The sequence below is a fragment of the Kitasatospora sp. NPDC017646 genome, from assembly GCF_044329365.1.
Classification (GTDB): domain Bacteria; phylum Actinomycetota; class Actinomycetes; order Streptomycetales; family Streptomycetaceae; genus Kitasatospora.
The window spans coordinates 76,284-130,597 of record NZ_JBIRJC010000009.1; the positions used below are offsets into that span (position 1 = coordinate 76,284).

The 54,314-nt window shown below is 73.9% G+C and carries 54 protein-coding genes and 4 pseudogenes; 18 read left to right on the plus strand and 40 right to left on the minus strand.

The features are described 5' to 3' along the window. Window positions 1-144 precede the first annotated feature (144 nt). Window positions 145-960, minus strand: a complete 816-nt coding sequence (locus ACH4J0_RS16500; RefSeq protein ID WP_396240598.1) for an MOSC domain-containing protein — start codon at window positions 958-960, stop codon at window positions 145-147. A gap of 119 nt (window positions 961-1,079) precedes the next feature. Between ACH4J0_RS16500 and ACH4J0_RS16505 the strand changes: the two genes are divergently transcribed. Next, window positions 1,080-1,751, plus strand: a complete 672-nt coding sequence (locus ACH4J0_RS16505) for a TetR/AcrR family transcriptional regulator (protein ID WP_396240600.1) — start codon at window positions 1,080-1,082, stop codon at window positions 1,749-1,751. 164 nt (window positions 1,752-1,915) lie between these two features. Beyond that, on the plus strand, window positions 1,916-2,452 hold the full coding sequence (locus tag ACH4J0_RS16510; protein WP_396240602.1) for a universal stress protein: 537 nt from the start codon (window positions 1,916-1,918) through the stop codon (window positions 2,450-2,452). Between the two features lie 100 nt (window positions 2,453-2,552). Here ACH4J0_RS16510 and ACH4J0_RS16515 read toward each other — a convergent pair whose 3' ends face one another. Together ACH4J0_RS16515 and ACH4J0_RS16520 are read right to left on the minus strand one after the other, a co-directional pair. Further along, entirely contained in the window at window positions 2,553-3,266 is a 714-nt protein-coding gene (locus ACH4J0_RS16515; RefSeq protein WP_396240604.1) for an alpha/beta hydrolase, read from the minus strand. Window positions 3,267-3,522: 256 nt separating this feature from the next. Further along, window positions 3,523-3,888: an IclR family transcriptional regulator gene (locus tag ACH4J0_RS16520; protein WP_396240944.1), complete on the minus strand. Its 366-nt coding sequence runs from the start codon at window positions 3,886-3,888 to the stop codon at window positions 3,523-3,525. Between ACH4J0_RS16520 and ACH4J0_RS16525 the strand changes: the two are divergent. After that, a pseudogene (locus ACH4J0_RS16525) lies at window positions 3,874-4,197 on the plus strand (carbohydrate ABC transporter permease); the annotation flags it as partial. The gene ACH4J0_RS16520 and the pseudogene ACH4J0_RS16525 overlap by 15 nt on opposite strands. A gap of 70 nt (window positions 4,198-4,267) precedes the next feature. Here ACH4J0_RS16525 and ACH4J0_RS16530 read toward each other — a convergent pair. After that, on the minus strand, window positions 4,268-5,059 hold the full coding sequence (locus tag ACH4J0_RS16530) for a VOC family protein (RefSeq protein WP_396240606.1): 792 nt from the start codon (window positions 5,057-5,059) through the stop codon (window positions 4,268-4,270). Between the two features lie 70 nt (window positions 5,060-5,129). Further along, the gene (locus tag ACH4J0_RS16535) at window positions 5,130-5,765 is read right to left on the minus strand and encodes an alpha-ketoglutarate-dependent dioxygenase AlkB (RefSeq protein ID WP_396240608.1); all 636 of its coding nucleotides are present in this window, start codon (window positions 5,763-5,765) and stop codon (window positions 5,130-5,132) included. A 64-nt stretch (window positions 5,766-5,829) separates the two neighbouring features. On the opposite strand from ACH4J0_RS16535, the gene ACH4J0_RS16540 reads away from it, so the two are divergent. Then, window positions 5,830-6,432, plus strand: coding sequence for a hypothetical protein (locus tag ACH4J0_RS16540; RefSeq protein ID WP_396240610.1), 603 nt, complete (start codon window positions 5,830-5,832; stop codon window positions 6,430-6,432). Window positions 6,433-6,541: 109 nt separating this feature from the next. Further along, window positions 6,542-7,063 (plus strand): universal stress protein, encoded by a 522-nt coding sequence (locus ACH4J0_RS16545; RefSeq protein ID WP_396240612.1) that lies wholly within the window; start codon window positions 6,542-6,544, stop codon window positions 7,061-7,063. A 60-nt stretch (window positions 7,064-7,123) separates the two neighbouring features. Here the strand turns inward: ACH4J0_RS16545 and ACH4J0_RS16550 are convergent, their stop codons facing one another. The 13 genes and pseudogenes from ACH4J0_RS16550 to ACH4J0_RS16610 form a co-directional block, all read right to left on the minus strand. Continuing rightward, entirely contained in the window at window positions 7,124-8,737 is a 1,614-nt protein-coding gene (locus tag ACH4J0_RS16550) for an amidohydrolase (protein WP_396240614.1), read from the minus strand. Further along, entirely contained in the window at window positions 8,734-9,576 is an 843-nt protein-coding gene (locus tag ACH4J0_RS16555) for a PaaX family transcriptional regulator C-terminal domain-containing protein (RefSeq protein WP_396240616.1), read from the minus strand. The genes ACH4J0_RS16550 and ACH4J0_RS16555 overlap by 4 nt, the downstream gene beginning before the upstream one ends. Before the next feature lie 113 nt (window positions 9,577-9,689). Further along, entirely contained in the window at window positions 9,690-10,442 is a 753-nt protein-coding gene (locus ACH4J0_RS16560; protein ID WP_396240618.1) for an Asp/Glu racemase, read from the minus strand. Window positions 10,443-10,458: 16 nt separating this feature from the next. Next, window positions 10,459-11,352: a fumarylacetoacetate hydrolase family protein gene (locus ACH4J0_RS16565; RefSeq protein ID WP_396240620.1), complete on the minus strand. Its 894-nt coding sequence runs from the start codon at window positions 11,350-11,352 to the stop codon at window positions 10,459-10,461. 13 nt (window positions 11,353-11,365) lie between these two features. Continuing rightward, a complete protein-coding gene (locus tag ACH4J0_RS16570) occupies window positions 11,366-12,487 on the minus strand; it encodes a cupin domain-containing protein (protein ID WP_396240622.1) in 1,122 nt (373 codons plus the stop codon). Between the two features lie 98 nt (window positions 12,488-12,585). Further along, a complete protein-coding gene (locus ACH4J0_RS16575) occupies window positions 12,586-13,557 on the minus strand; it encodes a carbon-nitrogen hydrolase family protein (protein WP_396240624.1) in 972 nt (323 codons plus the stop codon). 2 nt (window positions 13,558-13,559) lie between these two features. Beyond that, complete coding sequence (locus ACH4J0_RS16580) at window positions 13,560-15,959, minus strand: FAD-dependent monooxygenase (protein WP_396240626.1); 2,400 nt, start codon at window positions 15,957-15,959, stop codon at window positions 13,560-13,562. Then, window positions 15,956-16,486 carry an acyl-CoA thioesterase gene (locus ACH4J0_RS16585; RefSeq protein WP_396240946.1) on the minus strand — a complete coding sequence of 177 codons (531 nt, stop codon included), beginning with the start codon at window positions 16,484-16,486 and terminating at the stop codon, window positions 15,956-15,958. The genes ACH4J0_RS16580 and ACH4J0_RS16585 overlap by 4 nt, the downstream gene beginning before the upstream one ends. After that, window positions 16,487-18,097: pseudogene (locus ACH4J0_RS16590) on the minus strand (AMP-binding protein); the annotation flags it as partial. It lies immediately after the preceding gene. 174 nt (window positions 18,098-18,271) lie between these two features. Continuing rightward, window positions 18,272-19,372, minus strand: coding sequence for a hypothetical protein (locus ACH4J0_RS16595; protein WP_396240628.1), 1,101 nt, complete (start codon window positions 19,370-19,372; stop codon window positions 18,272-18,274). Window positions 19,373-19,624: 252 nt separating this feature from the next. Beyond that, window positions 19,625-20,044 (minus strand): hypothetical protein, encoded by a 420-nt coding sequence (locus tag ACH4J0_RS16600; RefSeq protein WP_396240630.1) that lies wholly within the window; start codon window positions 20,042-20,044, stop codon window positions 19,625-19,627. Continuing rightward, a pseudogene (locus tag ACH4J0_RS16605) lies at window positions 20,041-20,385 on the minus strand (DUF6271 family protein); the annotation flags it as partial. The pseudogene ACH4J0_RS16605 and the gene ACH4J0_RS16600, both read right to left, overlap by 4 nt. Before the next feature lie 25 nt (window positions 20,386-20,410). Then, window positions 20,411-20,605 (minus strand): annotated as a pseudogene (locus ACH4J0_RS16610) (DUF6271 family protein); the annotation flags it as partial. Between the two features lie 363 nt (window positions 20,606-20,968). Here ACH4J0_RS16610 and ACH4J0_RS16615 point away from each other — a divergent pair. The 7 genes from ACH4J0_RS16615 (at window position 20,969) to ACH4J0_RS16645 (ending at window position 27,098) form a co-directional block, all read left to right on the plus strand. Then, window positions 20,969-22,147 (plus strand): peptidoglycan-binding protein, encoded by a 1,179-nt coding sequence (locus ACH4J0_RS16615; RefSeq protein ID WP_396240632.1) that lies wholly within the window; start codon window positions 20,969-20,971, stop codon window positions 22,145-22,147. Window positions 22,148-22,317: 170 nt separating this feature from the next. Continuing rightward, window positions 22,318-22,950: a DUF2269 domain-containing protein gene (locus ACH4J0_RS16620; protein ID WP_396240634.1), complete on the plus strand. Its 633-nt coding sequence runs from the start codon at window positions 22,318-22,320 to the stop codon at window positions 22,948-22,950. Window positions 22,951-23,022: 72 nt separating this feature from the next. Beyond that, window positions 23,023-24,030 (plus strand): LLM class flavin-dependent oxidoreductase, encoded by a 1,008-nt coding sequence (locus ACH4J0_RS16625; RefSeq protein WP_396240636.1) that lies wholly within the window; start codon window positions 23,023-23,025, stop codon window positions 24,028-24,030. Between the two features lie 635 nt (window positions 24,031-24,665). Next, the gene (locus ACH4J0_RS16630; protein ID WP_396240638.1) at window positions 24,666-25,049 is read left to right on the plus strand and encodes a hypothetical protein; all 384 of its coding nucleotides are present in this window, start codon (window positions 24,666-24,668) and stop codon (window positions 25,047-25,049) included. A gap of 106 nt (window positions 25,050-25,155) precedes the next feature. Beyond that, the gene (locus ACH4J0_RS16635; protein WP_396240640.1) at window positions 25,156-26,136 is read left to right on the plus strand and encodes a transcriptional regulator; all 981 of its coding nucleotides are present in this window, start codon (window positions 25,156-25,158) and stop codon (window positions 26,134-26,136) included. Between the two features lie 82 nt (window positions 26,137-26,218). After that, window positions 26,219-26,614: a roadblock/LC7 domain-containing protein gene (locus tag ACH4J0_RS16640; RefSeq protein WP_396240642.1), complete on the plus strand. Its 396-nt coding sequence runs from the start codon at window positions 26,219-26,221 to the stop codon at window positions 26,612-26,614. A 109-nt stretch (window positions 26,615-26,723) separates the two neighbouring features. Beyond that, window positions 26,724-27,098 (plus strand): hypothetical protein, encoded by a 375-nt coding sequence (locus tag ACH4J0_RS16645; RefSeq protein WP_396240644.1) that lies wholly within the window; start codon window positions 26,724-26,726, stop codon window positions 27,096-27,098. Window positions 27,099-27,160: 62 nt separating this feature from the next. On the opposite strand, the gene ACH4J0_RS16650 is transcribed toward ACH4J0_RS16645, so the two are convergent. The 8 genes from ACH4J0_RS16650 to ACH4J0_RS16685 form a co-directional block, all read right to left on the minus strand. Continuing rightward, a complete protein-coding gene (locus ACH4J0_RS16650; protein ID WP_396240646.1) occupies window positions 27,161-27,562 on the minus strand; it encodes a DUF6188 family protein in 402 nt (133 codons plus the stop codon). Next, window positions 27,543-28,709 (minus strand): NUDIX hydrolase, encoded by a 1,167-nt coding sequence (locus ACH4J0_RS16655; RefSeq protein ID WP_396240647.1) that lies wholly within the window; start codon window positions 28,707-28,709, stop codon window positions 27,543-27,545. Before ACH4J0_RS16655 ends, ACH4J0_RS16650 begins: the two co-directional genes overlap by 20 nt. Window positions 28,710-28,819: 110 nt before the next feature. Further along, window positions 28,820-29,368 carry a GNAT family N-acetyltransferase gene (locus ACH4J0_RS16660; protein WP_396240648.1) on the minus strand — a complete coding sequence of 183 codons (549 nt, stop codon included), beginning with the start codon at window positions 29,366-29,368 and terminating at the stop codon, window positions 28,820-28,822. Window positions 29,369-29,502: 134 nt separating this feature from the next. Continuing rightward, on the minus strand, window positions 29,503-30,402 hold the full coding sequence (locus ACH4J0_RS16665; RefSeq protein WP_396240650.1) for an SGNH/GDSL hydrolase family protein: 900 nt from the start codon (window positions 30,400-30,402) through the stop codon (window positions 29,503-29,505). Then, window positions 30,377-31,600 (minus strand): glycosyltransferase, encoded by a 1,224-nt coding sequence (locus tag ACH4J0_RS16670; RefSeq protein WP_396240652.1) that lies wholly within the window; start codon window positions 31,598-31,600, stop codon window positions 30,377-30,379. Before ACH4J0_RS16670 ends, ACH4J0_RS16665 begins: the two co-directional genes overlap by 26 nt. Then, window positions 31,597-32,823, minus strand: a complete 1,227-nt coding sequence (locus ACH4J0_RS16675; RefSeq protein WP_396240654.1) for a glycosyltransferase family 4 protein — start codon at window positions 32,821-32,823, stop codon at window positions 31,597-31,599. The genes ACH4J0_RS16670 and ACH4J0_RS16675 overlap by 4 nt, the downstream gene beginning before the upstream one ends. Before the next feature lie 112 nt (window positions 32,824-32,935). Next, window positions 32,936-33,124, minus strand: a complete 189-nt coding sequence (locus tag ACH4J0_RS16680) for a YegP family protein (protein WP_396240656.1) — start codon at window positions 33,122-33,124, stop codon at window positions 32,936-32,938. An 88-nt stretch (window positions 33,125-33,212) separates the two neighbouring features. After that, a complete protein-coding gene (locus ACH4J0_RS16685) occupies window positions 33,213-34,745 on the minus strand; it encodes an amino acid permease (RefSeq protein ID WP_396240658.1) in 1,533 nt (510 codons plus the stop codon). Window positions 34,746-35,091: 346 nt separating this feature from the next. On the opposite strand from ACH4J0_RS16685, the gene ACH4J0_RS16690 reads away from it, so the two are divergent. Next, window positions 35,092-35,316 (plus strand): hypothetical protein, encoded by a 225-nt coding sequence (locus ACH4J0_RS16690; protein WP_396240660.1) that lies wholly within the window; start codon window positions 35,092-35,094, stop codon window positions 35,314-35,316. 135 nt (window positions 35,317-35,451) lie between these two features. Here ACH4J0_RS16690 and ACH4J0_RS16695 read toward each other — a convergent pair whose 3' ends face one another. Beyond that, on the minus strand, window positions 35,452-36,393 hold the full coding sequence (locus tag ACH4J0_RS16695; RefSeq protein ID WP_396240662.1) for a deoxyribonuclease IV: 942 nt from the start codon (window positions 36,391-36,393) through the stop codon (window positions 35,452-35,454). A 294-nt stretch (window positions 36,394-36,687) separates the two neighbouring features. Between ACH4J0_RS16695 and ACH4J0_RS16700 the strand changes: the two genes are divergently transcribed. Next, window positions 36,688-37,761: a nitrous oxide reductase family maturation protein NosD gene (locus ACH4J0_RS16700; RefSeq protein WP_396240948.1), complete on the plus strand. Its 1,074-nt coding sequence runs from the start codon at window positions 36,688-36,690 to the stop codon at window positions 37,759-37,761. A gap of 25 nt (window positions 37,762-37,786) precedes the next feature. After that, entirely contained in the window at window positions 37,787-38,821 is a 1,035-nt protein-coding gene (locus tag ACH4J0_RS16705; protein ID WP_396240664.1) for a methyltransferase, read from the plus strand. Between the two features lie 93 nt (window positions 38,822-38,914). Here ACH4J0_RS16705 and ACH4J0_RS16710 read toward each other — a convergent pair whose 3' ends face one another. The 9 genes from ACH4J0_RS16710 to ACH4J0_RS16750 form a co-directional block, all read right to left on the minus strand. Continuing rightward, complete coding sequence (locus tag ACH4J0_RS16710; RefSeq protein ID WP_396240666.1) at window positions 38,915-39,631, minus strand: class F sortase; 717 nt, start codon at window positions 39,629-39,631, stop codon at window positions 38,915-38,917. 108 nt (window positions 39,632-39,739) lie between these two features. Next, complete coding sequence (locus ACH4J0_RS16715) at window positions 39,740-40,285, minus strand: hypothetical protein (protein ID WP_396240668.1); 546 nt, start codon at window positions 40,283-40,285, stop codon at window positions 39,740-39,742. Window positions 40,286-40,652: 367 nt separating this feature from the next. Further along, window positions 40,653-40,982: a TcmI family type II polyketide cyclase gene (locus ACH4J0_RS16720; RefSeq protein WP_396240670.1), complete on the minus strand. Its 330-nt coding sequence runs from the start codon at window positions 40,980-40,982 to the stop codon at window positions 40,653-40,655. Continuing rightward, window positions 40,979-41,434 carry an SRPBCC family protein gene (locus ACH4J0_RS16725; RefSeq protein WP_396240672.1) on the minus strand — a complete coding sequence of 152 codons (456 nt, stop codon included), beginning with the start codon at window positions 41,432-41,434 and terminating at the stop codon, window positions 40,979-40,981. Before ACH4J0_RS16725 ends, ACH4J0_RS16720 begins: the two co-directional genes overlap by 4 nt. 1 nt (window position 41,435) lies before the next feature. Next, complete coding sequence (locus ACH4J0_RS16730) at window positions 41,436-41,696, minus strand: acyl carrier protein (protein WP_396240674.1); 261 nt, start codon at window positions 41,694-41,696, stop codon at window positions 41,436-41,438. Between the two features lie 41 nt (window positions 41,697-41,737). Further along, entirely contained in the window at window positions 41,738-42,979 is a 1,242-nt protein-coding gene (locus ACH4J0_RS16735; RefSeq protein WP_396240676.1) for a beta-ketoacyl synthase N-terminal-like domain-containing protein, read from the minus strand. A gap of 5 nt (window positions 42,980-42,984) precedes the next feature. Beyond that, window positions 42,985-44,241, minus strand: coding sequence for a beta-ketoacyl-[acyl-carrier-protein] synthase family protein (locus ACH4J0_RS16740; protein WP_396240678.1), 1,257 nt, complete (start codon window positions 44,239-44,241; stop codon window positions 42,985-42,987). Next, window positions 44,238-44,663 (minus strand): cupin domain-containing protein, encoded by a 426-nt coding sequence (locus ACH4J0_RS16745; protein WP_396240680.1) that lies wholly within the window; start codon window positions 44,661-44,663, stop codon window positions 44,238-44,240. Before ACH4J0_RS16745 ends, ACH4J0_RS16740 begins: the two co-directional genes overlap by 4 nt. Window positions 44,664-44,694: 31 nt before the next feature. Beyond that, on the minus strand, window positions 44,695-45,861 hold the full coding sequence (locus ACH4J0_RS16750) for a SchA/CurD-like domain-containing protein (RefSeq protein WP_396240682.1): 1,167 nt from the start codon (window positions 45,859-45,861) through the stop codon (window positions 44,695-44,697). A gap of 305 nt (window positions 45,862-46,166) precedes the next feature. Here ACH4J0_RS16750 and ACH4J0_RS16755 point away from each other — a divergent pair, with 305 nt between their 5' ends. Then, on the plus strand, window positions 46,167-47,792 hold the full coding sequence (locus ACH4J0_RS16755; protein WP_396240684.1) for an FAD-dependent oxidoreductase: 1,626 nt from the start codon (window positions 46,167-46,169) through the stop codon (window positions 47,790-47,792). An 85-nt stretch (window positions 47,793-47,877) separates the two neighbouring features. Here the strand turns inward: ACH4J0_RS16755 and ACH4J0_RS16760 are convergent, their stop codons facing one another. Both ACH4J0_RS16760 and ACH4J0_RS16765 read right to left on the minus strand, forming a co-directional pair. Further along, the gene (locus ACH4J0_RS16760) at window positions 47,878-49,536 is read right to left on the minus strand and encodes an APC family permease (protein ID WP_396240686.1); all 1,659 of its coding nucleotides are present in this window, start codon (window positions 49,534-49,536) and stop codon (window positions 47,878-47,880) included. 605 nt (window positions 49,537-50,141) lie between these two features. Continuing rightward, on the minus strand, window positions 50,142-50,702 hold the full coding sequence (locus ACH4J0_RS16765; RefSeq protein ID WP_396240688.1) for a hypothetical protein: 561 nt from the start codon (window positions 50,700-50,702) through the stop codon (window positions 50,142-50,144). A 1,081-nt stretch (window positions 50,703-51,783) separates the two neighbouring features. Between ACH4J0_RS16765 and ACH4J0_RS16770 the strand changes: the two genes are divergently transcribed. Together ACH4J0_RS16770 and ACH4J0_RS16775 are read left to right on the plus strand one after the other, a co-directional pair. Then, window positions 51,784-52,647: a DMT family transporter gene (locus ACH4J0_RS16770; RefSeq protein ID WP_396240690.1), complete on the plus strand. Its 864-nt coding sequence runs from the start codon at window positions 51,784-51,786 to the stop codon at window positions 52,645-52,647. A 277-nt stretch (window positions 52,648-52,924) separates the two neighbouring features. Beyond that, window positions 52,925-53,176 (plus strand): hypothetical protein, encoded by a 252-nt coding sequence (locus ACH4J0_RS16775; protein ID WP_396240692.1) that lies wholly within the window; start codon window positions 52,925-52,927, stop codon window positions 53,174-53,176. A 191-nt stretch (window positions 53,177-53,367) separates the two neighbouring features. On the opposite strand, the gene ACH4J0_RS16780 is transcribed toward ACH4J0_RS16775, so the two are convergent. Beyond that, on the minus strand, window positions 53,368-53,697 hold the full coding sequence (locus tag ACH4J0_RS16780) for a hypothetical protein (protein ID WP_396240694.1): 330 nt from the start codon (window positions 53,695-53,697) through the stop codon (window positions 53,368-53,370). Beyond that, entirely contained in the window at window positions 53,694-54,017 is a 324-nt protein-coding gene (locus ACH4J0_RS16785) for an SAV_915 family protein (RefSeq protein WP_396240696.1), read from the minus strand. Before ACH4J0_RS16785 ends, ACH4J0_RS16780 begins: the two co-directional genes overlap by 4 nt. Between the last annotated feature and the right edge of the window lie 297 nt (window positions 54,018-54,314).

Here is a 54,314-nt window from a genome sequence, read left to right on the forward strand (position 1 = left end):
CTGAACTCAACACCCCCCGCCCACCCCCCCCCACCGTACCCCCTAACGCCCCCGCCGGGCCCCCCCCCCCGGGCGCGCGGGGGGGGGGGGGGGGCCCCCCCCCCCCCCCCACGGCCGCAGCACGCGGTTCCTCGAAGAAGGGTCCTACAGCTCGGACGGTCCCCAGCCGCTCACCGTCAGCTCGTCCCCGACCCGCACCGTGCCCGGCCGCAGCACCGAGAACTTGCTGCCGAACGCCACCCCGCCCGCCGTCGCCCGCCGGTAGCGCGCCAGCGTGCGCAGCGGCTCCGGGCCGGCCTTGGCCCCGGTGGACTGGTCCACCAGCGTCACCGAGCAGCGGATCGCCGGCTTGGTGTAGCCCAACTCGGCGCCGCCGACGGTGAACCGGCGCAGCAGGTCCTCGGTGTGCGGCTCCGGCCAGCCGTCCACCACGATGTTCGGGCGGAACCGGTCCACCGGCAGCGGGGCCCCGCCGGTGCGGGCGTTGAAGTCGTCCAGGCTGGAACGGGACAGCAGGTGCACCGCGCTGCTGTCGGCGAAACCGGACGTCCCCGGGTGCAGCCCGTCGGTCACCCGGTCGTGCTCCGGCGGCACCCGGACCAGCCGACTCGGCGCACCCAGCACCCGGGAGAGCCAGTCGGCCGCCTCGTCGCCCTGGTCGACGGCACGGAAGGGCGCGCCGAACAACTGCACCTCGCGGCGCGGGCCCACGGTGTCCACGGGGAACGCCACCGGCTCCACCCCGGGAGCGGCGAGGGCCAGCCGCTCCTGCGGCTCCACCGCGGGGCGGATGGTGGCCAGCAGCGCGTCCCGCCGCTGGGAACGGAACACGCCCCGCTCGTCCACCACCATGAACGCCCGGTCGTGGGCCAGTCCGGCCGGGGTCAACTCCGCGTGCTCCACCCGTACTCCGGCGCAGCCCTTCACCGGGTAGTACCGCAACTCCGTCACCGTGGCCAATGCCGCCCCCGTACGCCGCGGCCGCTCCGACCGCTCTTGATCGTTTCCCGTAGGGTAGTTGTCGGCCCGCTCGTCGAGCCGACGGGCCCCCGCGGCGGTGCGGTTGCTAGGGTCTGCGCATGGCACAGAGCAGCGCGAACCCCCCGGGACGGCTCCGGCGCGACGCGCAGCGCAACCGGGACCTGCTGCTCGCCGCCGCCCGGGAGATGTTCTCCCGGCACGGCCTCGACGTCCCGCTGGACCAGATCGCCAAGGAGGCCGGCGTCGGCAACGCCACCCTCTACCGGAACTTCCCGACCCGCGAGGCGCTGATCGCCGAGGTGTTCGCGGACGCCGGGGCCGGCCTGGCCGCGGCCGGGCAGGAGGCGCTCGCCGCCGAGGACGCCTGGACCGGCCTGGAACGCTACTTCGAGCGGATCTTCGAACTCGTCGCCGCCGACCGGGGCATCAACGACCTGGTCACCCAGGCCATCCCGACCATTCCCGGCATGATCGAGATCAGCCGCGGGCACGCCGCCACCGTCGGCACCCTGATCGCCCGCGCCCAGGAACAGGGCAGCATGCGGCGCGACGTGGTCACCATGGACCTGCTCTTCCTGCTCGGCCCGCTCTGCCGCGCCCTGCCGGCCGCCACCGAGCTGCGCCCGGACCTCTGGCGCCGCTACCTCGCCCTGCTGCTGGACGGCTTCCGCACCCGGGCCACCCACCCGCTGCCGGTCCCGCCGATCGGCGAGGAGCACCTGGACCGTATGTTCGCCGACCTCTGGGAGGCGCAGGCGCCGGAAGCCTGAGCCGCCCCGGCCCGGGAGGCATCAGGGTCGCGTACGGAACGCCGGGTGCGGCGTCAGAGCCGCGTCAACGGACGGGGTGCTGCGGGCGCGGCGCCGCTTTGCTGGGGGAACACAGCGCGGTTGGGGTTCGGTTCGGTGACGCGCACGGAGAGGCGGGGCGGGCCATGACGGACACGGGTGCGGACAGCGGTGCGGACAGGGGTCGGGTCGTGGTCGGCGTCAGCGGCTCGCTCGGCAGCCTCGCCGCCCTGCACCACGCGGTGGCCGAGGGCCGGCGCGCGGACGTCGAGGTGCTCGCGGTGCTGTGCTGGACCCCGCCGGGGGAGGCGCTCAGGTACCGCCGCGCGGTCGGCCCGCCGGTGATCGACGCCAGCCGCGACGCCGCCGTGGCCCGGCTGCGGCAGGCGCTGGACGAGGCCTTCGCAGGGTGCCACGCGGGAGTCCGGCTGCGCTGCCAGGCCGTACGCGGGGAGGCCGGCCACGCCCTGGTGCGCTGCGCGGACCGGCCGGGTGACGTCCTGGTACTCGGCGCGGGCCGGGAGCGGGGCCGCCTCTCCCGGCTGATCCGCCCGTCGATCAGCGCCTACTGCGTGCGGTACGCCACCTGCCCCGTGCTCACCGTCCCGCGCCCGCCGCTCCAGCGGGACCTGGAGGCACTGGAACGCGGGTACGGACTGCGGGAACTCGCCGCGGGCGCCTGACCCGTGGACGGCGGCACGGCCGTGCCGGCGCGCTGTCGGACCCGTTCCGTCATGGCGTCCTCGTCCGTGACGGCGATGGTGCCGGTCGGGAGTGACACCCCTACGGCAGGATCCCGGCCGCGCGGGCGAGGAGGGCGGCGGTCCGGCGTCCGGCGGCCAGGGTGGCGGGGTCGGTGGCGGGCAGGCAGCGGTTGGCCTCGGGGCTGTAGGTCGTCATCACCACGCCGGCGTGGTCGGTGGGGAGTTCGAGCAGTTCGGCGGTGGGTACGACGGCGTGCAGTTCGTGGGTGAGCCAGCCGGGCACCACCTCGTCCGCCGTGCCGAGGACCAGCCGGACCGGGACAGGGGAAGGGCCCTCGGCCAGGTGGTCGAGCGGAATGTCGCCGGTGGTGGCGGCCGGGCGGCCGTAGGCGGAGGCGATGCCGACGGCGGCGGTGGGCCGCAGGTCGGCCGGCGTGTCCGGGTGGGTGGCCACCGCGACGGCCTCCCGGCCGCCCAGTGACCAGCCGGCCAGCACGAAGCGCTCCGGATCCCCGCCGTACGCGACGGCGTTGCGGCGGGCGAAGGCGAGCGAGGCGAGCAGGTCGGCGCGGCCGCCGTCCTCCCGGTCGGAGCGCCAGTCCGGGACGAACACCAACAGCCCCAGTCCGGCGGCCTCCTGGGCGAGCGTGTGCAGCACGTCGCGCTCGTCGGGGCCGGAGCCGTGCCAGAGCAGCACGACGGGGGCGGGCCCGGTGGCGGCGGTGCTGGGGCGGTGGACGTCCAGCAGCCGTCCGTCCGCGTAGGGAACGGCCTCCGGTCGGGTGCTCGTCATGCCGGGTTCGCCTCCGATTCGGTGGATGATCACGCAACTGGTACTGTACTTCCTGTCGCGAGGGAGATGATTCCTCGTCAGGCGTCAGCGGTGCTACCAGAGCACGCCCTACTTTCAGTAGGGAGAGTCCGTGCAACCCGGGCCTGGCGCTCCATGGTCGGACGGGGTCCGGTGCCTTACCCAGGTACCGGACCCCGTCCGCGTTTCCGGGCCTTCGGCTCTTCGGGCCTTCGGGCCTTCGGGCTGAACGGCGCCGTCAGGACGGCTGGCGGTCAGAGCCCAGTTCGCGGGAGATCCGCAGGCCGACCTGGGCGACCACCGGGCCGAGGGCGCGGACCCGGGCGGCGGTCATCCGGGAGGTGAGGCCGGAGACGGACAGGGCCGCGGTCACCTCGCCGGTGTGGTCGAAGATCGGCGCGGCCACGCACCGCACCTCGGGCTCGTTCTCCCGGTCGTCGATCGAGTAGCCGCGGGCCCGGATCCGGGCCAGGTCGGCGCGCAGCCGGGTCTCGTCCGAGATGGTCCAGGCGGTGACCGGGCGCAGTCCGGCGGCGACCACCTCGGTGACCGCCTCCTCGGGCAGCCAGGCGAGGATCGCCTTTCCGGCGAGGAGGCCGCGCAGATCGACGGGGCGAGCCGGACCCGGATCCTGTGGCGGATCGTGCTGCCGCTGGTGGCCCCGGGCCTCGCCGCGACCAGCGTGTTCTCCTTCATCGCGGCGTGGAACGACTTCGTCTTCGCCAAGACCTTCATCATCAGCGCCACCCAGAACCAGACGCTGCCCTCGGCCCTGCTGGTGTTCTTCGAGCCGGACGAGAACGACTGGGGCGGGATCATGGCGGCGTCCACGCTGATGACCGTGCCGGTGCTGGTCTTCTTCATCGCGGTGCAGCGGAAGCTGGTGTCCGGGCTGGCGGGCGCGGTCAAGGACTGGCGGCCGGCTCAGACGGCCTCGCACCCCGCGGAGTCCCGCGCCGTGCGCGGCCGTCCGACGACCTCGCTCAGGCGGCCTCGGCCGACTCCCCGGGCGGGACGGCGACCAGGACGAACTCGGCCCCGGCGTCGTCGCGGACCAGGGCCGCGCGGCCGAAGGGCGTCGGCCCGGGGCCGGTGCGGACGGTGCCGCCGAGGGTGCGCACGGCGGCGGTGGCACGGTCGGTGTCGGCCGTCCCGAAGTGGACGCGCCAGCCGGGGGCGGCGCCGGGCGGGTCGGCGGGGCCGATGCTGCAAGCGGGGAGGCCGGCGGCGCGGGCGAGGGTGTGGCCGGCCTTCGGGCGGTCGTAGCCGTAGCCGAAGGCCCGGCGGTAGAAGGTGCGGGCGGTGTCCGGGTCGGGGGAGAGGTGCTCGTTCCAGGCGAGGGTGCCGGGCTCGTTCACCAGCCCGGCGCCGTCGACGCCACCGCCCTGCCAGACGCCGAAGGGCGCACCGAGCGGGTCGACGGCGAGCGCGGCCCGGCCCTGGTCGGGCACCTCGTACGGCTCGCGGGCGATCCGGCCGCCGGCGGCCCGGACGGCGGCCGCGGTGCGCAGCAGGTCGCGGGCGGCGAGGAAGGTGGTCCAGGCGGCGGGCTGCGGGGTGAACGGCGGGCTGGGGTCGAGTGCGGCGGCCGGCGGCGCGGCCTTGAGCGCGGCGACCTGCGCGCCGTACCGGGTGGCCACCGCCTCGGCGGGGCCGGTCGGGACGAACTCCCAGCCGAACAGCGCGCCGTAGAAGCGCTCCGCCCGGGGGAGGTCCGGGGTGGTCAGGACGATCCAGCAGGGGACGCCCTCGTGGTACCTGCCCGCCTTCGGCATGCCGCCCTCCTGGTCGCACGGCTTCCCCCGTCAGCCTCGGCTTCCGGCAGGTGGGCGGCAAGCGGAAGGTTCAGGCGACCCCCCGCGGACGGAACTGGATGCTGATCCGCGGGCCGACCGGGCGGGCGGTCTTCGGGATCGCGTGTTCCCAGGTGCGCTGGCAGGAGCCGCCCATCACCACGAGGTCTCCGTGACCGAGCGGTCGGCGGACGACCGCGGTGCCACCGGAGCGCGGTCGCAGGGCGAGGACGCGCGGCTCGCCGACGGAGAGGATCGCCACCATGGTGTCCTCGCGGGCGCCGCGCCCGATCCGGTCGCCGTGCCAGGCCACGCTGTCCCGGCCGTCCCGGTAGTAGCAGAGCCCCAGGGTGCGGAAGGGCTCGCCCAGCTCGGACGCGTAGTGCCGGCTGAGCGCCGTACGGGCCTCGCCGAGGACGGGGTGCGGCGGTTCGGAATCGGCGGCGTAGGAGGCGAGCAGCCGGGGGACGTCGACCGTCCGCTCGTACATCTCGCGCCGCTCCGCCCGCCAGGGCACGGTGGCGACCAGCTGTTCGAACAGCTGGTCCGCCCCACGCAGCCAGCCGGGCAGCACGTCCAGCCAGGCACCGTCGCCGAGCACCAGGCGCCGCACGCCGTCGAGCGGGCCGAGCCGGAGGTCGGCGGCTTCTTCGAACAACGAGGGCTGGAGGTGGACGGTGCCGTGCATGGCTCCAGCCTATGCCCTTAATCGAACGTGTGCTCGAACATGATTCGGGGGCTAGCCTGCCGGTATGGCGATCAACGGGTTCGGGGTCACCGAGTTCCAGCTCTTCCTGCTGCGCCGGATGGCCGACTACCACCCCGGGCTGGTCGAGGACGCGGTGCGGCGGCTCGGTGCCACCCGCGCCTCGATGCGGGAGGCGAACAAGCGCTGGCAGGCGATGGTCCGGGCGCCCCGGTTCCCGCGTGGCGCCGCCCGGTACACCGCCGTGCTCGGGCCGGCGGAGGCGAGCCTGCCGCGCCGAATCGGGGATCTCGCGTGCACCGCGCGGCAGTGGGCGCTGCCGCTCTGGCCCGAGCTGCGCTTCGAGGTCCTGTTCGGGCCGGCGGAGACCGCCGCGCCGGTGCTGAACGAGTGGCTGGTCCGGGCGGCCGGCGCCCCGCCTCCGGTGCTGCGCACCGTCGCCGACCTGGCGCCGTGGAGCTGCGTGGTGGGTGACGTGGGGGCGGCCTTCCCGGGGGCCGAGGCGCGTGAGGGGAGCGCGCCGACCCGCTTCCGGCTGGACTTCGAGGCGGCGGACGCCGACGGGCGGGTGCGCTCCTGGACGGCCGACTTCACCTGGGGGCTGCTCCAGGAGGTCCGGGCGGCCGGGCGAGAGTCATCCGGGTTCTGAATGATTCAAGGCGGTATTCAGTGAATGCCTTTGATTTGCAGGCCCAAGTGCAGTCGTGGCAACATAATCGCAGACACTGAATCGGTACGGCATCGGAAAGCGAAGGATCATGTCGGGCGACGCGCGCGTCATCGTCGGAGTGAGCGGTTCACTGCACAGCCTCACCGCCCTGCACAGGGCGGCGGAGGAGGCTCGGGCCCGGCGGGCCGTGCTGGTCCCGGTGCTGGCCTGGACCCCGGTCGGCGGCGAGCGCAGCTACCGCGCCCGGCCCTGCCCGCCGCTGCTCCGCGCCTGGCGGGACGCCGCCGAGGCCCGGCTGGAGAGCGCGCTCGGACAGGCCTTCGGCGGCCTGCCGATCGGCCTGCCCGTGCAGCCGCTGGTCATGCGCGGCGAGCCCGGGCCCGTGCTGACCGGCATGGCCGACCGCCCCGGTGACCTGCTGGTGGTCAGCGCCGGCCGGCACGGCTCGCTGCGCGGACGGCTGCGCCGACTGCTGCGCGGCTCGGTCGCCCGCTACTGCCTGGACCACGCCCGCGGCGGCGTGCTCGTCGTCCCGCCGTCCGGTCTGCACGAGGACCTGCGCGCCCTGCACCGCGACGGCATCGACCTGCGCGAGCTCATCGCGGCCTGACGGGAAGTCGGCTGACGTTCGGCTCGCCGGGTTCGTCGACTCCGTCGCACGGTACGGCCGTCAACCCCCGTGCACGGTCCGGCCGCCGACCACCGTCCGGATCGGCCGCAGCTCCCGCAGGCCGTCCACCGGGCAGCTCAGCGGGTCGACCGGCCACAGGGTGAGGTCGGCGAGCGCGCCCGGGCGCAGGCTGCCGCGCTCGGCGCTCTCGTCGGTCAGCCGGGCGGCGGCGACGGTGTGCAGCGCGATCGCCTCGGCCCGCCCGATCGCGTGCTCGGCGCCGACCACCCCGGCCGTGGTGCCGCGGGTCGTCATGCCCCACACCGACACCATCGCGCCGTACGGGCCGACCGGGAAGTCCGAGCCGGCGGAGAGCTGCGCTCCCTCGTCCAGCCACTCGCGCAGCGGGAACAGTGCGGCGGTGCGCTCCTCGCCCCAGGCGCGCTGCTGGGTGAGCGCGCCGTCGTGCAGCAGCGGGTGCTGCACCGTCACCGGGATGCCGAGCGCGATCGCCCGGGCCCGCTGGGCGGCCCGGGCCAGCCCGCCGTGCTCGACCACGAGCGTGCCCGGCGGCAGGCCGGGGCGGCCCTTCAGCACCTGCTCGAAGACGTCCAGCAGCACGCGCAGCCCGCGGTCGCCCCAGGCGTGCACGCCCACCCGCCAGCCGCGCTCGACCACCCGGTCCACCGCGGCGAGCAGCTCCTCCGGTTCCCAGAGCAGCCGCCCGTGGTAGCAGGGCTGCCCCTGGTACGGCTCCTCCAGCGCGCCCGCCTCGAAACCGCCGTCGATGCCGAACTTGACGCCCCACAGCCGCAGTCGGGAGTCGTCCCGGCCGTCCGCGCGCCACTGGTCCATCCGGTCCAGCAGGGCGTCCACCTGCTCGGGCGTGCGCGCCGCGAAGCCGGAGACCAGGGCCCGGACCCGGACGGCGAGCGCGCCCTCGGTCCGGGCCGCGTCCAGCACGTCGAGGTCCTCGGCCGGGACGAGGCAGTCGCGCACGGTGCCGATCCCGGTGGCGGCGTAGTCGGCGGAGGCCGCGCGCAGGCCCTCGATCCGCTCGGCGAGCGTGGGGCGCGGCAGCACCCGCTCGACCAGCTCGGTCGCCCGGTTGATCAGCCGGCCGGTCAGCCGCCCGCGCTCGTCGCGTTCGATCACGCCGCCGGACGGCGCCTCGGTGGCCTCGTCGATCCCGGCCAGCCGCAGGGCGGCCGAGTTGAGCACCATGTTGTACGCGCCGCGGCGCACCAGCACCGGGTGGTCCGGGGCGGCGCCGTCCAGTTCCTCCGTGGTCGGCATCCGCTGCTCGGCGAGCAGCACCTCCTGCCAGTTGACCGTGGTGAGGATCCACTCCCCGGCCGGGGTGCGCGCGGCGCGCTCGCGGATCAGCTCCAGGAACCCGGTGAGGTCCCGGGCCCGGTGCACGGGGACGCCGTGGACGCTGTGCCCGGCCAGGATCAGATGGGTGTGGGTGTCGTCGAAGGCGGGCAGCACCGTGGCCGACGGGGCGTCCACCACCTCGGTGCCCGGCCCGACCAGGGCGTCCAGGCCGTCGGGCTCGGCGGCGAGGGCGGTGATCCGGCCACCGGTGACGGCGACCGCCCGCTGCGGCGGCTCGCCCGGGGCGAGGGTGTGCACGGCGGCGGCGCGGATCAGCAGGTCGGCTGGGGTGGTCATGGCAGCTCCAGGGGGTGCGACAGTCCGGTGACCTTCTCGACGTACCGCAGGCTCGGTTCGGCGAGCCGCCCGTGCACCTCGGTGAACACCGCGCGGGCCGGGACGGCGTTCCAGCCGGCGGGCAGCAGCGGTTCGGGCAGCCCGGGGTCGAGGTACGGCAGCCGGCGCCACTGGGTGAGCATCGGCACGTAGTCCCGGAAGGCCTCGGCCGGGTCGGTCCGGCCCCGCCCGCGCAGCTCCTCGGCGATCGGGCGCCAGGCGCCGGTGAAGGCCGCGTACTGCGCCTCGATCGCCGGGAGGTCCCACCAACTCGCCACCGCCGTACGGAGGTCGGCGAAACCGGCGTACTCGGCGGAGAGGAAGAGGTGGACGTAGGCGCTCAGGCCCAGGCGTTCCAGCAGCCGGCGGGCGTCCGGCAGCAGTCGGGCGGGGGCCAGCCAGACGCCGGGGGCGGCGTTGCCGAAGCCGAGCCAGCTCAGCCGGGAGCGCAGCTGGTGGCGGTGGGCGCGTTCGGACTCGGGCACCGAGAAGACCGCCACCACCCAGCCGTCGGCGAGTTCGGCGGGCTCCAGGCTGTGGAAGATCCGGCGGTCGCCCTCGTCGAACACCGGGGCCATCGCGGGGGACAGCCGGTAGCCGGTGCCCGTGCGGCGCTCCTGGAGCAGAGTGCCGGCCTTCTTCAGCCGGGAGATCGCCGAGCGGACGGCCGGGGCGTCGACGTCCAGCTCGGCCATCAGCGCGATCAGATCGGCGATCGATATCCAGCCGCCGAGGCGGCGGACGAACTCGCCGTAGACGGTGTGGATCAGGGAGCTGGGCCGGGCGGTGCTCTCCGGCATGCGTGGGCCCTCCTCCCCGACGGCTGGTGGTGATCATAGCGGTGGGTGAGGGCGTGTCCCGTGGCCTTGTCGGATCAGGCCGCGGACCCGGCCAGGTTCCGCGGGACACGCCCTCAGGCGAAGGCGCCGGAGAGCAGGTGCCCGGCGCCGGGGGCGACGGCGGGCAGGCCGAGCGCCCGCAGCAGCTGGTGGGTGGTGCAGATCGCGGCCGAGACCACCGGCTTGCCGAGCTGTTGCTCGGCCTCCTCGACGGCGGCCAGCGAGGGCATCTGCACGCAGGCGGAGAGCACCACGGCGTCCGCCCCGGAGTGCGAGAGGCCCTTGGCGATCGCGGGCAGCCGGGCCGGGTCGTGGGCGGCCACGTCCAGGTTGTCGGCGATCTCCAGGGCGGCGTGGTCGATCACCTCGATGCCCTCCTCGGCGAGGTAGTCGACCACCGTCCGGGCCAGCGGCCGCAGGTACGGGGTGACCATCGCGACCTTCTTCGCGCCGAGCGTCCGCAGGCCGGTGACCAGCGCCCCGGCGCTGGTCACCACGGGCGCGGGCGCTCCGTTCTCGACCGTGCGGCGGTGCAGCCGCTGTTCCGCCTCACGGTGGTAGCCCGGACCGGTGGCCATCACCGCGACCAGGCAGGCGTAGCCGATCACGTCGACCCGGGCGTCCGAGAGCTCGGCGGCGCAGCGGTCGGACTCGCCGTCCATGGCGCGCAGCTGCTCGGGGGTGACCCTGGTCATCCGCATCCGGCTGGAGTGGAAGGTGAACCGTTCGGGGGCGACCGCCTCGCGGGCCCGCAGCAGGGCGGGGACCTCGGTCTCCATGGTGACGTTGGAGCTCGGGACGATCTGGCCGATCCGGTAGGTGGTCATCTGCGCCGGACTCCTCTCAGCGGGCGTCGATCACGGGATTGGCGAGGGTGCCGATCCGCTCGATGGTGGCCTCGACCAGGTCGCCGGGCTGCAGGAACTGCGGCGGGACCATCCCGGCGCCCACCCCGGAGGGGGAGCCGGTGGCGATCACGTCCCCGGGCTCCAGGGTCATGCCGGCGGAGACGTCGGCGATCAGCCGGGCGATGCCGAACAGCATGTGGCGGGTGTTGGAGTTCTGCCGCAGCTCGCCGTTGACCCGCAGCGAGAGGTCGAGCCGCTGCGGTTCGGGGATCTCGTCGGCGGTGACCACGACCGGGCCGAAGGGCGCGTAGCTGTCCTGGCCCTTGGAGAAGAACCACTGGCCGGAGCGGCGCTGGTCGCGGGCGCTGACGTCGTTGACGATGCTGTAGCCGAACACGTGCCGCCAGGCGTCCTGTTCGCTCACCCGGGAGGCGGGTTCGCCGATCACCACCGCGAGTTCGCACTCCCAGTCGAGCTGCTTGGTGAGGTCGGCGTTGTGCAGGATCGGCTGGCCGGGGCCGGTGACGGCGGTGGCGGGTTTGCCGAACAGCACCGGGCGGTCCGGGAGTTCGCGTTCGGTGTCCAGGCTGCGGTGCGACTCGTCCACGTGCTCCACGTAGTTGAGGCCGACGCCGACGATCTTTCCCGGGCGCAGCGGGGCCCGCAGCGAAACCTCGGCGAGCGGCCGGGTGGCCGGCGCCCCGCCGAGCAGTTGCCGGGCGGTGGCCAGGGCGGGCTCCCCGGCCCGGATCAGCTCCAGCAGGCTGTCCGGGAGTCGGGCTCCGGCGGCGGTGGCGAGGGCGCTCAGGTCGGCGACCCGGTCGGCGCCGATCCGGGCGCCCAGACGGGGGGTGTCGTCGCCGTCGGCGCAGTAGGTGAGCAGGTGCATCTCTGGACTCCTGTTACGGGGTGGTGGGCTGGTGCCCGTCGTGGTCCGGGTAGGACTCCTCGCGGTAGAGGCCGAGCGAGTGCATCACCGGGAAGTCGTTGAAGGAGAACAGGCAGGCGTCCTCGCCCTGGTCGAGGTTCGCGTGCTCGTGCCAGGCCCAGGACGGCACGACGAAGATGTCGCCCTGCTGCCACTCGAAGCGCTGCCCGGCGATCACCGAGACGCCGCGTCCCTTGGCGGCCGTGTAGACCACCGAGCCGGTGTGCCGGTGGGCCCGGGTGGCCTGGCCGGGGCGCAGCAGTTGCAGGTGGGCGGCCATGGTGGGCATCACCGGGCCGCCGGTGACCGGGTTGGTGTACTCCATGATCACGCCGTCGTACGGGGAGCCCTCGGTGGCGCGGGCGAGCCGGCACAGCGCGTGGTAGCTGGGCTCCCAGGGCCAGCCGAGCAGCGGCGAGTACGGGCGGGTCCACTTCTCGACGCCGTAGGGGAGCAGGTTGCCGCCGTAGCTGAGCAGGGAGGAATTCGCCACCGGGCCGGGGCGCTGGTGGAGCTCGGGGTGGACCTCGTAGAAGTTGGCGTCGAGGGTGTTGACCAGCGGGATGTCCAGGCCGTCCTGCCAGATCACCGGGTTGTCCTCGGCCTCGTTGCCGTGCTCGTGCCAGGTGTTGTCGGGGGTGATCGCGAAGTCGCGCGGGCCGACCTTGAGCTTCTGCCCGTCCACGACCGTCCAGGCGCCGGTGCCCTCGTGGACGAAGCGCAGCGCGGAGGCCTGGTGGCGGTGGGCGGTCATCGCCTCGCCCGGGCCCATGATCTGCAGGCCGGTGTACAACAGGCCGACGGCGGCGCTGAGTTCGCGCCGACCGGGGTTGACCAGCATCACCACCCGGCGGCCCGCGTCGTCGGCCTTCACCAGCGGCAGGGCCTTGCGGACCAGCGGGCGCAGGTCGGCGTAGCGCCAGAGCACCGGGACGGACTTCGGCTGCGGGTACCAGGGTTCGATCTCGTTCGCCACCGTCCACAGGGCGCCGGCCTCGTGCTTGGCCAACTCCTCGTAGTAGGCGCGCAGTTCGGGGCTGTCGTTGACGCGGGCACGGCCGATCCGGTCGTCGTCGTAGCTGCCGCCGTCGGTCATGTCTCCTCCTCGGTCACGTTGTCTCCACGGTCACGTCTGCTCGTCGGTCACGTCTGCTCGTCGGTCACGTCCGCTCGTCGGTCACGTTGTCTCCTGGGTCACGTCCGCTCGTCGGGCAGTACCAGGGGCCGCAGCGGGCGGTCGTCCACGTGCAGACGGAAGACGTCGAAGCGGTTGTAGTGGCCGACGATGTCGTGCATCTGCTTGGGCTGGATGCACCGGCCGAGGTCGATCTCGGCGTAGACGACGCCCTCCTCGTCGACCAGCGGTTCGGTGACCGCCCGGCCGTCCGGGCCGAAGATCCCGGAGAGCGCGCTGCGCGGGCGGGCGAGCTGCTTGCGCACCTGCTGGTCCTCGCCGGCGATCAGGTCCACCATCTCCGGCGAGATGGTGGAGCAGGAGACCACGGTGAACAGCTTGCCCTCGAAGCAGTGGGCGGCGGCGCGCAGCGCGATCGCCTCCGCCATGTCGTAGTCCTCGGGGGCCACCGGAAGGGCGATGTAGCTCGCGGCGTGCACGAGTTCGCCCTGCGCCAGCAGGGTGAAGCGGGCCAGGGTGTTGGTGTTCTCCCCGCAGGCGAGTGCGCCGAGCGGGCCGACAGCCGTGCGGTGCACCCGCAGCGAGCTGCCGTCGCCCTGGGTCCAGGTCAGCTTCTCGGCCCAGGTCGGCACCAACTTCCGGTGCACACCGATGAGTTCGCCGTCCGAGCCGATGATCAGCAGGGTGTTGTACAGCACCCCGAGGCTGTGCCGGCCGCGCTCGTTGACTCCGATCACCAGCACCACCCCGGCCTGCCGGGCGGCGGCGCGCAGGGTGTCGACGTACGGCCCGGGGACGTCCACGGCGGCTCGGTACAGCCGCTCGTACCAGGGCGAGCCCTGCACCGGGGTCATCGTCCAGTTCCAGTACGGGTAGCCGGGCACGAAGACTTCGGGGAAGACCACCAGTTCGGCGCCGTGCCGGGCCGCCTCCTGGATCAGGGCGACGGCCTTGTCCACGGTCGCGGCCGGGTCCAGGTAGACCGGGGCGGCCTGCACGGCGGCGGCGGTGAAGCGGGGCAGGTCCGGCATCGTCACTCCTCGGGCGGGGCGGTCGGCAGCCAGCGGCGGTGGACGGGCGGGGCGGGCTCGCGCAGCAGGTGCAGCCGCGGGGCGACCCGGTCCGCGCCGGGGCCGGGCGGCTTGCGGCGGCCGGCCAGCCAGGGTCCGGGCCAGTGGGCGCCCGGACCCGTGTAGTCCTGGTCGGCCGCGGCGTGCAGGGTCCAGAACGGGTCGTGCAGCTGGGCCCGGCCGATCGCGACCAGGTCGGCGCGGCCGGCCAGCAGGACGGAGTTGGCGTCGTCGTGGCCGGAGATCGCACCGACCGCGACCGTCGGCAGACCGGTGGCGGTACGGATCAGCTCGGCGAAGGGTGTCTGGTAGCCGCGCCCGTACGGCGGCCGCTGGTGCGCCACCACCTCGCCGGTGGAGACGTCCACGGCGTCCGCCCCGGCCTGGGCGAGGGCCTGGCAGATCGCCACCGCCGCGGTCTCGGTGGTGCCGCCGGGCGCCCAGTCGGCGGCCGAGATCCGCACCAGCAGCGGCCGCCCGGCGGGCCAGACGGCGCGCACGGCGGCCAGCACCTCCAGCGGGAACAGCAACCGGTGGGCGAGCGGGCCGCCGTAGTGGTCGGTGCGGTGGTTGGTGAGCGGGGAGAGGAAGGAGGAGAGCAGGTGCCCGTGGCCGAACTGCAGCTCCAGGACGTCGAACCCGGCTCGGGCTGCGCGCTCGGCAGAGGCGGCGAAGTCGGCCGCCACGGACTCAAGTTGGACGTGATTGGCCTCGTGCGGGGTCGGGCTTCCGGGGCCCCACGGCAGCGGTGAGGGGGCGAGCAGCGGCCAGCCCGCGGCGAGCGGGCGGCCGATGCCGTCCGGCCCGGGTGCGGCGGTGGCGCCCCGGCGGCCGGCGTGGGTGAGCTGGATGCCGACCGGGGTGTCGCTCACCGCGGCGACCGCGTGCCGGAGTTCGGTCCAGGCGGCCTCCTGGTGGTCGCTCCACAGCCCGGGGCAGCGGTCGGTGGCCCGGCCCTCGGGGCTGACGGCCGTCATCCCGGCGATCACCAGCCCGGCGCCGCCGAGCGCGTGGGCGGTCAGCTGGGCCCGGTCGAAGGCGCTGGGCAGCGCGTCGGGGGAGGTGAAGGTGGCGAGCGGCGGGACGACGATCCGGTTGCGCAGCTCCAGCGCGCCCAGCTTCAGCGGCCGGAACATCGGCGGCACCCCGGGCGAGCCGCCGACGGCGGTCTCCACGGCGGCCGTGAACTCCGGATCGCGGGCGCGCAGGTTTCCGTGGGTGACGCGGCGGCTGCGGGTGAGCAGGTTGAAGGCGAACTGGTCGATGCCCTGCCCGGTGCGGCGGCCGACCGTCTCGAACCACTCCAGACTGGCCTGCGCGGCCCGCTGGGTGGACTCCACCACCGGCCGCCGCTCGGCCTCGTAGGATGCCAACGCGGAGTCCAGGGAGGGCTGTTCGCTCAGCGCGGCGGCCAGGGCGAGGGCGTCCTCCAGGGCCAGCTTGGTACCCGAACCGATCGAGAAGTGCGCGGAGTGCGCGGCGTCGCCGAGCAGGACGAGGTTGCGGTGGCGCCAACTGGCGTTGCGCACCGTGGTGAAGCGGATCCACCGGGAGGCGTTGGGGATCAGCCGGTGGCCGTCCAGGTGCCCGGCGAGCAGCTCCGCGCAGCGCCGAACGCTCGCCGTGTCGCTCTCGCCGCGCGCCAACTCCCGTGCCGCGAAGGCCTCGAAGCCGGCGCGGCGCCAGGCGTCCTCGGCGATCTCGACGATGAAGGTCGAGCGGGTGGCGCTGTACGGGTAGGCGTGCACCTGGAGGGGGCCGAAGTCGAACTGCTCGACGATGAAGGTGAACGCCTCGAAGGCACGGTCGGTGGCGAGCCAGATGTAGCGGCAGTGCCGCTCGTCCAGCTCGGTGCGGAAGGCGTCCGGGTGGGCGGCCCGGGTGGCCGAGTGGATGCCGTCGGCGGCCACCACCAGGTCGTACTCCGAGGTGAGTCGATCGACCGGCGGGGCGGGCGTGCGGTAGCGCACGTCCACGGCCAGTTCGGCGCAGCGCTGTTGCAGGACGGCGCGCAGCCGGTTGCGGTCGAGGGCGGCGAAGCCGTGGCCGCCGCTGGTGCGGACCTGGCCGGCGTAGCGGATGTCGATGTCGCTCCAGCGGGCGAACTCGGCGCTGATCGCGGCGAAGACCTGCGGGTCGGCCCGGGCGATGCCGTCCAGGGTCTCGTCGGAGAAGACCACGCCGAAGCCGAACTCGTGCTCCCGGGCGTCGCGTTCGTACACCGTGATCTCGCGCTCGGGGGCCAGCTGCTTCGCCAGGGCGGCGAAGTAGAGCCCGCCCGGCCCGGCGCCGATCACCGCGATGCGCTGTGCTCCGGCGGTCGTGTGCTTCGGGCCGGCGGTCGTGCGCTGCGGCGCCGTCATGCGACCACCTCCGGCTGCTGCGGCCCGGCCTCCGCGAGCGCCCGGCGGACCGGTGAGGGCCAGGGCTCGGCGCCCTCGGCCCGCGGTGCGGCGTGCACCACCGACATCCGGCCGCTGGCGGCCAGACCCGTCGGGCCGTGCACCTCGAAGGCGTAGTGCAGAGAGGAGCCGCCGACCCTGACCACCCGCAGCTCGGTGCGGACCACGTCCCCGAACCAGAGCCGCTCGCGGTAGTCGGCCTCGAAGTGCACGCGGGGGATCCGCCCGAACAGCTCGGCCAGCCCGAGCCTGCGCAGCAGCGCCGCCTCGGCGGCCTCGGCCCAGCGCTGCACGGCGGAGAAGTGGTAGTGCCCGGCGGCGTCGGTGTCCGACCACTCGACCCGGCGCTCGATGCTGATGGCGGCCGGGAGCGGGTGCCGCTGCCCGTTCCGGTTCACGTCCGGGTTCGGGGTCGCGTTCGCTCTCACGTCCGGGTTCACCTCCGGGTTCGCGTTCGGTCTCACGTCCGGGTTCACGTCCTGTTCCACCGCGGCCCTTCTGCGCAGCTCGGCGCGGAGCAGCTTGCCGGTCGAGGTGCGCGGCAGCTCGGGGACGAACTCGACGGCGCGCGGGTACTTGTACGGCGCGATGGTGCGTTTGACGTGCTCCTGGAGCTCCTTGACCGTCTCCGCGCCGGCCGAAGCGCCCTCGCGCAGCACCACGTAGGCCTTGACCACCGTGCCGCGCCGTTCGTCCGGGGCGGCCACCGCGGCGCAGTCGGCGACGGCCGGGTGGGCGGCGAGCGCCTGTTCCACCTCGGGGCCGGCGATGTTGTAGCCGGCCGAGACGATCATGTCGTCGTTGCGGGCCTGGTACCAGAAGTAGCCGTCGCGGTCGCGGAGGTAGGTGTCGCCGGTGAGGTTCCAGCCGTTGCGGACGTAGTCGAGCTGGCGCTCGTCGTCCAGGTAGCGGCAGCCCGTCGGGCCCTTGACCGCGAGCAGTCCGGGCTCGCCGTCCGGCACCGGGTTGCCCTGCCCGTCCAGTATCGCCGCCCGGTAGCCGGGGACGGGACGGCCGGTGGAGCCGGGGCGGATGTCGGCGTCGGCGGCCGAGATGAACACGTGCAGCAGCTCGGTGGCGCCGATGCCGTCGATCAGCCGTCGGCCGGTGGCGGCGCGGAAGGCCTCCCAGACGGCGGCGGGCAGCGGCTCACCGGCCGACACGCAGCGCCTCACGCCGGCCAGCCGGTCGGCCAGCCCGGCGGCCAGGATCGCCCGGTAGGCGGTCGGCGCGGTGAACAGCACGCTCACGCCGTGGCGTCGGACCAGTTCGGCGAGCTGCTCGGGGGTGGACTGCTCCAGCAGCAGGCTGGCGGCGCCCGCGCGCAGCGGGAAGACCAGCAGGCCGCCGAGGCCGAAGGTGAAGCCGAGCGGCGGGGTGCCGGTGAAGAGGTCGCCGGGGGTTGGGCGGAGCAGGTGGCGGGAGAAGGTGTCGGCGTTGGCCAGGACGTCGCGGTGGAAGTGCAGGGTGGCCTTGGGGCGGCCGGTGGTGCCGGAGGTGAAGGCGATCAGCGCGACGTCGTCGGCGGCGGTGGGCACGGCGGTGAAGCCGGGGCGCTGGGTGGCGCAGCGGGCGGTGAGGTCCTCGGGGCCGGGACCGCCGAAGGGGAGTATCCGCAGGTCGGGGGTGTGGGCCCGGTCGAGCTCGGTGAGGTAGCGGTGGTCGCACAGGGCGAGGGCGGGGCGGGCGATCCGGGCCAGTTCGGTCAGCTCGGACGCGCGCAGCAGCGGCATGGTGGTGACCACCACCCCGCCGGCCTTCAGCACGCCGAGCCAGCAGGCAGCCAGCCAGGGAGTGTTGGGGCCGCGCAGCAGGACGCGGTTGCCGGTGGCCAGGCCCAGTTCCTCGGTGAGCAGGCGGGCGATCCGGTCGGCGTGGTCGCGCAGTTCGCCGTAACTCCACCGGTCGGTGGGGGTGAGCAGGCAGCGGCGGTCGGGTCCGAAGCGGGCGATGGTGTCGTCGAGTAGGGCGGACGCGCAGTTCAGGCGGTCGGAGTAGGCCAACTCCGGAAGTTCGAAGAGGAGTTCGGGCCACTGCTCGAAGGGTGGGAGATGGTCGCGGCAGAACGTGTCCACATGTGCCGAGGGGGAGAGCTCCATGGGCGGGCACCTCATCGTGCGAGCGGGAGTGAAGCCAGTATGGCGCTCCCGTGACGCCAGTCAAGAGAGCGATACACGCATTCGGGCGACCGGGGAGTGCGGTGCGCCGGGCCCAACGGAACGCCCCGCGGGCCGGTGGGGCCTGCGGGGCGGGCGAGGGGGCTCGCGCGGGGCTCAGCCCGCGGTGCCGTGGAGGACGGCGTCCGGCGTGCGGCCCTCTTCGGCCTGCTGGGCGCGCTCGGCGAGCAGCCGGGCGAACGGGGTGAGCCCGGGCAGTGCGACCGCTGCCCCCGGGCCCGAGGAGTGCACGTACAGCAGCGTCGAGTCGACCCGGACCAGCACCTCCGCCATCGACTCGCCCCGGGTACGGGCGGCGCTCTGTTCGCCGACCGACGGGACGGCCGCCGCGGTGGCGTCGCCCCGGGCGCCGAGGAGGTCGAGCCTGGTGCCGAAGGCCTTGCCGGCCGCCTCGGCGGAGGCGAAGGTGACCACGCCGAACTGCACCGACGGGAGCGGAGCGGCGCCGAACGTCGCGGTGGCGTAGGCGAGTTGCTGGTCGCAGGCATCAGGGAGCAGACAGGGCACGTCCGGCCCGCTGCCGGTCCCGGACCGCGGCCCGCTCTCCACCTGCCAGCCGACCGGCATCGCCGTCAGGTCGGGCAGCACGCCCTGCGCCTGCGCGGGGTCACGGATGGTCCGTGCGGAGTGGGCGAAATCCGGCCCGTTGGGCCGCAGCAGCGGGCGTGAGCCGAGGTGGATCCCGAGCGCGACCAGCGCGGCGATCAGGACCAGGGCCAGGGTGACGATGACGGCGGTGTTGCCGCGTCGGGCGGCGAGGGCCCGGGCGCCGGCGTCAGCGGCCGGGTCGACCCTCAGCCGGACGGTGGAGGAGTCCGTGGGCTCGATCCTCAGCTGGACGGTGGACCGCTCTTCGGGGTCGACCCGCAGCTGGACGGTGGTCCGGCCGGGCTCCGGGCCCGTCCGCAGCTGGACGGTGGTCGGGTCTGCCTGCCCGCCGAGCTCGGTGGTGGTCAGGTACTGCGTGAAACCCGGGTCGGTGGCCAGCAGTCGTGCGACGGCCGACGTCAGACCGGCCCGCGCCCGGGGATCGTCCGGGGCCGCCTCGACCGCCGCCATGGCCCGCGCGCCTTCTGGCATCAGCCGCAGCCGGGCCCGTACCACCTCGGCCACCGCCTGCCCCGGCCCGGCCGTGCCCCGAGCCAGCCGTACCAGCGCCCCCGCCACGCGCGGTTCCAGCTCCCGGCCGTCCCCCATGGCAACTCCCCCCGCCGCATGAGTCCTTGCCCCCAGGCTCCCGGACCGGCGGCCGCGACACACCCCCGCCGGACCGAACGGAGACGGAACTGCAACCGGCTGCGGACAGCGGCGGAGCCCGGCGGAGACCAGGTGCCCCACGGGCTCCACCCGTCACCGGGAGGCCAGCTCCACGATCACTGCCACCGGCAGGACGGGGTTGGCGGCCGCCGCGGCGGTGCGGGGGGCCGGGGAGGCCAGACAGGCGGCGGATCAGCCGTTCGTCGATCCCCGGGTTCCGCGCGAGGTTGGAGCGGACCCAGGGGAACTCGTCCCCGGCGAGCCGGTGACAGGCCTCGGCGGGCAGCCCGGGGTGGGTGGCGAGCGACTGCCGGACCAGCGTGTGGTCGCCCACCAGCCGGGCGGCGTCCGGTTGGCCGATTCGAACGCCACCTCCTCCGGTCGGGCGAGGCCCGGGCAGCGGAGCGGCGGGTACGGCAGGCTCAGCAGGTAGCCGCGGAGGACGCCCTGCTGCTCCAGCACGTAGCAGGTGTCCGGTGAGCTGCGGGCCCGGGACTGCAGCGCCTCCCGGCCCTCCGACAGGCCGTCGGCGGCGTAGGCGTCGTGTTCCAGTGCGACCACGGCGTCCCAGTCGTCGTCACCCAGCAGCCGGATCCGCAGGCGCTCGCTCACCGGGTCGGCACCGCCGTACCGGTTCCGAGGTCGTCCGTGCCGGCGCCGAGGCCCTCCGCGCGGGCGGCGGCCACCATCGCCGGCCAGGCCTCCACGAGCACGGCCCACCGCCGGGCGTCCTCGTCCGCCTCGTCGAGGAGCTGCTGCCGCCGCCCGGCCATCACGTCCGCGAGCTCGGCGTACTTGCCGCCCAGCTTGCGGTAGGAGCGGTCCAGGACGTCCAGGCAGTGCTCGTCCCCGGCCCTGTCCCACTCGACGCTGCCCCGCACCAGGTCGAGGACCGGCTCGACCCGCAGCCCGCGCCGCTCGTCCAGCAGATCGCGGCCGAGGTCGATCATCCCTCCGTAGACCGGGGTACAGGTACAGCATCGAGAGCAGGAACTTGACGAACCGCAGCTGGTAGGAGACGAATCCGGCGCCGGTGCGGCGCTCGGGCGTGTAGTGGTTGACGATGTGGCGGTTGTGGACGACGCCGGGCAGCCGGGAGTGGAGCAGGGCGTGCGGCAGGGCGTGGTCGCTGCCGATGGTCTCGGTCGAGGGCAGCAGCGGCAGCACCTCGTAGGCCCGGTGCGAGGCAGACTCTCTGCACGGTTCTGGCTCTCCGCCGGATCATCAGGATCGTTGTCCCAAAGGGATGTTGGGCGCTTCGAGCGCACCGCCGTGGACTAGACCACTTTCGAAGTCAACGATTGACAGGGTGGCTGCGAGGAGGTGGAATGTGCTTCCGTCCGGCGGTCTCCGGGGGTCACGCGGTGCGCGTCCCGGTCCGCATACGCGGACGAATTCCCTCCGCTGATCCGAACGGCCGTGCGGTCCTGGGTGGTTCAGTGCCGTTGATTGCGCCGTCGGGGTCAATTCCCGACGTGAACCTGCCGATAATGGTGATGACGCCATGACGCCATGACGCCGTTCGGAGGAGTCATCATGCCCGAACTGTGGCTGCCCGGTGCCGAGATCCACGACCTCGGCGACCACGCGCCGACCGACCACCAGTATCCGCCCAAGGCCATCGCCCACATCACCTGGGACCGAAACGCCACCGCTGACGCACCGCAGGACTGGTGCTCCTACGAGGACCTGGTCGGGTACTTCACCGGCGCGGGTGCCGGCGACGCCCCGCACCTGGTCTGGGACCCGTTCAGCGGACGCGTCGCACAGTTGTTCCCCGCCGACTCCCGCTCGAAGAGCCTGCTCAGCCCCTCCCAGAGTCCGACCCGCACCAACCGGGCCGGGCAGGTGGTGATCCAGATCGAAGCGGTCTTCTTCCCCTACTGCCGCTACCAGGGCACCGTCTACCCGCGGCTGGTCGACACCCCGTGCGCGGGCTGGAGCCGGATCCACGACTGGGTCTCCTCCTGGGGCGTGCCCGACACGTGGCCGATGGGGCGGCCGACCGACTTCTCCGAACACCGCGACGAGCACGTGTGGGAGACCCGCGGCGGCTGGTACGCGCACGCCCACGTGCCGTACAACGACCACGTCGATCCCGGTTCCTGGCCCGCCCTCGGCAGCGGCTCCGGCTCGTCGTCCCCGCCCCCGACCGGGGAGCCCGTCCCGGCCCGGTACCAGGTCACCATCAACGGCCTGGCGTACGGCTACGGCGCCCAGGGCTACCAGGTGACCGCCGTCGGCCGGGCGCTGGTCGCGGGGGGCTTCGGTGCCCACTACCACTCCGGGCCCGGGCCGAACTGGACGGACGCGGACACCGAGAACTACGCGGACTACCAGGCGAGTCTGGGCTACTCCGGGCAGGCGGCGGACGGCGTGCCCGGCGAGGGGTCGCTGCGGCGGCTGCTCGGCTACCTGCCCGGGCCCCGCACGGTCTCGCTCGCCCACGTCGTCGCGGCGGCGCGCAGCGACCCTGGGGCCGAGCAGGGGCACCGGACGTACGGGGCCGAGGTGGCGATCGTCGAACAGGCGCTGGCGGACGAGGGGTTGCTCGAACAGCGGTGGGTGGACGGCTCGTACGGCAGCCTCACGGTCACGGCGTACGCGGGCTGGCAGCGGCGGTGCGGGTACACGGCGGGGGCCGCGGACGGGATCCCCGGGCGGGACTCGCTGCACCGGCTGGGCACGGCGCAGGGGTTCGCGGTGACGGACTGACCGGGGGGAGGGGTTGGGGTACTCCCGGGGGAGTGCGTCGGGCGCGAGTACGCGCGGGGCGTGTACTCGCCCGGGAGTACGTGAGGTTACTTCCGCTGTCAGATGACCGATGAGGGACGGGCGGGGGAGTCTGGGCGCGTCGTCGTGAGCCCGACTCGAAGGAGGTACCCGTGCGCTCGTCCAGTCCGTCCAGTCCGTCCAGTCCGGCCACCGGGGCCGTCGCGGTGCCCGGGGCGGTCCCCGGCGCGGGTCGGCGGTCCGTAGGCCGCCGCCTGTCGCCGGGGGCGCGCAAGCGCCTGATGGTCCTGCACGTCGTCGTCTCGGTCAGCTGGCTGGCGCTGATGCTCTGCCTGCTCACCCTGGCGGTGACGGCCCTGACCGCCGACGACGGCGACCGGCTGAGAACGGCCTACCGGGCGATGGGCATGCTCGGCGACACGCTGGTCCTGCCGCTGAGCCTGCTCACCTTCGTGAGCGGGGTGGCGCTGGGGCTCGGGACGACTTGGGGCCTGTTCCGGTACTACTGGGTGAGCGCCAAGTTCTGGCTGACGCTCGGGGCGGTGGCCGCCTCGGTCTTCGCCCTCACCGCCCGGCTGCACGATGCCGTCCGCGTCGCGGACGCGCACCCGACCGGGCCGATCCCGGTCGCGGACCTCGGGTTCATCCGGTACAACACGGTGATCGTCCCGGCCGTCGCGCTCTCGCTCTACCTTTTCAACGTCATCCTGTCGGTGTACAAGCCCTGGGGCCGTCGCAAGGCCGTCGGCCGTCGACCGGGCCGAATACCCACCGCTGGGCGATGACGGCGCTCCGGGCGGTCCTGGCGGCGCCGGCCCCGGGAATGCCAACGCGGCAGGGGGGTGTTGTCCACCCACGTGACCAGCGCTACGCCCACGACCAGGCTCTCCGTCCTCGACCGCTCCCGGACCAGACGGGGTGAGGAGCCGGCCCAGGCGCTGCGGAACACGGTGGCCGTCGCCCGGGAGGTGGAGCGGCTGGGCTACCACCGCTTCTGGGTCTCCGAGCACCACGGCGTGCCCGGGGTGGCCGGATCGGCACCGACTGTGCTCGCCGCGGCGGTCGCGGCGGCCACCACCCGGATCCGGGTCGGCACCGGCGGAGTGATGCTGCCCAACCACCGCCCCATGGTGGTGGCGGAGCAGTTCGGGGTGCTGGCGGCGTTGTTCCCGGGCCGGATCGACATGGGCCTCGGCCGCTCGGTGGGCTTCACCGACGGCGTCCGGCGGGCGCTCGGGCGCGAGAAGGACGCCGCGGACGACTTCGGCGGGCAGCTGGCCGAGCTGCTCGGTTACTTCGACGGCTCGCAGCAGGTGCACCGCGACGTCCACGCCCGCCCGGCCGAGGGTCTGCACGTGCCGGCCTTCGTCCTGGCCACCGGTGCCGGCGCCGACCTCGCCGCCGAGGCCGGGCTGCCGCTGGTCATCGCCGCCGCGCGCGGGGAGGAACGGATGCTCGCCGCGATCGAGAGCTACCGCAGCCGCTTCCGTCCCTCGGCGCAGGCCGCCGAGCCGTACGTGGTGGTCTCGGGCACGGTCGCGGTGGCCGAGACCGAGGAACGGGCACGAGACCTGCTCGTCCCTGAGGCCTGGGCCGGCGCGTACTCCCGCACCCACGGGGAATTCCCGCCGCTGGCCCCGACCGCCGAGGTCCGGGCACGGGCGATGAGCGAGCGCGAGCGGGCCGCGTTCGAGCAGTCGCTCAAGGGCCACATCGCGGGCACTCCGGAGCAGACCGCCGCCGGGCTGGCCGCCCTGGTGGAGCGCAGCGGCGCCGACGAGTTCCTGGTCGCGACCAGCACCTACGACCGCACGGCGCTGCTCGACTCCTACCGGCTGCTCGCCGAGGCCGTCGGCCAGGTCTGAGGGAATCCGGGGCGGTGTCCGGAGGGGCGCCCAAACGGGTGCCCCGATGAGTGCCCGGCGCGGCGAACCGGAGCCGTGCCCGCAGGTGACCCGGAACCGATTTCTGACCAGGTGTGATGACCTGCTAGTGTTCTTCACGTCGAGGGGAAATGATCTTCCGAAGCGGAGATTCCTCGAACACGCGTCAGCGGTGCTACCAGAGCACGTCCCACTTTCAGTGGGAAGAGTCCGTGCAACCCGGGCCTGGCGCTCCACCCGAAGGGGCCCGTTCCGTCCAGCGGAACGGGCCCCTTCGTCATGTCCGCCCGCCGAGCCGCCGACGGATCCGGCCTCTTATCGCACTTTCGGCATCGAAACCCCGGGTCGCATGTCGGTATCGGCCAAGGTCCCGCACCAGGTAGCCGAGGGGCGGCGCTCCGTGACGGTGGACCGGCCAGGGACTTTGCCGCCCCGGCAAGCTTGACGGCCCGTCACACCTTGGCCGGAACTCGCTGGATCTGGTGTGAATATGCCATTGGAATGTTCGTCATACGGAATCCGGCAGTAGCCTTCCGTGTCGAACCTGCCACTGCTGGTGGCGACCTGGCCGGAGGCGCGCTGCGCCCGGCCGCCCAGACCCCCTCGAAGGAGCCGGTGTGCCGGGTATCGACGAATGCCTCTCCGGAGCGATGGCGATCGCCGGAGCCCGCTCGGCGAGCCTGGTCGACTGGAGCAGCGGACTCGCCCTCGGCAGCCTCGGCGACAGTCCGGTCGGTGAGCACGAGACCGCCGCCGCCGAGGCAACCGACCTGGTGCGTGCGGCCGTTGAGAGCCAGACCTTCACCGTAGCGGAGGACCGGCACTCCCCGCTGGAGGACATCATCGTCACCGCCGGCCGCAGCTACCACCTGATCCGTTTCATCGACACCGCCTTCGACAGCCGGCTCGTGCTGCACCTCTGGCTCGACCGCGAGTCGGGCAACCTCGCCGTCGCCCGCTTCCGCCTCCAGGCCCTGGCCGAGGACCTGGTGCTCGGGTGAGCACCGGGCCCGCACCGACCACCGCATTCCGGCCAGCCGACTGCGCGGACACCTCGCCAAGGGCCCGCCGGGAGACCCGGCGCCGGACCGACGGGCGGTGGCCCGCATGACCGCCGCCCCGCCCCTGGCGGAACCGACTGGCCGCGCCGAGCCCGCCGCGCCGAGGAATCCCGGCGAGGTCGTCGCCCTGCTCGCCGCCCGCCGCGCCACCGGCGCCCTGCACGGGCCGCTGGGCATCCTGCACCTGGTCGACGGCCAGGTGGCCGCCGCCGAGTCCCCCCGCGCGCCCGGCCTGGCGGACCTGCTCACCGGCTGCGGTCGGATCACGCCCGAGGACTGGGCCGAGCTCCTGCACCGCCACGGCCCGCAGGGGCGGGTCGGCGAGGCGTTGGCCGAACGGCAGCTGATCACCCGCGGAGAACTCGAACTCGGCCATCTGGGAACGCTGTTCGACGCCGCCTACTTCGTCCTCGCCGACCGGTCCGGCGGTACGTGGCGGTTCGAGTCCGACGCTCGGCACTGGCTCGGGCCGGTGGCGCTGGTCGATCCGGCGCGGCTGGGCCGCGAGGTCGAGCGCCGACGCAGACTCCTCGACGGGATCTGGCCCTGGCCGCAGCTCGACACCGCACCCGTCCGTCCGGTCGAGCACAACCGTCGCCCCTCGCACCGCCCGCCGGGCCGCCGCCGGCGCGAACTGCTCGACCACGCCGACGGCCGAAGAACCCCGGCGGACCTTGCCCGGCTGCTCGGCCGCTCCGGCTTCGGTGTGACGGCGGACGTCCGCCGCCTGGCCGCGGCCGGTCTGCTCGACGCCCCGCGGCACGCGGCGCCGACCGCCACGCCCGCGGCCGCGGGCCCGGGACGACCGGACGGCGGCCTGCACCGCAGGGTCCCCGGCGCCACCCTCCGCAGCACCCCGGCCACCGGCCCCGCGGCAACCGGGTTCGCCGCCCCTGCCGCCGCCGGCCCCGCCCCCGCCGGCCCCGATCGCCCGCCCGCCACGGCAGCGGCCCACCCGCTGACCGTCCCCGACCCGGACATCGCCCTGCTGACCCGGGTCCGAGACCTTCTGGAGGCCCGACTTTGAGCCACTCCCCGCCCGCGACCCCGCCGTACCGGCCATGAGGCGGGCGCTCAAGCAGCGTGTCGGAAGGAGACAACTGATCGCCTTGGAGACCGAGCTGCTCGCCGAACTCCGCGCCGTCAAACGTCGCGTCCCGCACCTCGCGGGCGGCCTGGTGGCCAGCGTGGACGGCCTGCTGGTCGCGCACGACACCCACGGGGCCGAGCCCTCGGGCCTGGCCGCGATGACGGCGGCCTCGCTCTCGCTCGCCCAGCGGCTCGCCGACACCACCGGCCAGGGCGAGTTCCGTGAGTCGGTGGTGCGCGGCGAGCACGGTTACGTCGCCACCTACGCGGCCGGCGGCAGCTGCGTGCTGACCCTGCTGGCGCACCCGGACGTGAACGTCGGCCGGCTCCACCTGGAGGCCCGCCGCTGTGCCCGGCGCATCGCCGAGCTGCTCAACGACGCCCTGACGCCCAAGGATCCGCGCGAACCGGGCTGACCGGCCCTGACCGAACGCCCCTGACCGACCGGCCCTGACCGAACGCCCCTGACCGAACGCCCCGACCAACCCATCGACAACTCGGAACAAAACCACAGGAGTTGAAAGAATGACCGACGCAGCAGGCGCACTCAAGCAGGCCATGACCTCCATCGAGGGCGCCATCGGCGCGGCCCTGGTGGACTACAACAGCGGCATGGCGCTCGCCACCCTCGACGGCCCCGGCGGCCTGGACCTCAACGTGGCCGCGGCCGGGAACACCGACGTGGTGCGCGCCAAGATGCGGACCATGGACATGCTCGGCCTACAGGACGGCATCGAGGACATCCTGATCACGCTGTCCAGCCAGTACCACCTGATCCGCCCGCTCGCCGGCCGCACCGGCAAGGGCCTGTTCCTCTACCTCGCGCTGGACAAGGGCCGCGCCAACCTGGCGATGGCCCGCCACCAGCTCACCAGGATCGAGGCCGACCTGGAGGTCTGACCGCCTACGGGCCGCGGACGAGGTCCCGGGCGAGGCCTCCCGGACGAGGCCCCGGCGGCGGCTCACGCCCCGCCGGGCTCCGTCCACCGGACCTCCCCGCCCGGCAGCCCCGCGCACACCGCCCCCTGGGCGGTCAGCACGCTCCACGGCGCGACCAGCGCGTGCGGGTGGACGGACAGCGCACCGCCCTCCGCGAAGCCCAGCTCCAGGCCGCCGGCCAGGGTGATCCGGGCGGCGTCGACGGTCCGCCCGACCAGCGCGAGCAGGGCGGGAGTCGGCCGGAAGGTCAGCGCCGGGAAGAAGTGCTGGACCTCCTTCGGCGTGGCGAAGGAGGGTGTCGCGAAGCGGAACTCGTGCGTCACATGCACGGTCACCGGTCCGTCGAGCCGCAGGTCGAGCCGGCTCCCGCCGCTGACCGCCTCGACCCGCCGCCCGGTCAGCACCTCAGTGATCGCGTTCTGCATGCCCCCAGTGTTCACCGGCCGGACGGTACCCAACCGCCTGCCCGCCCACCAGCTCGGCCGGCCCGACCGACCGCTCCCGGGCGGCCAGCGCGGCCGCCACCCGGTCCCAGGAGGGCCCGGGCAGCAGCGCCCGCGCCTCGGCGGGCTCGCAGAGCCGCCACTCCACCAGCTCCTGTTCCTGCAGCACGATCGAGCCGAGCAGTTCGTCCGTCACCGTGCCGCCGTCGTAGAGGTACACCAGGACGGCGGTGTCCCGGCCCGTCGCCGGATTCGCGCCGGGGTCGGCCGCCGCCCCCGGCTGCCAGTCCAGCGCCAGCAGCCGTCCGGGTTCCACCGCCCAGCCCAGCTCCTCGCGGATCTCCCGCCGGGCCGCCGTCCGGGGCGTCTCCCGGGCAGCCTCGACCCCGCCGCCCGGCAGCGTCCAGTACTGATCGTCCGGCCCGGACCACGGCCGCAGCCGCACCAGCAGCACCCTCCCGTCGGAGTCCGTGAACAGGGCCCGTGCCTTTGCCCGGATCCGAGGCCGGGTGGCGTAGTAGGTGTCACGGTCCATGGGCGGATCCGCCTGCGCCTGGGCCGGTCCCGTCCCGGGCGCTGTCCCCAGGCCCGGCGCGGCGGCCAGCCCGGTGTACTCGGGCATCGGTCCGTCGGCGGGCAGCTCCCGCAGGGTGTGCCCGACCGGCCGGCTGTCCTCCAGCTCCAGCGGTCCGGCCGCCCGCGGCGCCCGCAGACAGGCCGTCACCCGGCGGGACAGCCGGGGCGGCAGGGCATGGGCCGCCTCCTCCGTCGTCAGCCACACCCACCCGCCGACCTCCGCCGCGTCCGGCCGGATCGCCGCCACCTGCTCCGCCGTCAGCGGCTCACCCCAGTACAGGTACGCCACGATCGGCGGACGGCTCGGGGACAGCGCCCAGTCGACGCACGCCAACGGCCCCAGCCGCGGCGTGAACCCCAGCTCCTCGGCGATCTCCCGCACCGCGGTCTCCCGCGGCGAACGGTCGGCCGGCTCCCACCCGCCACCCGGGATCGCCACCGGATGCTTCCGGTCGTACGGCAGCCGCACCACCAGCACCCGCCCCTGCCCGTCCGGGAACAGCACTCCGGCCGCCGCCAGCACCGCCCGCCCCGCCCTGTCCGACGTCTCCACCCCGGCTCCTTCCACCACATCGCTCCCCGGGGACGACACCCCCGCGAACCCGATGGTTCCCGTCCGGCCCCCGCGCCGACCACCACCGGGGGGTGATGTGGCCGGCTCCGTCAGACACGCCCCGGCCGGGCACCGAGGATCCGCTCCCACAGCAGAGCGTCCCGCCAGCTCCCGTCGAGGAGGATCGAGGAGTGCGCGACGCCGTACGGACTGAACCCGTTGCGGCGCAGCACGCGCTGCGAGGGCAGGTTCTCCAGGCCGGTGGACGCCTCGGCGCGGTGCAGCCCGAGTTCGTCCGTCATCACCCGGAGGACGAGCCCGACCGCACGCCCGGCGTGCCCCTGGTTCTGGGCGGGGCGGGCGATCCAGTAGCCGACGGAGCCGCGGCGCAGGTGCGGCTGCGGCAGGATGCCTCCGACGGTGACCTGCCCGATCACCTGGTCGTCGGCGAGGACGGCGCCCGGCCAGACCGTGCCGGCCCGGTATCCGGCCAGCAGCCCGTCGATCCGCTCCGCCTGGCCCCCCGGGGTGAAGAAGGCGGCCGGCTGGGCCGGTTCCCACGTCCGGAAGGCCTCGACGTCCCTGGCCCGGTGCCCGGCGATCGGTGCGGCGTCGGCGGGTTCGATCAGGCGGATGGTGGTGGTGCCGCTGCTGCGCACGGGCAGGTTCTCCTCGCGGTGGGTCGGCCGGGTCGGCGCAGCCTATGCGAGGATGCCCAGCGCTCGCGTGGCCCGGGCTCGCTGGCCCTCCCTCCCGACCGGCCGCCGAGCCGGGGGCGCCCGGCCGGAAGCCGTCAACCCAGCCCCGCCAGGGCCTGGGCCGTCGCCCGGGCCATCTGTTCGTCGTGCCGCCCGCTGGAGCCGCGCAGCCGGGCGGTGCCCTCGGCGGCCGCCAGGGCGAGCAGGCCCGGCAGCAGGTCGGTGCTGCGGGCAGCGACCCAGCGGGTGCCCTGAGTGGCCATCCACCACAGGTCGGCGGCCAGGCCCGGTGGGGGTTCGGCGGGCTCGGCGACGGGTGGCGGGCCCAGGGGGTGGCCGGCCGCGGTGAGCAGCTCGTGGAAGCGGCGGGCGATCAGATGGTGGCCCTGGGCGCTCGGGTGGAGGCGGTCGACGCTCAGCAGTCCGCGCTGGGTGCACCAGGGCAGTTCGGCGATGTGGAGGTGGATCGCCCGGTGCCGAACGGTGAGGGCGTGCACCACGGTGTTGACCGCCCGCATCCGCCGGGCCAGTGGCCGGGCGAGCGGTGCGGGGAGCCGGAGCAGCGTGCCGGGGTCGGGCAGGCAGGCGGTCAGCAAGACGGCGCCGCAGCGGGAGAGTTCGCCCAGGGTGGCGTCCAGCTCCAGGGCGGTGCGCCGGATGTCGAACCCGGTCCGCAGGGTGTCGTTGCCGCCGACCAGGACCGCCGCCAGCTGGGGCCGCCGGGCCAGCGCCGCCGGAAGCTGACGCGTTGCCAGATCCACGGTGAGGGCTCCGCTGTACGCCAGGTTGGTGAACTCGACCGCTCGTCCCTCGGCCGCCCGCCCCTCGGGTGCCAACGACCGGGCGAGGACGGCGGCCCAGCCGCGCCACCGCGCGGCGACCTGGTCCCCGACCCCCTCCGTCAGTGAGTCCCCGAGCGCGACGAAGCGCAGCAGTTCGCCGGCCGCCGGCCGGTCCTCCGCCGACCGGTCAGGCCCGGCGTCCAGCAGGCTCATCCCCGTCCCCCTCCGCCCCGGCCGGGTCCCGTACCGCCACTGCCGCGCCGGAGTTCCGCACCCCGTGCGCGACCAGGAAGGCCTCCACCGCCGCCGGCCAGCCGTACCGTTCGGCCTGTGCCCGGGCGGCCGCCCGCCGCGCCTCCTCCGGCCGGGCCAGCAACTGCCGGACGGCGCCGGCGAATCCGGCACCGGTGTCGACGGCCGCCACCCCGGCGCTGCCGATCAGTCCGGGCAGCGCGGAGGAGCGGCTGACCACGACCGGGGTGCCGCAGGCCAGCGCCTCCATCGCGGCCAGCCCGAAGGTCTCCACCGGTCCGGGCGCCAGCACCACGTCCGCGCTGCCCAGCAGTCCGGCCAGTTCCGCGCGCCCGTCGAGGTGCCCGAGGAAGCGCACCGGCAGTCGCAGCCGCGCGGCCCGGGCGGCCAGCCGCTCCCGCAGCGGGCCGGTCCCGGCCACCACCAGGACGGCGGGCAGCCCGCGCGCCCGCAGTCGGGTCAGCGCCTCGACGGCGCGCTCGGGCCGCTTCTCCGCGGAGAGGCGGGAGCAGAGGACGAGCAGGACGTCCTCGGGCGCCGCGTACCGGGCCCGCCGCACCGCCCGGGCGGCGGCCGGCAGCGGCCGCATCGCCGCCAGGTCCACCCCGAGCGGGGCCCGGACCAGGTTGGGCACGCCGATCCGCCGGAACTCCGCGGCGGCCCAGTCGGTGGTGCACAGCACCGAGTCGTAGGCGCGGGCTGTGGCGGCGTTGAGCCGGTCGGCGGCCGCGGTGGCGAGCGGACCGGGTACGCCCCAGGTGCGCAGCACCCCGGTGGCGCTCTCGTGCGAGACCATCACCGAGCGGACGCCGTGCCGCCGGGCCCAGCCGCCGGTCCAGCGCAGGGTCGTACGGTCGGAGACCTCCAGTCGGTCGGGGCTGAGCCGGGTGAGTTCGGCGGCCACCGCCCGCCGGTCGGTGAGCAGCCGGTAGCCGCCTGTGGCGGGCAGCTCCGGGCCGGGCAGGGTGATCACCAGGCCCTGTTCGGTCTCCTCCTCCGAGCGCCGTTCACCGGGCACGATCAGCACCGGCCGGTGCCCGGCCGCCCGGTAGCCGGCGCCCAGGTGGCGCAGCGCGGTGCGCAGACCGCCGGAGACCGGGGTGACGAAGTTGGCGAGCCGCACGATCGTCAACGGCCCGGTACGGGACAGGGGGGTCATGCCGGCAGTTCCTCCGGCAGGACCGGTGCCACCGGCTCGGCCGGAGCCGCCCCCGGCGGAGGGAGGGGAACGGGCAGCCCCCGGTGCTCCGCCAGCACCTCGGCGTAGTGCCGCAGCAGCAGGTCCCCGACCGCTTCCCAGGTCCGGGCGGTCACCTCGGCCCGTCCGGCCTGCCCGTACCGTGCCCGCCGGTCCGGGTCGGCGGCCAGCTCGGCCACCGCCCGGGCCACCGCCGCGCCGTCCCGGGGTGGCACCAGCAGTCCGGTGCGGTGGTGGGCGACCAGGTCGAGCGGGCCGCCGGCCGCCGGACCGATCACCGGTACGCCGCTGGCCATCGCCTCCTGGATGGTCTGGCAGAAGGTCTCCAGCGGGCCGGTGTGCGCGAACACGTCCAGGGTGGCGAAACAGCGGGCCAGTTCCTCGCCGGTGCGGCGGCCGAGGAACACCGCGCCGGGCATCGAGGTCTTCAGCCCGGGCGCCGACAGCCCGTCCCCGACCACCACCACCCGCACCCCGGGCAGGGCGGAGGCGGCCGCCAGCAGGTCCACCCGCTTCTCGGGCGCCAGCCGTCCGACGTACCCGACCAGCACCTCCCCGCCCGGGGCGAGCGCCCGGTGCAGCGCCTCGTCGCGGTGGCGCGGGTGGAAGCGCACCGAGTCCACCCCGCGCGGCCACAGCTGCACCCGGGGCACCCCGTGGGCGGTCAGGTCCTGCGCGGCCGGAGTGGACGGCGCCAGGGTGCGGGCGGCGGCCCGGTGCACGGCCCGGATCCGCCGCCAGGCCGCGGCCTCCCCGAGGCCCCGCCCGGCCCGGTAGGCGTGGGCGTACCCGGCGAGGTCGGTCTGGTACACGGCGACGGCCGGCACCCCCAGCCGCGACGCGACCTGCATCCCGCGCGCACCGAGCACGAACGGGCTGGCCAGGTGGACGATGTCCGGCCGGTGCCCGGCGAGCGCGGCCGTCAGCTGCCGGCTCGGCAGTGCGATCCGCACCTGCGGGTATCCCGGTAGCGGCATCGAGGGGATGTGCACCACGGGGATCCGCTCCGCCTCGGTGCCGGCGCCGAAGGTCCGGGGCGGGCACTGGGCGCCCCGTGCTGGGGCGGGGGTGACGACGAGGGGCCGGTGGCCCCGGCGGACCAGGTGCTCGGCCGTCCGCAGCACGCTGTGGGCGACTCCGTTGACCTCGGGCGGGAAGGATTCGGTGACGATGGCGACGCGCATGCCTGTGTTGTGTCCGCGCCCGGCGTGCACCCGGCCAAAGGGATCTGTCGTACAGGCGAACGCGGGTCGGCGGTTTGGACCACCGACCCGCGTCTCAAGCGCTGTCCGAACCTCAGGCCGATCCGGCCGTCTCCTTGAGCTCCGCGTACGGTGCGAGCTTGCGGATCGACTCGATGCTCTTCAGGCAGTCGTCCCTGCTCTCCTGCGGGTCGCCGGTCACCACGACGGACCCGTTGCTCGCCTTGAGGCGGAACCGGTGCATCCCGCTCTCGTCCGTGTACAGCTCGAATTTCCCGGCCATGCCAGTAACAGCCTTTCGCTCGATGGCCCCCTGGCACCGCAACCTAGGCCCCGCCCCGGCGACCCGCCCGCCGACCGGGGCGTTCGGGTCAGGAGGCGCCCTCGGTCGACCCGGTACGGCGGCGCCCGGCGAGCCAGACGTAGACCAGGATCCCGGCGAACAGGAACAGCACGCCCTGGTAGACGGCCGCGTAGCCGGCGCCGGCCAGGAGCCAGAGGGAGAAGGCGAAGGCGCCGAGGCCGAGGACGGCGTCGCGCACCAGGTGGGCGCCGTTGACCTTGTCGGTGGCGCCGCGCACCAGCCAGTACAACTGGGCGGCGGTGGAGAGCAGGTAGGGCACCACCGCGGTGAAGGTGGTGACCAGCACCAGCGTGTCGAACGCGCCCTTGGCGCCGCTGGCGAAGTTGGCGATGGTCAGCACCGAGGCCAGGGCGACGCTGACGATCACGCCGAAGGTCGGCACGCCGCGCTTCTCCCTGCCGAAAGCGGCCGGGAACAGCCCGTCCCTGGCGGCCGCGTACGGTGCCTGGGCGGCCAGCAGGGTCCAGCCGTTGAGCGCGCCGGTCATCGAGATCAGTGCGGCGACGGCGATCACCGTCCCGCCCCAGGTGCCGCCGAACATCGCGTTCACGGCGTCCGAGAACGGCGCGCTGGAACTGATCAGCTTCTGGTGCGCGACGGTGCCGAACACGGCGAGTGTGCCCAGCAGGTAGACCACGGCGGCGCCGCTGGTGCCGAGCACGCTGGCCCGGCCGACGTTGCGCTCGGGGTCGCGGACCTGCCCGGCGCTCATCGCGGCCGACTCCACGCCCAGGTAGCTGAACAGCAGGATCGCCGCGGCGGCCGTCATGCCGCCCATCCAGCCCTGGCCGTTGCCGTCGAAGGGACCGACGTTCTTCGGGTCGAAGAAGAACAGCCCTCCCACCGAGACCAGCAGCAGTGGGATGAACTTCAGCACGGTGGATACGAGTTGGACCGCCCCGACGAAGCGTGTGCCGGCCAGGTTGGCCAGCGCGGGCAGCCACTGGAAGGCCAGTGCGGCGGTGATCTCCAGCGCCGTGTCGTGGCCGATCGGCACCAGCACGTCCAGGTAGCCGACGGCGGCCACGGCGAGCGCGGCGTTGCTGACCCAGGTGGTGATCCAGTACGACCAGGCCGACAGGAAGCCGGCGAAGTCCCCGAACGCCTCGCGGGCGTAGACGTACGGCCCGCCGGTGCGCGGGGTGCGGCGGGCCAGCTGCCCGAAGACCAGCGCCAGGGCGATCGCGCCCACGGTGAGGACGACGAAGGCGAGCAGGCTGACCGTCCCGAACGGCGCCACGGCGGCCGGGATCATGAAGATGCCGCCGCCGATGATGTTGCCCATCACCAGCGCGGTGGCGGTCGGCAGCCCGAAGCGGCCGTTCTTCGCCGGAGCCGGAGCCGGAGCCGGAGCCGGAGCCGGAGCCGGAGTCGGCGCCGGAGTCGGCGCCGGAGCGGGGGTGGCCGGGTCCGGGCCGGCTTGATCGGTGCCGGCCGGGCTGTTCGGTCGGGTCGCCTGCCGGGTCGCGGCGGGGCTGGTCTGCATGAGGGTGGTGCGCCTTTCGTGGTCCTGCTCGTGCTCGGTGGAGCGACCGTCCATGCTCGGACCGGGCGGCACCTCGCACCAAATCGACGGGATTTGTTCATCCGGCCCGGCGGATCACCGCAAGACTTGCGGTCGGACACCGGTCGTACGGGCACTCGTCCCGTGCGCCCCGCGAGGCCGTTCGACCGGGAATGCGGGTGCACGACCGTGTTCGTCCGGCCGGGGGAGATGTGTCACCCGGATGTCGCAGAGCGGTTGCGGCGTGCGCCCCGGCCGCGCGCTCGCGTGCCAACGTTGGCGCGGCGCCTCCCCGGTGGGGCGTGGCCCGGTCCGCCGGGCGGTCGAACTGGCCGTTCGGGGGCGTGGGTTGAGGACCAGAGACGAACCAAAAGGACATCAGATGTCGCTTCGTGGGAAGATCCGCAAGCTCGCCGTGATCGCCGTCATGACAGGTGCCGCCGCTCTCGCGGCGCCGGCGCCGGCGATGGCGAACTGGCACGCCTCGCACCATGAGTCCGGCCAGAGCCTGGAGTCGGGCTCGGCCAGCGTCGGCCTGTTCGGCCCGAAGGCCAGCTGGTTCAACTTCCACGAGCACAGCAAGGACAACTGCCCCGGCGAGTGCTGATCCGGCCGAGCCGAGAGTGGGCCCGGAGCCGTTCGCGGTCTCCGGGCCCACTGCTGCCCTGCCCGGGCGGCGACCGACGAGGGCGCGGCCGGGCCCGGGAGAGCCGCCGGTCACCAGCCGGCGGGCCGGCAGGCTTCAGGGCGTGACGGCCGCCCGCTCGCGCAGTTCCCGCAGTACCGCGATGTCCGTCGCATGGCCGGTGCCGTCCCCGCCGTGCTTGCGGTCCGGGGTCTCCACCAGCAGCGGCACCCCGGCCGTCTCCGGGTGTTCGAACAGCTCCCGGAACGGCTCCGCGCCGATCATCCCGGCGCCGATGTTGGCGTGCCGGTCCTTGCGGGCGCCGACCGCGTCCTCGGAGTCGTTGGCGTGGATCAGCCGCAGCCGGCCCGGACCGGCGGCCGAGGCCAGGGCGTCCAGCGCGGCCGTCACCCCGCCGGGCAGCGCCAGGTCGTGCCCGGCGGCGAAGGCGTGGCAGGTGTCCAGGCAGACGCCCACCTTGGGGTGCCCGTCCAGCGCCTCCACGTACTCGGCCAGCTGCTCCAGCCGCGAGCAGAGCGAGCTGCCCTGGCCGGCGGTCGGCTCCAGAAGCAGCCAGGGCGCGTCGTCGCCGAGTGCGTCCAGCTCGTCCAGCAACGGCCGGACGTCGGCGCGGACCTGCGCCATCGCCTCGGCCCGGCGCGAGCCGCCGTCGGGGGCCGTGCCGACGGCCGAGCCGGTGTGCAGCACGACGCCGAGCGCGCCGATCGCGTGGCCGCGGCGCAGCGAGTGCCGCAGCGAGTCGGCCGAGCGCTCCCGGGTGGCCGGATTGTCCGAGCCGAAGTTGATCAGGTACGGCGCGTGCACCCAGGCCGGGATGCCCTGCTCGGCACAGGCCGCGCGGAACGCCTCGTCCTGAGCCGGGCTGCCCGCCGGAGTGGCCCAGCCGCGGGGGTTGGCGACGAACACCTGCACCGTCTCGGCGCCGACCTTCTCCGCGTACGCCAGACCCGTCCCTGCCAGCCCGCGGCCGGCCACCGGGACGTGGGCCCCGATCGGGTTGCGGCGGGCGGCGACGGACGGTACGGGCACGGTGCTCATGGCCCCGAGGATGTCACGGGCCGGGCCGGGGGCGGCGCGCGGGCCCGGCGTCCCGGCGGGTGAGCTCGCCACGCCGGGCGTCCCTCCGGTGGCCGACACTCCGTCAGTCCGGCAGCCCAGCCCTGGTGGCGGCCCTTCCGGTGCGCCCGTACCGTCGAGTCGGCCGTACTACCGACCGTCACCACCCGCACACAGCGGGTCGGGCCGGCTCCCCGAACACCAGACCGCTCCACCGCCCCACCCGCCAGACGCTCCTTCCGCGCGCGCCGAAAGATCAGGACACCATCCATGCCCATGTGTCGGGTCCACCACCTCGCCGCGGCCACCGCCGCCGCCACCGCCCTGACCACCGCCCTCGCCACCCTGGCCGTCGCACCTGCGGCCCACGCCGCCGGCGGCACCCTGTACCTCGTCCAGCCGGGAGAATCGATCCAGCAGGCCGTCGATGCCGCCCGGCCCGGCGACACCGTCGAACTGTTCCCCGGCACCTACCGCGGCAGCGTCCGCATCACCACCCCCGGCCTCACCCTGCGCGGCGCCGGACCGGCCAGCGTGATCACCCCCGGGGCCGGCACCGAGAACGCCTGCGCCACCGCCGGCCACGGCCTCTGCGTGGCCGGCACCGAGGCCGCCCCGCTGCCCGACGTCACCATCGAGGCCCTCGCCGTCACCGGCTTCGCCAAGAACGGCATCGACGCCAGCGGCACCACCGGGCTGACCGTCCGCGCCACCTACGTCCACGACAACGGCCAGCAGGGCATCAGCCAGGAGGCGTCCACCAAGGCCGTCGTCCTCGGCAACCGCGCCACCGACAACGGCCAGTCCGGTGTCTTCCTCGCCAACTACGCCTACCGCGAGGGCGGCGCGCCCGACACCGGGGGCACCCTGGTCGAGGGCAACGAGCTCAGCGGGAACCGGGTCGGGGTCACCGTGCGCCGGCTGCGCGGGCTGACCGTCCAGGGCAACGAGATCAGCGGCAACTGCAGCGGCGTCTTCGTGGTCGGCGACGAGGGCGTGCCCCGCGCCGGGGACCTCGACATCCGCAAGAACCGGGTGGTCGCCAACAACAAGTTCTGCCCGGCCAATCCGCGCCTCGGCGCCATCCAGGGCGCCGGCATCGTGCTGACCGGCACCGAGGACACCCGGGTCACGGGCAACGAGGTCCACGACAACGTCGGCAGGACGGACTTCTCCGGCGGCATCGTGCTGTTCAAGAGCGCCGTCGGCATCCCCAACACCCGGGCGACCGTCACCGACAACAAGCTGAGCGGCAACGGCCCGGCCGACCTCGCCGACCGCGACACCGGCGCCGCCAACATCTTCACCCGCAACACCTGCTCGGTCTCCGAGCCGTCCGGCCGTTGCTGACGCCCCCGATCGGGAAGGACCATCCATGACCACCGCCCCCGTCAACGCCACCCCCCAAGCCGCGATGCGGCTGCGCGAGCTCGTCTTCGGCGCCGCCTGTGCCGCCGCCGTCCGCGCCGCCGCCCGGCTCGGTGTCGCCGACATCCTCGACGACACCCCTGCCAGCGTCACCGAACTCGCCGCCCGGCTCGACATCGAACCTCGCCAGCTGCGCCGCCTGCTGCGCGCGCTCACCTGCTACGGGCTCTTCGCCGAGACCCGCGACGACCACTTCGAGCACACCGAGATGTCCCGTCTGCTGCGCGAGGACGCCCCCAACTCCCTGCGCCACATCGCCCTCTGGTGCACCGAGCCGTGGACCTGGGAGGCCTGGCCGAAGCTGGACGAGGCGGTGCGCTCCGGGCGCAACGTCTTCCCCGAACTGTTCGGCAAGGAGTTCTTCGACTACCTGCACAGCGACGCCGGCGACTCGGCGAAGGTCTTCGACAAGGCGATGACCACCTCCAGCCGGCAGTCCGCCCAGGACTTCGCCGAGTACCTGGACCTCACCGGCATCGACTCGGTCGCCGACATCGGCGGCGGCCAGGGCCACGTGCTGGCCAGCCTGCTGGAGAAGCACCCGGCCCTGCACGGCACCCTCCTCGACCTCCCCAAGGTCGTCGCCGGCGCCGACCCCCGGCTGCAGGAGGGCGGCGCCTTCTCCGCCCGCGCCCGCCTCGTCCCGGGCGACTGCCGGATCGAGATCCCGGTCCGCGCCGACCTCTACATCATCAAGAACATCCTGGAGTGGGACGACGACAGCACCCGCCGCACCCTCGCCAACGTGGTCGCCGTGGCCCGTCCCGGCGCCCGGGTCGTGGTGGTGGAGAACCTGGTCGACAACAGCCCGTCGATGCGCTTCACCACCGCCATGGACCTGATGCTGATGCTCAACGTCGGCGGCGCCAAGCACTCCGAGGAGAGCATGGTCGAGCTGATGGAGGAGGCCGGGCTCGACGTCGTCGCCGTCCGCCCGGTCAACCCCTACCTGCACGCCTTCGAGGCCACCGTCCGGGTCTGACCCGGGCCACCCCGGGCCCGAGGTCACCGACGGCACACGACGGCCGCTGCTCCCCGATCCACCGGGGAGCAGCGGCCGTCGGACGTGTCGGCGTCAGGCCTTGTGCGAGGACTCCAGGTGGGCGAAGACCACCACGTTGTCCCGGTAGTCCCGCCGTTTCTTGTCGTACGTGCCGCCGCAGGTGATCAGTCGCAGCTGGGCGTCAGGGGTCTTGCCGTACACCTTCTGGTCGGGGAAGGCGTCCTTGGCGAAGGTCTGCACCGAGTCGACGGTGAACACCGCCACGGTGCCGTCCTCGCGTCTCACCTCGACCTTGTTGCCCGGAACCAGGAGGCTCAGCAGCAGGAACACCGCCGGGCCCTTGGTGGTGTCCACGTGCCCGGCGACCACCGCGCTGCCGCGCTCGCCAGGGGTGACGCCGTCCCGGTACCAGCCGACCAGGTTCTTGTCGTCCGGCGGCGGGGCGTTGAGCTGGCCGGCCGGGTTGAGGGTGAGCTCGGTGAAGGGCGCCTCCACGCCGATCTGCGGGATCCGCAGTCGGGTCGGCTTGGAGCGCTTGAGCGCCGGTGCGCCCCGGGCCGCGGTGGGCGCCGCCGGCCGGACGGCGGTGGGCGCCGCCGGCCGGCCGGCAGTGGCCGACGGGACCGGGGCGGCGGGGGCGACGGCCGCCGGGGGAGCGGCCTTCCCCGCGAGCGGGCCGGTGCCCGGCTCGGTGTCCACCGCGTTGTAGATCAGCAGCAGGCCGGCCGCCGCCGTGGCCATCCCGCCGCGCAGCAGCCGGGTCGTTCCGGAGCCGGGACCGCCAGTCATTCCTGTCCTCCGCTCGAAGTCTTCGTCAGGTGCCTGTTCCGTAAAGGCCCGCCGCCCCCGTGCGCCCCACCCGGTCGGGGAGGCGCCCAGAGGCGGCGGTAGTAGGCGTCAGACCGCAGCGGCGCCGGACGCGCGGCGCCCGCGGCGCAGCGCGTACGCGCCGACCCCGAGGCCGCCGATCAGCAGCACAGCACCGGAGGCGAGGCCACCGCCGGACAGCGTCGTACCGCCGCCGCCGGTGTGCACGCCGCCGTGCGGGCTGCGCCCTTCGTTGCCTCGGCCTTCGTTGCCTCGGCCTTCGTTGCCGCGGCCTTCGTTGCCTCGGCCTTCGTTGCCCCTGCCTTCGTTGCCTCGGCCTTCGTTGCCGCGGCCCTCGTTGCCTCGGCCTTCGTTGCCGCGGCCCTCGTTGCCCCTGCCTTCGTTGCCTCGGCCTTCGTTGCCGCGGCCCTCGTTGCCTCGGCCTTCGTTGCCCCGGCCCTCGTGGCCCTCGTGGCCTTCGTCGCCGCGGCCGTCGGAGCCCCTGTCGGACTTCTCCTGCCAGCTGAGGTTCTTGCCCTGGTCCGAGGAGGAGCCGTCGGCGAAGGCCATGGGAGTGCCGAGGGTGAGGAGGGCGGCGGCGGCCGCTCCGGCGAGCAGCGTGCGTGCAGAACGCATGAGATCGATCCTTTCGACGCGCGAACCGCGACCGCCGACAGGGTGCCGGTCATGGGACTCGCGGGAAGTGGCGTCTGATCCACCGTCAACCACGGCGCGGCCACCTGCCACCTGAGAGTGGCGGCACGGGTACGGACGGTGATCCCTTCGGGTGGAGTCCTGCGAGTGTTCACCCGAATGCCCCGGCGATCCGGGTGAAAACGCGCTGGTGTCGGGCGGTGGACGCGGGCGCAGGGGGCGACCGGATGGTAGGTGCTGGCAGACGGGTGACGCGTCCGCGCGCCAACGCGGTGCGTGCGAGTACCAGGGCACGCACATGGGGCCGCCCCCGGCGTACGGCCGGGGGCGGGCCCAGACGGGACCGGCCTCAGCGGTCCCAGCGGTAGAACTCTCGTGCCATCGCGTCCTTCGGCTCGCGCCAGGTGGCGGGGTCGTAGGCCTGGACGAAGGCGGTCAGGCGGTCGCTGACGGACCGGAACTCCGGGTGGCCGAGGACCTTGGCGACGGCCGGGCCCGGCGGGCGGTCAGCCTCGATCAGGTGCAGGTAGACGTCGCCGAACTGGAAGAGGCTGCGGCCGGTGACGCCGATCAGGTGCGGCAGTTCGCCCCGGTCGGAGTCGGCGAAAACCTCGGCGATGTCCGGGGCGGCCTCGGGCTTCATCCGCGCGACGATCAGGGCGCGGTGGGTCCCGGTCACTGCTCGGCCGCCCGCTTCTCGACCTTCTCGCGGATCAGCTGCATCTGGATCCGCGAGTTCCTGTTGATGTGGCCGACCATGCCTTCGTCGTCCACCGGCGCGGTGGGCTTCATCGCGAAGTCCTGGATCCAGCGCATCCTGGTGCCGGCCGGGACCTCCGCGTACTCCCAGCGGATCTCCATGAACTCGAACGGGCCGGGCTCGACCCGGCGGGCCTTGACCGCGAGCGAGGAGCGGTCGGTGACGCGCTCGGAGACCCAGCTCCACACCTTGCCGTTCTCGTCCGGGTGCATGGTGAGCCGGAAGCGCACCCGGTCGCCGTCGCGCTCCAGCACCTCGACCGAGGCGTACTCGCTGAACAGCTCCGGCCAGTTCTCCAGGTCGTTGGTCATCTCCCAGACCAGGTCGAGCGGAGCGTTGATGACGATCTCGTTGTCGGTGTGTCCGGACATCTCAGGCGCCTGCCTTCGCGGAAAGGGAGCTGTTGACCAGCTCCAGGAACTCGGACGGGGTCTTGGCGGACTCGGCGCCGGAGGCGACCTTGAGACCGTGGCGGTTCTCCAACTCGCCGACGACGCCGAGCAGTCCGAGCGAGTCGACGCCGAACTCGTCGAACTGGGCGCCCGGCTGCTCCAGGTCGCCCGGGGCGACGGTGACGCCGGCCCGGGCCTGGAGCAGGGCGGCCAGCTCGGGATAACTGAGGGTGGTGCTCACGGGTTTCCCTTCGAAGGTTCAGCGGATCGGGTACGGGGGAGTCAGGGCCGCTCCCCGCGCCGGAGCACCAGCGCGGAGTTGGAACCCATCAGCCCGCGGCTGAGCACCAGTGCGGTGCGCAGTTCGGACGGGCGGGCGCGGCCGGTCACCAGGGCGAGGTCGTGGCAGACCTCGGTGACGTTGGGGGTGGGCGGCAGCACGCCGTCCTCCATGGCCAGCACGGCGGCCGTCACGTCCAGCACCGGGGCGCCGCAATAGGCCCTGCCGGTGCCGGACTTGGGTGCGGTGACCGGGACGCGCTCGGCGACCGGACCGAGCGCGTCGGCCAGCGCCAGAGCCTCGGCCCGGTCGGCGGCGGGGACGCCGAGGGCGTCCGCGAAGACCACGTCGATCTCCTCGGGCGCGATCCTGGCCTCGTCCAGCGCGTTCCGGATCGCGGCGGCCAGCCCCTCCCGGGACTTCTCCCAGCGGGAGGCCCCGGTGAAGGTGGCGCCGTGTCCGGCCAGGTGCGCCCTGACGCTGGCACCGCGCCGCCGGGCCGCCTGTTCGTCCTCCAGCAGCAGCATCGCGCCGCCCTCGGCGGGGGCGAAGCCGCAGGCCTGCGTGGTGAACGGCAGGTAGGCCGTCTCGGGCCGGTCGGCCAGGCTCAGCTCGGGGTAGCCGAGCTGGCAGACCACGGAGTACGGCGCCAGCGGGGCTTCGGCGGCGCCGACCACCACGGCGTCGGTGCCGCGCTCGACCGAGCGGGCGGCGTGCGCGAGGGCGTCCAGGCCGCCGGCCTCGTCGCTGGCGACGACCCCGCACGGCCCCTTGTAGCCGCCGCGGATCGAGATCTGTCCGGTGCTGGCCGCGTAGAACCAGGCGATGGACTGGTACGGTCCGACGAACCGAGGCCCCTGGCCCCAGAGTTGCTGGAGCTCGCGCTGACCGAACTCGCCGCCGCCGGATCCGGCCGCAGTCACCACGCCGACGGCGTAGGGCTGTTCGGGGTCGGACCGGAACCCGGCGTCCGCCACCGCCAGGTCGGCGGCGGCCATCGCGTAGTGGGTGAAGCGGTCGGTCTGTACGAGGAAGCGACTGTCGATCACCGACTGAGGGTCGAAATCCCGCACCTCACCCGCGACTTTGAGCGGCATGTCGGTGCAGCCCTCGCGGGATATCCGGTCGAGGACGCTCACGCCCTGCCTGGTGGCCTTCCAGAAGGCGTCGGCACCGACACCGTTCGGCGCCACCACGCCGAGGCCGGTGACCACCGCCCGGCGGCCCTGCTGACGTGACGTCATGGCATTCACCCCGTTCTGTTGAGCACGACGGCGGACTGGAATCCGCCGAATCCGCTGCCGACCGAGAGGATGTGGCTCAGCGGCAGCTCGCGCGCGGTGCGCGGCACGTAGTCGAGATCGCACTCCGGGTCCGGCGTCTCGTAGTTGGCGGTGGGCGGGACCACGCCGTGGGCCAGCGCCAGCGTGCAGGCGACCACCTCGATCGCGCCGATCGCGCCGAGCGAGTGCCCGACCATCGACTTGATCGAGCTCATCGGCGTGTCGAAGGCGTGGTCGCCCAGCGAGCGCTTGACCGCGGCGGTCTCGTGCCGGTCGTTCTGCTTGGTGCCCGAGCCGTGCGCGTTGACGTAGTCGACGTCGGTGCGGTTGACCCGGGCGTGGTCGAGCGCGTGGTCGATCGCCCGGGACATCTCCAGCCCCTCCTTGGTGAGGCCGGTCATGTGGTACGCGTTGCCGAAGGTGGCGAAGCCGCCGACCTCGCCGTAGATCCGGGCGCCGCGGCGGCGGGCGTGCTCCAGCTCCTCCAGCACCAGGACGGCGCCGCCCTCGCCGAGGACGAAGCCGTCCCGGTGGGCGTCGAAGGGGCGGGAGGCGTGCTCCGGGTCGTCGTTGCGCTCGCTGGTGGCCTTGATGGCGTCGAAGCAGGCGACGGTGATCGGGGAGATCGGGGAATCGGAGGCGCCGGCGACGCAGATGTCGGCGCGCCCCTCCTCGACCGCCTGGAAGCCGTAGCCGATCGCGTCCAGTCCGGAGGTGCAGCCGGTGGAGACGGTCTGCACCGGGCCGTGCGCACCGACCCGCTCGGCCACCGCGGAGGCCAGCGTGCTGGGCGCGAAGGCCCGGTGCAGCTGCGGCTCGGCCTGCCGGTGGTCCACGTCCCAGCGCGCGCCGGTGGCGCTGACCAGGGCGTAGTCGTGCTCCAGCCGGGTGGTGCCGCCGACGGCGGTGCCGAGCGAGACGGCGATCCGCCACGGGTCCTCGGCGGCCAGGTCCAGTCCGGCGTCGGCGACCGCCTCGGCGGCCGCGACCATCGCGAACTGGACGTAGCGGTCCGCCCCTTGGACGTCCTCGGGGCCCAGTCCGTGGGCCCGCGGATCGAAGTCGCACTCGGCCGCGATCCGGGAACGGAACCCCGTCGGGTCGAAGAGCGTGATGCCCCGGGTGGCGGTGCGGCCGGCCGTCAGGAGGTCCCAGAAGGCGGGGATCCCGATCCCCCCGGGCGCGACCACACCGATCCCCGTGACGGCGACGCGCCGGGTCACGAGCCCACCTTGGCGTGTTCCGGCGGGCCGGAGGTCGCGGACTCCTCCGTACTCACGTGTCCCAGGTCGGGGCGGGGAGCGAGCGGGCCGCAGTGGAAGACCATCCGGGCCTCGGTCTTGCCGACGTTGCGGAATCGGTGGCGCATGTTGATCGGGATCATCAGGCCCTGGTCCGGCTTGAGCGGGTGGGCCTTCCCATCCAGGTCCACCTCCAGGTCGCCGGAGACGACGAACACGAACTCCTCGGAGTACGGGTGGTAGTGCTCGTTGATCCGCTCCCCGGGCTTGATGATGGCCAGGCCCATGAAGCCGCTGGTCGCCCCGCAGCTGGGAGGGGTGAGCATGGTGCGCAGCTCGGCGCCGTGGCGGCGGTTCTCCGGGGCCTCGTCGACGTTGATGATCCGCGGGTACTGCGTGGTCATGATGGTTTCCTCCAGGGGAATCGGCTGGGCGTCAGTCGCTCAGCGAGCTGCGGTCGGTGACCGGGCTCATGGCGTGGGCGGCGAGGAACGCGCTGAGGCCGGCGACGGTGCGCAGGTCGTCGGCCGGCCCCAGGTCCAGCAGCCCGGCCAGCTCGGCCGCCTCCTGCCCGCCCGCCACGCCGAGCGCGGCTGCCGGCTCGGCCTCGGCCGGCACCCGCAGGTCCACCAGGCGCACCACGGTGTCGTCGCGCTGGAAGACGGTGGCCGCCGCGACCGGGCCGGTCGGGTCGGCGGTGGCCAGGTTGTCGTGGTCGAAGAGCAACTCGGCGACGGCCTGCCCGCGGCCGGAACGGACCGGGTAGAGCACGGCGTGCCGGTGCAGCCGACCGGAGGAGGGGGAGCTGGCGATCGCCTGGTGCCGGGCCGGCAGCGCCGCCTTGGCGAAGAAGGCGCGGGCGGACTGCGGGTCGCCGAACTGCCGGGCCTCCTCCAGGTACGGGTTGAGCTCCTCCTCGACCGCCCGCACCTCGGGCTGCATCGCCACGTGACGCAGCGCGTCGCCCAGGTTGCCGACCACCTCGACGGCCCGCACCACCCGGTTGCCGTGCATGAACAGCGAGGTGCGGTGCAGCCGGGTGTGCTCGTCCACCTCGGCCCTGGGGGAGGCGTAGGCGGACAGGATCCGGGCGACCTCGGACTCGCTGCCGGGCTTGACCGTGAAGGTCAGCGCGTGGCGCACCACGCCGTCCGGGCCCGGCTCGGCCCTGGGCGGGCCGACGTGCCCGGCGGGCTCGCTGCGCGGCAGGCCCGGCGGCACCTCCATCGGGGCCCGGGTGCCGGTGGAGCCGGCCGCCGAGGTCTGGCGCAGGACGGCGTAGCGCAGCGAACGGAAGTTGTCGCTGACGCAGCCGTGCATCGGCTTGACCATCTCGCGGTGGGCGGGGCTGTCCACCCACTCCAGGAAGGTCTCCTGGTCCTCCCACTCGCTGGTGATCAGCCACTGGCGGGGGTCGTTGATGGACTGGCACAGCTGGTCGCTGACATGACCGGGCACCGCGGCCACCTGGTGGCGCAGCTGCTCGTAGACGTCGAGGAAACGCTGCTGGGCGCCGTCCTGGATCTCCAGCATCAGCACCACCCTCAGCCGGGTGTCGGACTCTTCGTGCTGCTTCGGCTGCGGTTCGGACAGAGTTGTCATGATCCACTTTCTGCTCTCGGCCGCTCGCGGCGGGCCCTGAGGGCCTCGTCCGGCGGGTGCTCCTGGCCTGGGGGGAGGGGGTGCGGTGGCGGTCGGCCCGGGGCAGTCGGCGCCAGGCCTGAGGTCGATCGTGAGCGGCCGACCGGGCGCGGCGCGAGATTTGCGAGCCATCCGGGCGAAGAGGGGGCACAGCCCCCCTCGGGTGGGGGATGGAAGAGCGGGGCCCCCGGCTGAGCGGGCCCGTCGAGGGCGGCGCCGAGTCCAGCTGCCGGGCCGCGGAATCCCCTTACAGGGTGGAGCAATTGATGAAACCGAAGGTTGACGACCGGGTGCCGGTCCTGATCGTGGGCGGCTCCTTGGTCGGGTTGTCGGCCTCGCTCTTCCTCGGCCGGCTGGGTGTCAGACACCTGCTGGTCGAGAAGCACGCCGACACCTCGCATCACCCGCGCGGACGAGGCAACAACGTCCGCACGATGGAGCTGTACCGGGTGGCCGGAATCGAGCCGGCGATTCGCGAGGCGGCCTCGGTGCTCGCCCCGAACCACGGCATCCTCCAGGCGCCCTCACTGACCGGCGAGGAGCAGGAGTGGCTGTTCCGGGAGATCGACCCAGGCGGCAGGCTCGCCCGGTTCAGCCCCAGCTCCTGGTGCCTGTGCAGCCAGAACGACCTGGAGCCGGTGCTGCTGCGCGCGGCCCGCGAGCTCGGCGGCGACGTGCGGTTCAGCACCGAGCTGGTCTCCTTCGAGCAGGACGCCGAGGGCGTCACCTCCCTGCTGCGCAGCCGGGAGACCGGCGAGGAGCGGGTGGTGCGCTCCGAGTACCTGATCGCCGCGGACGGCCCGCGCAGCCCGGCCAGGGTCCGCCTCGGCATCGGCCAGACCGGCAGGGGCGAGCTCTTCCACAACGTCAGCATCACCTTCCGCGCCAAGCGGCTGGCCGAGGTGGTCGGCGACCGTCACTTCATCGCCTGCTACCTGACCAACCCGGAGGCGGACGGCGCGCTGCTGCCGGTGGACAACCAGTCCGAGTGGGTCTTCCACGCGCCCTGGCACCCCGAGCACGGCGAGCCGCTGGAGGCCTTCACCGACGAGCGCTGCGAGCGGCACATCCGCACCGCGGTCGGCCTGCCCGAACTGGACGTCGAGATCACCGGCCGGGCGCCCTGGCACGCCGCCGAACGGGTCGCCGAACGGTACGGCGCCGGGCGGGTCTTCCTCGCCGGGGACTCCGCCCACGAGATGTCCCCGACCGGCGCCTTCGGCTCCAACACGGGCATCCAGGACGCCCACAACCTGGCCTGGAAACTGGCCGCCGTGCTGTGCGGCTGGGCCGGGCCCGGCCTGCTGGAGACCTACGGCCAGGAGCGCCGCCCGGTCGCCGAGGTCACCAGCGAGCGCGCCTCGGCCCGCTCCGCCGAGCACAGCCACCCCGGCTACGCGGTGGTCCCGGGTGTCGGCCGCCAGGCCGGGGTGCTGGCCGTGGCACTCGGCTACCGCTACCCGCGCGGGGCGGTGCTCGGCACCGACCCGGCGGGCGCCGTCGTCCCCGAGACCTTCGAGTCGGCCGGCGAACCCGGCAGCCGCGCCCCGCACCAGTGGCTGCTGCGCGCGGGGGTACGGCTGTCCACGCTGGACCTGTACGAGCAGGCGATGGTGCTGCTCACCGGCCCCGAGGGCACGGCCTGGCAGCAGGGCGCCCGGCGGGCGGCCGACCGGCTGGCCGTCCCGCTGGACGCCTACCGGATCGGCGACGGCGCCGAGGACGACCTGGCCCCGGAGCCGGGCACGGACTTCGCCGCGCTGCACGGCCTCGGCCCGGGCGGCGCGCTGCTGGTGCGCCCCGACGGCTTCGTCGCCTGGCGCTCGCCGGGACCGGTCGCCGACCCGGAGGCCGAGCTGGAGGCGGCGCTGCGGGCGGTGCTGGATCTGTGAGCGGACGAGGACGGGCCCGCCGGTCGACTCAGTGACCGGCGGGCCCGTCCCGTCAGGTGTTGGTGATCAGGTGACGATCAGGTGATCAGTGGCCGCCCGCGTCGACCACCTCGACGTCCGCGACCTCCCGCTCGATGTCCTCGGCGGGCAGCGCCACCCGGATCGCCCAGTAGTAGATGGCCAGCGAGAACGCTGCCACGAGCCCCATGTCGTACCACATCGGGATCCGGCCGGTGCCGTCGCCGAAGCCGCCCTGCCAGGAGATCAGGCCGAGACCCACCAGGTAGACCGGCAGCCACTGGGCGGCCTTCCAGTTGAGCCGCGGCGCGTTCGGCAGGCCCTTCTTGATCGCGTACGCAGCGTAACCGCCGAGCAGGGCGTAGCCGAGCACGATGGCGATGCCCAGGCGGGACAGGGTCTGCCAGCCGGCCCAGTAGATGATCAGGCTGGCGACCACGAACGAGGCGGGGGAGATCACGTTGCCCAGCGGCAGCCGGTAGGAGCGCTCACGGTCGGGCAGCCGGCGGCGCAGGGCGCCGAAGGCCAGCGGGGCGCCGGCGTACATCAGCACGCTGGCGGAGGTGATGAAGCCGACCAGCTGCTGCCAGCTCGGGAAGGGCAGGAAGCAGATCACGCCGGTCACGAAGGACAGGATCAGGCCGAACCAGGGCACGCCGTTCTTGTCCAGCTGCTCGAACTTCTGCGGCGCGTAGCCGTTGCGGCTCAGGCCGTAGGAGATCCGGGAGGTCGAGGTGGTGTAGATCAGGCCGGTGCCGGCGGGGGAGATCACCGCGTCGACCTTCAGCACGTAGTACAGCCAGCCGAGGCCCACCAGGGTGGCCAGACCGGCGAAGGGGCCGTCGATGCCGGGGAAGTCCAGCTTCGCCCAGCCGTTGGCGAACGCGCTGACCGGCAGCGCCCCGATGAAGACGACCTGCAGCAGGGTGTAGATCAGGGTGCCGATGGCGACCGACCCGAGCACGGCGCGGGGGATGTCGCGCTTGGGGTTGCGGCTCTCACCGGCGATCTGGATGGCCTGCTCGAAACCGAGCAGCGCGAAGATGATGCCGCTGGTGCTGATCGCGGCCAGCACGCCCTTGGCGCCGAACGGGGCGAAGCCGTGCGAGGTGAAGTTGGAACCGTGGAAGCTGGTGATCGCCAGCATGAAGATCGTGAGCAGAGGAACGAAGATCTTCAGCCAGGTGGCGATGCTGTTGGTCCGGGCGAGGACCTTCACGCCGAGGAAATTGACCGCGACGAACACTGCCATCAGCGCGGTCGCGACGATGAATCCGCTGGTGGTGAGGGTGCCGTTGGCGTTCTGCAGTCCGCTGGCCCAGGGCGCGTCCTTGGCGTAGCCGATCATGGCCTCGACCTCGATCGGTGCCACGGTGGCCGCCTGGAGCCAGGAGAACCAGCCGAAGGACATGCCGGCCAGGCCGCCGAAGGCGTAGTGCGGGTAGCGGGCGGTGCCGCCCGAGACCGGGAAGAGACCGCCGAGCTCGGCGTGCACGAGTGCGAGCAGCACGATCCCGACGGCGCCGATGCCCCAGGAGATGACGGCTGCGGGTCCGGCGGCGGTGACGGCGCTCTTCGCGCCGAAGAGCCAGCCGGAGCCGATGATCGAGCCGACCGAGGCCCACATGAGGCCGACGAGTCCGACGTGGCGCTTGAGCGACCGGTGCGCGGTGCCGGCGGTGCCGGAGCTCTGGTCGGGCGGCGAGATCTGGTTGAGGGAAGCCATGGGCGATCTCTCTGTGTGTGGGGGCTCCGGGGTGGGTGGAGCGCGGAGAGTTGCCACACAGTAGGGCTATTCATAGACCTCTGCACAGATTTCATTACTGAATGTTTACTTTCTTTGCCGATTATCCGTTCAGGTAGGGGGCCTCCTGTTCATGGGCGTGTTACGTGACTCGTGAGTAGGTTCAGCATTTGAGCATGAATTGAGCCTCCCTTCGAGCTCTGGCAATATGGAGCGCTCATCCGTTCATAGAATTGACGGCTTCCGCATAAGCATGCCTTCGGGGGCAGGCAGTGCAGAGGTCCCGCGATCCGATCGACCGGATCGCGGGACCTCTGTGCAGTGGTGGCCAGATGTGCCGTGGGGTGTGGCGAGCTCCAGCTCTTTGGTGGTGGCGGGCGGGGACGGTCCCCGCCCGGCTGGATCCGCCGGGCGTCGGTGGCCGGGTGTGCGTTGCTCGGAGTCGGATCATGGAGTGGTCGCTGCTGCGCTGTCCCGGCGGGCATCATCGCGGGGCCGGCTGCAGGGGCCTGGGGAAGGACGCTGGTGTCGGTGCCCCGGCCCGATTGCGGCGGGCCGGGGCTCCAGATTGGGCCGTTGGATCAGTTCTACTTCTCGCCGCGCTCGCCGCCGCGCTCGCCGCCGCGCCCGCCGAAGTCGAAGTCGTGGCGCACGACCCGGAAGCTGCCGACGACGCCGTCGTCGACCTCGACACCCTCGTGGACGCGCTTCGGGTGCACGCCCTCGCTGGCGCTGTGCGGCCCGACGGTGGCGATGGGGGCGCCGTTGTCGCAGACCGCGCCGCTGAAGACCTCGACGGTCCGGTGGCTGTCGTTGCGGACGTTGAGCGACTTGGCGCCCAGACCGCTGACCACGGTGATGCAGCCGAAGTCGTCGGCGGAGTACGACCGCTCGTTGACGTGGATGATGCCCCGGTGCTCGCGGTGCTCGCGGTGCTCGCGACGCTCGTGGCCCTCGTTGCCCTTGCCCTCGTTGCCCTTCGTGCCGCCGTCGAGCGGAGCCGCGGCGGGAACGGCCGCGGGGGCGGCCTTCTCAACGACCGGGGCCGCCTTCGCCACGGGCTCGGAAGCGGCCGACGCGTAGCTGATACCGGTCACGGCCACGGCCGCCGACGCCGCGAGGGCAATGGCGGTGGTCATCTTGTTCATGGACCTTCTCCTGTTTCTGGACTGGATCGGCGTGGTGCCGACATGAATGAACGTACCGACTGACTAAATGACTGTCATATCAATCCGCGCCAAATGGTTGACGTGCAGGTCTAAACGAGTGTCAGGTGGGCCCTCGAACCACCTCCGGGGCCGGTGTGGGCCGGTTGTCCGGGTTTCTCAAATTGCCTGATCCGTACCGGAGTTGACGAAGAGGATTGGGCCATTCGGGCAGTGCCTGACCCCTCCTCACTCATTTGGCCTGATCTCGGCATTCGTCGCCGGAAATCAGGCCGGAATGGGGGCGGTCCAGGTTGCTGGATCGGCCGGACGTACCGAGGGTCGGGCGGCCCGCGGCTGCCCTGCCGGGCTCCGTGCCAGGGGGGGGGCGGCTCGGCTCGGCCCCGTCGGGGGTGGCCCCGAAGCGGACCGGTGGTGCGCGTGTGCGCCGGGCGGTTCGGCTGCCGCTGCGGTCGAGAGCCCCGCCGCGGCCCCGCAGGTGCTCGGACGCCTGTCGGCCATCCCGTCCGCCCTCGCGGCGATGCTCGCCGACCTGGGTCCTCGGATGAACGAACTGCCTTGGTATCAGGCAGTGTTGACGGTTCCAGCGGGGCGGTTGGGGCAGGTCCGCCGGGATCGCATCGGTGCCGCGCAGCAGGACGGCGACGCACTCGCCGTGCGGCTGCTCCGGAGTGGCCAGGACGGTGGAGACGGTGTCTCGCCGGCGGTCCGGCGGTCGTCCCAGGGCCGCCGCCGGGCCCGGACGACGGCGTCGTCGGACACCAGTACAGAGTGGACGCTCCTGTGCCCGGCCTTCGTACACGGCGAGGACGGTGGCCGGCAGGCGCGGTGTGGTGCGGGAACTCCGTCCGACCGTAGCCGGCCCGGGCGGCCCGGAAAGATCGCCGACGGGCGCGCGTACGCTGGACCCCGTGCGTCTCGTGATCCTCCCGCCGCCGGTCCGCTAGCGGGCGGCCTCCCCACCTGACCCGGCCGAGCGGGAGAGCCCCTCGGCGTCGGGGCGATGGCTGCCGCCCGCGTACCCCGCGGACCAGAACCGGCGACCATCGTGGAGTACCGACGCATGACCTCGCACACCGCCGTGCCGTTCCGGCGCGGCCTGTTGTCCATTTCCGCCGCCGCCGTCGCCTGGGGAGCGGGCGGAGCCGTGGCCGCCCTGCTGATGCGCACCAGCGGACTCGGCCCGGTGGCCGTCTCCTGCTGGCGCTTCGGCGTCGCGGCGCTCTGCCTGGCGCTGCTGCCCTCCTCCGGCCCGTCCCGCCGTGGCGGGAAGCCCGGCTCCGCCGTGCTGACCGGCCTGGGGCTGGCCGTCAGCCAGTGCGCCTACTTCGGCTCCGTGCACTTCGCGGGCCTGGGGTTGGGCACCCTGATCACCATCGGGGCCGGACCGCTGCTCACCAGCCTCGGCGCGCACCTGCTGCTCGGCGAACGCCTCACCCGGCGGGCGGCGTCCGCCGTCCTGCTCGCCCTCGGCGGGCTCGCCCTGCTGGTCGCGGCTCCTGCCGCCGGGCCACGCCCGGCACTGGGCGTCGCCCTGGCGGTACTCGCGGGCGCCGGCCAGAGCGGACTCACCCTGTGGGCCCGCGGCGGCGGCTCCGCCCGGGCGAGCACCGGCGCCTTCACGACCGGTCTGCTGTGCCTGCTGCCCTTCGCGGCGGCCCAGGGCGCGCTGCCGACGGCCGGTTCGCCCGCACTGACCGGCGGAGCCCTGCTGTTCCTGGGCACGGTGCCGACCCTGCTCGCCTACCGCTGGTACTTCAGCGGCTTGACGGCCGTGCCGGGCACCACCGCCTCCGTGCTGGTGCTGTTGGAGCCGGCCACGGCGGCAGTGATCGGCGTGCTCTTCCTCGGCGAGCCCTTCACCGCGGGCCTGGCAGCAGGCTCCGCACTGCTGCTGGCCGCGATCGCGGCACTGACCCGGGCCTGACGCTCGACGCCGGGGCCGGGGTACCTCGGTGAGGTGCGTGTCCCGGCTTTCGGGGTCTTCGACCTTCCGGTCTTCCCTGCCCCGGACCTACCGGCTGCCGGACTGCCGGGCTTCCGGCCTTCGGTCTGCCGTCCCCGGGGCGTTGGGTGCCGCGCGGCCCGGTCGCGGGGCGCGGCCGCTGATCGCCGGGCCGGTTGGGGCGTGGTGTGCGGGGGTGTGCACCCGGGCGGGCGAGCTGTGGTCGCCGGGTGCGCGCCGCCGTGCTGTCGTGGGCGGCATGAAGACCTCACGCGCGGCCCGGGTGGCCGTCACGACCGCGACCGCCGTCCTCGTCGCCGCTGCTGCCGTGGCCCCGGCCGCCTCTGCGGCGGCGCGTGGTCGGCGGGACATCACCGCCGACACGTGCCGGGCCGCGGGCGGGCACGTCGAGGGCAGCGGGTACTGCGTCGACGCGAGCGGCGAGGACGCCTGGGGTGCCGAGATCGATGGTCAGGCGATCAATCCGAACCCGCGCCCCGGCTTCGAGTGAGGCATGGCGAGGGCCATCCGGCGACGGACTGGGTCCATGGTGGGTGGGCTCGGGGTGCGACGGGCGTCGGGTCGTGGGGCCGGGTCGGAACCGCTGCTGATCGGGCCTGCGGGTGGGGGTGCGCGAGGGCTGACCGGGCCGGGGCCCCGGGGACCCGGCCCGGGGCGTGGGACGCCGGGCCGGGGGCGGGGTCAGGGTACTGGTCGCAGGGGCACCGGGGCCGGCGTCAGTGCACGCAGGACCAGGTCGATGCGGATCTTGGTGGCGCCCGCGCGGTGGAGGGCGGCGGAGACGGCCCGGAGTTCTTCCGGGCCGGTGCAGGCGAGGCGGAGCTCCAGGTCGGCGTCGCCGGCGAGGGCGAGACCGCTCCGTACGGCGGGGAACTCCGCCGCGAGGCGGTCGAAGTCGAGGGGGACCGGCCCGTGGTTGATCCGGGCGACGGCGTGCAGGGCCCGAACCTGCCCGGGTCCTCCCGGGGCGGGGGTGAAGCCGTCCGGGACGAGGTGGAGGGGGGCGGTCACCGGTGCTGGAGCTCTGTGGCCGGGGCCGGGGCCGGGGCGGGTGCGGTGGCGGGTGCCGCGACGGGGGTGGGGACGGGCGGGGCGACCAGGCGCGGGTCGAGGACCAGGGTGTCGACGCCGAGCGGGGCGGTGAGGGTGCGCAGGGCGGGCTCGCCGAGTTCGGCGTAGGCGTGCTCCGGTCCGAGGAGGGCGGCGAGGGCCTCGGGGCTGGAGAATCCGACCGCGCAGCGGCGGCCGTCGCGGGTGCGGAAGAGGCGCAGGGTGGTGGTGCTACCGGTGGCGTTGGTGGTGACCGGAACGTGCCAGACGACGCGGGCCATGCGGATGCTCCCGGTTGGGGTGGTGGTTGCTGCCGGAACTGCTCTGTCCACGACGCTAGGTCGGGTCGGACCGTGCGTCGCCGCTCCTGACGCAGCGTTGACCGAATGGGGTGGTGCATTGACGCACTCCTGACACCCGACTCATCCGATTGGACTACGCCTCTCTCCCGGCCGCCCGAACACGGCCCGACGGGTTCCGGAACACCAGCCGACCGCCGCCTGACCGGGACGGTCCCGGAGCCCTCCGCTTGCCGGGCGGGCGCCCCGGGACCACGGTGGACTCGGCTCTCCCGGCGC

Excerpts from the sequence above, each read along its gene's own strand:
- ACH4J0_RS16505 (WP_396240600.1), top strand. The coding sequence starts at position 1,080 with ATGGCACAGAGCAGCGCGAACCCCCCGGGACGGCTCCGGCGCGACGCG.
- ACH4J0_RS16510 (WP_396240602.1), top strand. The coding sequence starts at position 1,916 with ATGACGGACACGGGTGCGGACAGCGGTGCGGACAGGGGTCGGGTCGTG.
- ACH4J0_RS16515 (WP_396240604.1), bottom strand. The coding sequence starts at position 3,266 with ATGACGAGCACCCGACCGGAGGCCGTTCCCTACGCGGACGGACGGCTG.
- ACH4J0_RS16530 (WP_396240606.1), bottom strand. The coding sequence starts at position 5,059 with ATGCCGAAGGCGGGCAGGTACCACGAGGGCGTCCCCTGCTGGATCGTC.
- ACH4J0_RS16535 (WP_396240608.1), bottom strand. The coding sequence starts at position 5,765 with ATGCACGGCACCGTCCACCTCCAGCCCTCGTTGTTCGAAGAAGCCGCC.
- ACH4J0_RS16540 (WP_396240610.1), top strand. The coding sequence starts at position 5,830 with ATGGCGATCAACGGGTTCGGGGTCACCGAGTTCCAGCTCTTCCTGCTG.
- ACH4J0_RS16545 (WP_396240612.1), top strand. The coding sequence starts at position 6,542 with ATGTCGGGCGACGCGCGCGTCATCGTCGGAGTGAGCGGTTCACTGCAC.
- ACH4J0_RS16550 (WP_396240614.1), bottom strand. The coding sequence starts at position 8,737 with ATGACCACCCCAGCCGACCTGCTGATCCGCGCCGCCGCCGTGCACACC.
- ACH4J0_RS16555 (WP_396240616.1), bottom strand. The coding sequence starts at position 9,576 with ATGCCGGAGAGCACCGCCCGGCCCAGCTCCCTGATCCACACCGTCTAC.
- ACH4J0_RS16560 (WP_396240618.1), bottom strand. The coding sequence starts at position 10,442 with ATGACCACCTACCGGATCGGCCAGATCGTCCCGAGCTCCAACGTCACC.
- ACH4J0_RS16565 (WP_396240620.1), bottom strand. The coding sequence starts at position 11,352 with ATGCACCTGCTCACCTACTGCGCCGACGGCGACGACACCCCCCGTCTG.
- ACH4J0_RS16570 (WP_396240622.1), bottom strand. The coding sequence starts at position 12,487 with ATGACCGACGGCGGCAGCTACGACGACGACCGGATCGGCCGTGCCCGC.
- ACH4J0_RS16575 (WP_396240624.1), bottom strand. The coding sequence starts at position 13,557 with ATGCCGGACCTGCCCCGCTTCACCGCCGCCGCCGTGCAGGCCGCCCCG.
- ACH4J0_RS16580 (WP_396240626.1), bottom strand. The coding sequence starts at position 15,959 with ATGACGGCGCCGCAGCGCACGACCGCCGGCCCGAAGCACACGACCGCC.
- ACH4J0_RS16595 (WP_396240628.1), bottom strand. The coding sequence starts at position 19,372 with ATGGGGGACGGCCGGGAGCTGGAACCGCGCGTGGCGGGGGCGCTGGTA.
- ACH4J0_RS16615 (WP_396240632.1), top strand. The coding sequence starts at position 20,969 with ATGCCCGAACTGTGGCTGCCCGGTGCCGAGATCCACGACCTCGGCGAC.
- ACH4J0_RS16635 (WP_396240640.1), top strand. The coding sequence starts at position 25,156 with ATGACCGCCGCCCCGCCCCTGGCGGAACCGACTGGCCGCGCCGAGCCC.
- ACH4J0_RS16645 (WP_396240644.1), top strand. The coding sequence starts at position 26,724 with ATGACCGACGCAGCAGGCGCACTCAAGCAGGCCATGACCTCCATCGAG.
- ACH4J0_RS16650 (WP_396240646.1), bottom strand. The coding sequence starts at position 27,562 with ATGCAGAACGCGATCACTGAGGTGCTGACCGGGCGGCGGGTCGAGGCG.
- ACH4J0_RS16665 (WP_396240650.1), bottom strand. The coding sequence starts at position 30,402 with ATGAGCCTGCTGGACGCCGGGCCTGACCGGTCGGCGGAGGACCGGCCG.
- ACH4J0_RS16670 (WP_396240652.1), bottom strand. The coding sequence starts at position 31,600 with ATGACCCCCCTGTCCCGTACCGGGCCGTTGACGATCGTGCGGCTCGCC.
- ACH4J0_RS16675 (WP_396240654.1), bottom strand. The coding sequence starts at position 32,823 with ATGCGCGTCGCCATCGTCACCGAATCCTTCCCGCCCGAGGTCAACGGA.
- ACH4J0_RS16680 (WP_396240656.1), bottom strand. The coding sequence starts at position 33,124 with ATGGCCGGGAAATTCGAGCTGTACACGGACGAGAGCGGGATGCACCGG.
- ACH4J0_RS16685 (WP_396240658.1), bottom strand. The coding sequence starts at position 34,745 with ATGGACGGTCGCTCCACCGAGCACGAGCAGGACCACGAAAGGCGCACC.
- ACH4J0_RS16690 (WP_396240660.1), top strand. The coding sequence starts at position 35,092 with ATGTCGCTTCGTGGGAAGATCCGCAAGCTCGCCGTGATCGCCGTCATG.
- ACH4J0_RS16695 (WP_396240662.1), bottom strand. The coding sequence starts at position 36,393 with ATGAGCACCGTGCCCGTACCGTCCGTCGCCGCCCGCCGCAACCCGATC.
- ACH4J0_RS16700 (WP_396240948.1), top strand. The coding sequence starts at position 36,688 with ATGTGTCGGGTCCACCACCTCGCCGCGGCCACCGCCGCCGCCACCGCC.
- ACH4J0_RS16705 (WP_396240664.1), top strand. The coding sequence starts at position 37,787 with ATGACCACCGCCCCCGTCAACGCCACCCCCCAAGCCGCGATGCGGCTG.
- ACH4J0_RS16710 (WP_396240666.1), bottom strand. The coding sequence starts at position 39,631 with ATGACTGGCGGTCCCGGCTCCGGAACGACCCGGCTGCTGCGCGGCGGG.
- ACH4J0_RS16715 (WP_396240668.1), bottom strand. The coding sequence starts at position 40,285 with ATGCGTTCTGCACGCACGCTGCTCGCCGGAGCGGCCGCCGCCGCCCTC.
- ACH4J0_RS16725 (WP_396240672.1), bottom strand. The coding sequence starts at position 41,434 with ATGTCCGGACACACCGACAACGAGATCGTCATCAACGCTCCGCTCGAC.
- ACH4J0_RS16735 (WP_396240676.1), bottom strand. The coding sequence starts at position 42,979 with ATGACGTCACGTCAGCAGGGCCGCCGGGCGGTGGTCACCGGCCTCGGC.
- ACH4J0_RS16745 (WP_396240680.1), bottom strand. The coding sequence starts at position 44,663 with ATGACCACGCAGTACCCGCGGATCATCAACGTCGACGAGGCCCCGGAG.
- ACH4J0_RS16750 (WP_396240682.1), bottom strand. The coding sequence starts at position 45,861 with ATGACAACTCTGTCCGAACCGCAGCCGAAGCAGCACGAAGAGTCCGAC.
- ACH4J0_RS16755 (WP_396240684.1), top strand. The coding sequence starts at position 46,167 with ATGAAACCGAAGGTTGACGACCGGGTGCCGGTCCTGATCGTGGGCGGC.
- ACH4J0_RS16760 (WP_396240686.1), bottom strand. The coding sequence starts at position 49,536 with ATGGCTTCCCTCAACCAGATCTCGCCGCCCGACCAGAGCTCCGGCACC.
- ACH4J0_RS16765 (WP_396240688.1), bottom strand. The coding sequence starts at position 50,702 with ATGAACAAGATGACCACCGCCATTGCCCTCGCGGCGTCGGCGGCCGTG.
- ACH4J0_RS16770 (WP_396240690.1), top strand. The coding sequence starts at position 51,784 with ATGACCTCGCACACCGCCGTGCCGTTCCGGCGCGGCCTGTTGTCCATT.
- ACH4J0_RS16775 (WP_396240692.1), top strand. The coding sequence starts at position 52,925 with ATGAAGACCTCACGCGCGGCCCGGGTGGCCGTCACGACCGCGACCGCC.
- ACH4J0_RS16785 (WP_396240696.1), bottom strand. The coding sequence starts at position 54,017 with ATGGCCCGCGTCGTCTGGCACGTTCCGGTCACCACCAACGCCACCGGT.